This is a genomic window from Phenylobacterium sp. (genome assembly GCF_004297125.1).
GTDB lineage: Bacteria > Pseudomonadota > Alphaproteobacteria > Caulobacterales > Caulobacteraceae > Phenylobacterium.
On the sequence record NZ_SCVD01000040.1, the window covers coordinates 1 to 54,629 of the forward strand.

The window sequence follows — 54,629 nt, forward strand, 5'->3', positions numbered from 1 at the left end:
GATCGGGATGTGCGGGTACATCTCGGCCATGGCGTCGATCAGGTGCTTCAGCACGATGTCGTTCGCATAGGACCGGGCGCCGCGCGACGCCTGCATGATCACCGGCGAGTCGGTGGCCTCGGCGGCCTCCATGATCGCCAGCGCCTGTTCCATGTTGTTGATGTTGAACGCGGGCACGCCGTAGCCGTGCTCGGCCGCGTGGTCCAAAAGCTGTCGAAGCGTAATCCTGGCCATTGCCTTCAGGTCCCCACCTGTCTCATCGGGAGAGGGCCGCCACGCCGGGCAGCTCCTTTCCCTCCATCCATTCAAGAAACGCGCCGCCCGCAGTCGATACGAACGTGAAGTCCTGCGAGACGCCGGCCGCATTCAGGGCAGCCACCGTATCACCCCCGCCCGCGACGGCCACCAGCTTGCCGGACACGGCGAGCCGGGCGGCGTGTTTCGCCGCATCAACCGTGGCCTTGTCGAACGGTTCCACCTCGAAGACGCCGAAGGGGCCATTCCAGATCAGGGTCTTGGCCTCGGACATGGCGTCGAGCACCTGTTTCAGGGTGTTCGGGCCGATATCGAAGATCTTCTCTTCGGCGGCCACGCCGTTCGGGCCGGCCAGTTCGGCGACCCGGTTGGGGGCATTGGGGGCCAGGTCCTTGGCCACCACCGCGTCGGTGGGCAGGATCACGTGGCAGCCGGCGGCCTTCGCCTTCTCCAGGATCTCGCGGGCGGTGTCGGCCATCTCCTTCTCGCAGAGGGAACCGCCGATCTCGATGCCCTGGGCGAAGAGGAAGGTGTTGGCCATGCCGCCGCCGATGGCCAGGTAGTCCAGCTTGCCGACCAGGTTGTTCAGCAGGTCCAGCTTGGTGGAGACCTTGGCGCCGCCGACGATGCCCATCACGGGACGCTGTGGTTCGCCCAGCGCGGCGTGGAGAGCCTGCAGCTCCTTGCGCATCTGCTCGCCGGCGTAGGCGGGCAGCAGGCGGGCCAGGCCCTCGGTGGAGGCGTGCGCCCGGTGCGCGGCCGAGAAGGCGTCGTTGACGTAGAGGTCGCCGTTGGCGGCCAGGGCCTTGGCGAAGTCAGCGTCGTTCTTCTCTTCGCCGGCGTGGAAGCGGACGTTCTCCAGCAGCAGGACATCGCCGTCCTTCATGGCCGCGACGGCCTGGGCCGCCGCGTCGCCCACGCAGTCGTCGGCGAAGGCGACCGGGGCGCCGAGCAGCTTCGAAAGCGGCCCGACCACCGGACTCAGGCTCATTTCCGGAACGCGCTTGCCCTTCGGCCGGTCGAAGTGGGCCAGGAGGATGGTCTTCGCCCCGCCCTGGCGGAGCTTCTCGATGGTCGGAAGCGCCGCGCGCAGGCGGGTGTCGTCGCTGACGGCCCCGTCCTGCATCGGCACGTTGAAGTCCACCCGCACCAGGGCGCGCCGGCCCTGGAGATCGGCGTCGTCGAGGGTGCGGAACGTCATGGGAGCCGCTTAGATCAGCTTGGCCATGACGAGGGCCGTGTCGGCCATGCGGGTCGAGAAGCCCCACTCGTTGTCGTACCAGCTGAGCACGCGGCCGAGGCCGCCGTCGATCACCTGGGTCTGGGGCAGGGCCACGGTCGAGGAGGCCGGGGCGTGGTTGAAGTCGATGGAGACCAGCGGGTCGTTGGTGACCGCCAGCACGCCCTTCAGCGGGCCCGAGGCCGCCGCGGCGCTCATCGCCTCGTTGATTTCCTTGGCCGTCACGGCTTTGCCGGGCACGAAGGTCAGGTCGACCACCGAGACGTTCGGGGTCGGCACGCGGATCGAGCTGCCGTCCAGCTTGCCGGCCAGGGCCGGGATCACCAGGCCCAGGGCCTTGGCGGCGCCGGTCGAGGTCGGGATCATGGACATGGCCGCGGCGCGGGCGCGGTACAGGTCCTTGTGCATCGTATCCAGGGTCGGCTGGTCGCCGGTGTAGGAGTGGATCGTGGTCATGTAGCCACGCTCGATCCCGCACAGCTCCTGCAGCACATGGGCCACCGGGGCCAGGCAGTTCGTGGTGCAGGACGCGTTGGAGATGATCAGGTCGTCCTTGGTCAGCGTCTGGTGGTTCACGCCGTAGACGATGGTCTTGTCGACGCCGTCGCCGGGCGCCGAGATGATCACCCGCTTGGCGCCGGCCTCGAGGTGGGCGGCGGCCTTGTCCCTGGCGGTGAAGAGGCCGGTGCATTCCAGCGCGATGTCGACGCCCAGGTCCTTGTGCGGCAGGTCCTTGGGGTCACGGATCGCGGTGACCTTGATCGGCGCGTAGCCCGCGATCTCGATGGTGTCGCCGACCACCTTCACCTCGGCCGGGAAGCGGCCATGCACGCTGTCGTAGCGCAGCAGGTGAGCATTGGTCTCGACCGGCCCCAGGTCGTTGATCGCCACCACCTCGATGTCCTTGCGGCCATGCTCGACGATCGAACGCAGAACAAGGCGGCCGATGCGGCCAAAGCCGTTGATGGCGACGCGAACCGTCATGGGGCGGGCTCCTTCGAATTTTTGTGTGCGCGGTTTCTTGAGGTCCGAACCCGCGAAGTCAACCCCTTGCCCTCTCGCAGAGAGCGCGCGGCCGACCTGGCGGCGCGGGCCTGCAAGTCCGGCGCCGGCCCCGGATGTGCCGGTTTGGGGCGTCGGTGGGCGCGGCAGGCGGCGGCGCGGCTCGGGCTGGGGCCGATCCGTTCTGTGGCTCGTGAACAATCGACAGGGCGCTTCACGCCGAAGCTCGGCGGCCAGGCGGAGTTTTGGGGGGCCGGTTCGGGCGCAGGCGGGTCCGCGGGCGGGTCGGACGTCTCCGGCTCGTCCCACTCGTCCGGTTCCGGCTCCAGAATCCCGAGCGCCCGGTCGAGGAGGCGGCCCCGCGCCGACCCTATTTCGCGGCGGTCTGCGCGCCGTCGACCGCGGCCTTCAGGCCCGGCGAGAACTCGGCGCCGTAGACCACCTGCATCGACGAGCCCTGGAGCGAGCGACCGAACGGTTCGGCCCGGCCGCCCAGGCAGCGTTCCAGGAAGTGTTCGGTGGTGGCGTAGAAGGCGAGGTTGTTTTCCGGCCGGGCGAAGCCGTGGCCCTCGTCCGGGAACAGCACGTAGGTGACCGGGATGCCCTTGGCCTTCATGGCCTCGACGATCTGGTCGCTCTCGGCCTTGTTGACCCGCGGGTCGTTGGCGCCCTGGCCGATCAGCAGCGGCTTCCTGATCTGGTCGGCCTTGGTGAGGGGCGAGCGCTCCTTCAGCAGGGCCTGGCCCTCGGCGGTGTCCGGATCGCCCATGCTGCGGACGAACTGGGCGCGGATCGATTGCCAATAGGGCGGGATGGTCTTCAGCAGGGTGTTGAGGTTCGACGGACCGACGATGTCGACGCCGCAGGCGAACCTGTCCGGCGTGAAGGCCAGCCCCGCCAGGGTCGCGTAGCCGCCGTAGGATCCGCCCATGATCGCGACGGTGTCGGGCCTGGTGACGCCGGCCTTCACCGCCCAGTCGACGGCGTCCAGCAGGTCGTCGTGCATCTTGCGGCCCCACTGCTTGTCGCCGGCGTTGATCCACGCTTTCCCGAACCCCGTCGAGGCGCGGAAGTTGGGCGACAGGACCGCATAGCCGCGGTTGGCCAGCCATTGGTGTACGCCGTGGTAGCCGTAGGCGTCGCGCCCCCACGGCCCGCCGTGCACCAGGAGCACCAGGGGAACCGCCTTCTCCGGCCGGCCGTCGCCGTTGGCGTCCGACCCCGGCGGCAGGGTGAGATAGGAGACCTCGGTGAAGCCGTCACGGGTCTTGATCTCCACCGGATGCATCGGCTGCAGCGGCGCGCCCTCGAGCTCGGGCCGGCCGGTGTAGAGCTTGGTCACCGTCCTGGCCTTGCGGTCGTAGAGCCAGAGGGTGGTGGGCTCGACGACCCGGTCCTCGGCGACGGTCCAGAGGGTGTCGTCGTCGGTGCGCGAACTGACCGCGAACTGGCCCTTGAGCCGGCTTTTCAGGAAGTCGAGATCGGCCTTCACGCCGGCGTCCAGCGGCCGCCATTCGTGGCGCAGGTAGTTGACCCCGTAGGCCTGGATCCGGCCCGTCCTCGGCTCGACCAGACCGCCCTGGACGTCGGCGCGCGGGTCTTCGCCCAGGATGGTCTTCCCGCCCGTCTTCACGTCCTGGGCGATGAGGGCGGCGGTGTTGCGGCCGCGGCTGTCGACCCAGTACAGCGTCGCGCCGTCGGCCGTATAGCCGGCGGGGGCCGTGGTGAGCGCGTCCTCCGGTTCGATCACCGCCATGGGCTTCGCCGAGGCCGCCTGTCCCTCGACCGCATAGATTTCCTGGCCGCCGTCGCCGCGTGGCTTGATCGCCAGCCGCAGGTTGAGCCCGTCGTCGGCGAGGAAGCTGCCGAACCCTTCGTTCTTGAACACGAGGCTGAGCGCGCCGGTCTTGAGGTCGAGGCTGTGGACGTCATGCCAGCGCGGATCGCGGTTGTTCAACCCGACCAGGATGCGGTCCTTCACGTTCCGGCTGACGGCGACGATCTGGGCGCGGGTCTTGTCGAAGGGCGTGAGCGCCGTCTGGGTCCCGGTGGTCACGTCGACGCCGTAGACCTTGAAGTTCTCGTCGCCGCCGTTGTCGGTGACGAAGAGGATCGAGTTCGAATCCGGCGCCCAGAAGTAGCCCTGAACCGGCCGCTTCTTCTCAGCCGTCATGGGGCGGGCCTTGGCGGGGTCCGAGGTGGGCGCGATCCAGACGTTCATCACGCCGTCGCGGGGCGCGACCCACGACAGCCATTTTCCGTCGGGGCTGATCCGTCCGGCCGACTTGGTGGGGTTGCCGAAGAGCTTGGCGCGTTCGATCAGCGGGACCGGCTGCGCCACTGCGGCGGCGGCGGACATGGCGATGGCCGCGACGGCGGCGGCGAGCATCAAGCGGCGCATGTCTAACCTCCCCAGGTTGTCGCCGGGGAGCCTAAACCGGGCGCGTGCGTGCGCCTAGCCCGCGACCGGCTTCACCCTGGCGGCGGCTTCGCGTGCGCGGGCGCGGGCTTGTTCGACGTCGGCGGCGCGCGCCAGGGCGACGCCCATGCGGCGGCGTTCGAAGCTTTCGGGCTTGCCGAAGAGGCGCAGGTCGGCGCCGGGGACACTGAGGGCCTCGGCGACGCCCTCGAAGGCGATGCCCTTGGCCTCCAGGCCGCCATAGATCACCGCGCTGGCGCCGGGTTCGCGCAGGGAGACGTCGGTGGGCAGGCCCAGGATGGCGCGGGCGTGGAGCGCGAATTCGCTCTGGGCCTGGGTGGCCAGGGTGACTAGGCCGGTGTCGTGCGGGCGGGGGCTGACTTCGGAGAACCAGACCTCGTCGCCCTTCACGAACAGCTCGACGCCGAACAGGCCGAGGCCGCCCAGGGCGTCGGTGACGGCCTTGGCGATCTCCCTCGAGCGGTCCAGGGCGGCCGCGGTCATGGCCTGGGGCTGCCAGCTCTCGACGTAGTCGCCCTTGACCTGGCGGTGGCCGATGGGGGCGCAGAAGCTGGTCCGGACTTCGCCCGATTGGAGACTTCGCACCGTCAGCTGGGTGATCTCGAAGTCGAAGTCCACGCGGCCCTCGACGATCACGCGGGGCTGCTCGACCCGGCCGCCTTCCAGGGCGTAGCGCCAGGCCGCGGCGATCTGGTCGGCGCTCTCGACATAGGACTGTCCCTTGCCGGACGAGCTCATCACCGGCTTCACGAAGCAGGGGAAGCCGGTGACGTTCTCGGCCGCCTCGGCCAGCTCGCCCTGCGTGGAGGCGAAGGCGTAGGCGCTGGTGGGCAGGCCCAACTCCTCGGCGGCCAGGCGGCGGATGCCCTCGCGGTTCATGGTGAGCTGGGCGGCGCGCGCGGTGGGGATAACGGTGGCCAGGCCGTCGGCCTCGATGCGCGCCAGCTCGTCGGTGGCGATGGCCTCGATCTCGGGGACGATCAGATGCGGGCGTTCCTGCTCGACAAGGGCGCGGAGGGCGGCGGCGTCGGTCATGGCGATGACGTGGCCGCGGTGCGCCACCTGCTGGGCGGGCGCGTCGGCGTAGCGGTCGACGGCGATCACCTCGCAGCCCAGGCGCTGCAGCTCGATGGCCACCTCCTTGCCGAGCTCGCCCGAGCCCAGGAGCATGACCCGGACGGCGGTGGGGGAGAGGGGGGTGCCGAGGCGCAAACTCATCCTCGCCCCCCGCGGAGCGAGAGGGGAGAGGGTAGGGTGAGGGGCGGCGCGGCGACTGCGGCGGCTGCGCCGGGTTGGGCGAGGATCATCGGCGACGCACTCCGGTTGATACTGGCTGAACCATCAGTGAGTTCTTCGAGGCGGAGCCGCCCCTCACCCCACCCTCTCCCCCCGCACTGCGTGTCGGGGGAGAGGAGATTTCTAAAGTTTCGCCTTCGCAGCCGCCGCGACGCCGGCGGCGGTGATGCCGAAGTGTTCGTAGAGGGCCTTGTCCGTGCCGCTGGCGCCGAAGCCGGTCATGCCGACGAAGGCGCCGTCCGAGCCGATGAAGCGGTCCCAGCCCTGGCGGACGCCGGCTTCCACGGCCACGCGCACGGCGGTCTCGCCGATCAGGGTGGCCTGGTAGTCGGTGGGCTGGGCCTCGAACAGCTCGAAGCAGGGGACGGAGACCACGCGGGTCCCGACGCCGTCGGCCTCCAGCAGGTCGCGGGCGGCGAGCGCGATGGGGACTTCCGTGCCGGTGGCGAAGATCGTCACCTGGGCGGGGCTGCCGGCGCCGACGAGCTGGTAGGCGCCGCGCGCCGACTGGTTCTCGCCCGCGTCGCTGCGGACGCCGGCGGTCTTCTGGCGGCTGAGCGCCATGACCGAGGGCGTCTTGGTGGCGGTGAGCGCCAGTTTCCAGCACTCGGCGGTCTCCACCGCGTCGGCCGGGCGGAAGACGTTCAGGTTGGGCATGGCGCGGAGCGAGGCCAGGTGCTCCACCGGCTGGTGGGTCGGGCCGTCCTCGCCCAGGCCGATCGAGTCGTGCGTGCCGACGTGGACCACACGGATTCCCATCAGGGCCGCCAGGCGGATCGCGGGGCGGGCATAGTCGGAAAACACCAGGAAGGTGCCGCCGTAGGGGATCACCCCGCCGTGCAGGGCCAGGCCGTTCATGGCCGCGGCCATGCCGAACTCGCGCACGCCGTAGTTCACGTAGCGGCCGGCGTAGTCGGGCGCATCGAAGATCGGGGTGTTCTTGACGAAGGTGTTGTTGGAGCCGGTGAGGTCGGCCGAGCCGCCGACCAGCTCGGGGACCGAACCGAAGACCTGCTCCAGGACCGAGCCGGAATGCTGGCGGGTGGCGGCGGCGGGCTTGTCGGCGGCGGCCTTGGCGATGAAGGCGTCCAGGGCCTCGAAGGCGTGGGCGGGCAGCTCGCCGGACATGGCGCGCAGGAACTCGGCCTTGCGCGGCGAGGCGGCCAGCCGGGCTTCCCAGGCCTTGCGGGCCTTGGCGCCGCGCTTGCCGGCCTTGCGCCAGGGCTTCAGGGCCTCGTCGGGGACGGTGAAGGGCTCGTGCGGCCAACCAAGGGCCTCGCGGGTCTTGGCGACCTCGTCCTTGCCGAGCGCCTTGCCGTGGACGTCGTGGGTGCCGGCGAAGGTGGGCGAGCCCTTGCCGATGACGGTCTTGCAGGCGATCAGGCTGGGACGGTCCTGCTTCAGCGCCCAGGCCAGCGCCTTCTTGATGTCCTTCTCGTCGTGGCCGTCGATCCGCTTGGTCGCCCAGCCGGCGGCCTTGAAGCGGGCGAGCTGGTCGGTGGCGTCCGACAGGCCCACGTGGCCGTCGATGGTGATGTCGTTGTCGTCCCAGAGGACGGTGAGCTTGGCCAGCTTCAGGCGGCCGGCCAGGCTGATGGCCTCGTGGCTGACGCCCTCCATCAGGCAGCCGTCGCCGGCGACGACCCAGGTGCGGTGGTCGACCAGGTCGGCGCCGAAGCGGGCGGCCAGCTTGCGCTCCGCCATGGCCATGCCGACGGCGGTGGCCAGGCCCTGGCCGAGGGGGCCGGTGGTGGTCTCGACGCCCGGGGTGTGGCCGTACTCGGGGTGGCCCGGGGTGTTGGAGCCCAGCTTGCGGAAGTCGCGCAGGCTCTGCATCGGCACGCCCTTGACCCCCGAGAGGTGCAGCAGGCTGTAGAGCAGCATCGAGCCGTGGCCGGCGGAGAGCACGAACCGGTCGCGGTCGGCCCAGTCGGTGGCGGCCGCGTCGTACTTGAGGACCTTGCTCCACAGCGCCGTCGCCACGTCGGCCATGCCCATGGGCATGCCGGGGTGCCCGGAGTTGGCCTGTTCGACCGCGTCCATCGAGAGCACGCGGATAGCGTCGGCCATGAGCTTGGTGGGCGCGGACATGGGGCTTCTGAGTCTCTGTCTGGCGAGGAATTGGCGCGCGGCCTCGCACGCGGGGGGCCAAGGGTCAAGAAATCGCCCAGGGATTTCGTGAGACTCACCCACACGGGTATAGATGCCCGGACGGCTTCGGAGGATCGCATGAACGGCGGCGAGAGCGCCCTGGACCTGGCGGCCAAGCGGCTGGAGACCGCGCTGCACGTGCTGGAGCAGCGGCTGTCCCAGCGGCTGAGGGACGCCAGCGCCGACGCGGGCGGCCTGTTCGACCAGGACCGGTCCAACCTGGCCGCCGAACTCGATGCGTCCCGCGCCCGCGAGCGTGAGCTGGAGGAGGCCGGCGCCCAGGCGTCGGAAGCCCTCGGCCGCGCCATCCAGGAAATCCGCGCCGCCCTGAACGGGCAAGCACCGGAGGCTTGAGGCATGGCTCAGATCAACGTCGACGTGAACGGCCGGCCCTATGCGGTCGGCTGCGAGGACGGCCAGGAGGCCCACCTCCACGAACTGGTGAAGCTGTTCGACCACCAGGTCCGGCAGGTCAGCCAGGACATGGGGCAGCTGGGCGACACCCGGCTGTTCCTGATGGGCGGCCTCCTGCTGGCCGACGAACTGCTGGACGCCCGCAACCGGCTGGCGGCGCTGCAGGTCGAGGTGAGCCGGCTGCAGGCGGACCGCACGCGGGTCGAGAGCCGGGCGGTCAGCGCCCTGGAGACCGCGGCGGCCAAGATCGAGAAGCTGGCGGCCGAGGGGGCCTAGAGCGCTTTCCGGCGAAGTGGATACCGGTTCGCCGCCAGAAAGCGCGACAAATCAAAGACCTGGAGCGCAGCTCCGATTCAATCGGAGCGAATAGCGCTCTAGCGCGGCGTCCGCATCCGCCCGATCAGCCGCGCCAGCGCCGGGAACAGTTCGGGCTCTTCGGCGCGGCGATAGTCGTGGTCGGGCGGAAGGCTCTCGACCAGGCGGCGGTGGGCGACGCCAAGGTTGTGGTACGGCAGGCGCGGCATCAGGTGGTGCAGGGCGTGATAGCGCAGCCCCACGGGCGCCCAGAGGAACGGCAGCATCGCCGGCGGCGGCACGTTCACCGAATCCAGGAACTGATCCAGCGGGGCCATCACCTTGCCGTCGTTGTCCCAGCGGTGGGCCACGGCGGTGCGGAGCTGGTTGAGGAAGGTCATGACCGCGAAGATCGCCGCGGCGATGGCGAGCGCCCGCCAGGGCAGGATCCGGGCGACCGCCAGGGCGATCAGCGTCCAGCTCCACAGCCACGAGGCGATCTCCTGGGCCAGCCAGGGGACGCTGCGGGCGCGCTCGAAGTCCTCGCGGGAGAAGCCGGGGTTGATGACCATGCCCGAGGTCTTGGCGACCACGAAGCGGCGCAGCGGCGGGAAGATCAGGCTGAGCGGGGCCAGCACGGCGAAACGCAGCACCGTGCCCACCGGCGCGAGCAGGGCGATGCCCAGGAAGACCGCCAGCTCATGCGGGGGGCGCCGCGCCAGCGGATGGTACTCGGGGTCGCGGGCGGTGCCGTAGCGGTCCTTGGCGTGGTGAAGGATGTGGACGCCCTCGTATAGCAGCGAGGGGGTGAGGAAGGGCACGCCGATCAGCAGGTTCCAGGCGAAGTGGAAGCCCGGCACGTCGTCGCGCCGCAGGTGCGTCAGCTCATGGATGAAACTGATCCCGCGGTAGAGGCTGAGTACGCAGACCGCGCCGGCGGTCAGGGCCCAGCCGGGCGAGGCGGCGGTGGTGGCGATCAGCAGGCTGAGCCAGGTGACCAGCGCGGTCACCGACAGGTCCAGCCAGTAGACCTTGGGGTCCGCGCGCGTCAGGTCGCGGGCCAGGTCGTTGGCCTGGCGGGCGAGGCTGTGCTCGGTGAGGGCGGCTTCGGTGCTCAAGTCGCCCGATGTAGGGCGGCTGAGGCTCAGGCCCAAGTGCGAATACGCACGCCGGCCAATGCGTCGCGCTTGAGACTGGACCTGCGAGCGCCTACGTTGGTTCCCGGCGGGTCTGCTGCGGCCCTCGTCGAAGGCGACATATTCCAGCGACCTTAATTCACCTCTAGGGAGCTGTCCCTGGCCGGGATCCTGGTCCCGGGCACACGGCGCCCACCTGTTACTAACAGGTCGAGGGAATGAAACAGTCCTTCACGGCTCTCGCGGCGCCGCCACCCTTCTCTCCCCCATCGCGGGGCGTCGTGCGGTATAGCGGGGCGTGACCGGCATTCCCGACAAACGGGCCCTGCGCGCCCAGCTTCGCAGCCTTCGCCGCCGCCTCGCCGACGAGGTCCCGGACGCCGCCGAGCGCGCCGCGGCCCTGTGGCCGGCGGACGCGGGGACGGAGCGGCGCATCTTCGCCCTCTATCATCCCTCCGGTTCCGAGCTGGATCCGACGCCGCTGCGGGCGCGCCTGCCGGCGGATGGCGTGGCGCTGCCGGTGGCCCAGTCCCGCGACGGCGCCCTGGTCTTCCGCCTGTACAGGCCCGGGGAGGCCTTGGTCCCGGACGCGCTGGGGATCCCGTCTCCGGGCGAGCACGCGGTGGCGGTGCTGCCGGACGTGGTCTTCACCCCGCTGCTGGCCTTCGACCGCCGCGGCGGGCGGCTGGGCCAGGGCGGCGGCCACTACGACCGCACCCTGGCGAACCTTCGGCGGATGAAATCCGTTGTGGTCGTTGGGCTGGCCTACGCCGGCCAGGAGTTGCACGAAATCCCCATGGAGCCGCACGACCAGCGGCTGGACGCCATCCTGACCGAGACGGGCTACCAGGAATTCGGCTAGAGAGCCCTGATGAGGTTTGCCTTTTTTGGAGACGTGGTCGGCCGCTCGGGCCGCGAGGGCCTGGCCGAGCACCTGCCCGGCCTGCGCCGCGCGCTGGGCCTGGAATTCGTGATCATCAACGCGGAGAACGCGGCGGCCGGCTTCGGCATCACCGAGGCCACGGCGCGCGAACTGTTCGACGCCGGCGCCGACTGCCTGACCCTGGGCAACCACTCGTGGGACCAGAAGGAGGCGATGACCTACATCGTCCGCGAGCCGCGCCTGATCCGGCCGCTGAACTATTCGGCGTTCTCGGCGGCGCCCGGCCGGGGCTCCCAGCTCTTCGACACGCCGGGTGGCCAGCGCGTCCTGGTGATCAACCTGCTGGGCCGGGTGTTCATGGACGCGCTCGACGATCCGTTCGCCGCCGTGGACAAGGAACTGGAAGCCTGTCCGCTGGGCGCCGTGGCCGACGTGGTGGTCGTCGATATCCACGCCGAGGCCACCTCGGAGAAGATGGCCATGGGCCATTTCTGCGACGGCCGCGCCAGCCTGGTCGTGGGCACCCACAGCCACGTCCCCACCGCCGACGCCCAGGTCCTGCCGGGCGGCACGGCCTATCAGACCGACGCCGGGGCCTGCGCCGACTACGACAGCGTGATCGGCAACCACAAGGAAGAGCCGCTGCGCCGCTTCACCACCCGCATCTCGGGCGGCCGCTACAGGCCCGCCGAGGGCCCGGCCACCGTCTGCGGCGTCTTCGTGGAGACCGACCCGGCCACCGGCCTGGCGCGCCGCATCGAGCCGATCCGCATCGGCGGGCGGCTGTCCCAGACGATCCCCGTGCTGGAGACGGCGCAGGCCGGCTAGCGCCGCCTCGCCCCTCCCACGTCGTGCGGGGGGAGAGGAGGTCTCAGGCGGCCGCCTCGGATCGATCCTTCGCCGTCGCCGGCTCCACCGCCAGCACCTGGCCGATGGCGTTGATCAGGGCGGCCGGCTGGACCGGCTTGTGCTGCAGGGCGTCGAAGCCCATGGCCTTCAGGCGGGCCTCCTCGCCGGGCATGGCGTCGGCGGTCAGGGCCATGATCGGCACGTCGGCGCGGCCGGCCTGGCCGTCGCGGATGCGGCCCACGGCCTCGATCCCGTCCATGATCGGCATGTGCACGTCCATCAGCACCAGGTCGAAGGCCTCGACGCGCAGCCGCTCCAGGGCCTGGGCGCCGTCGGAGACGCACTCCACGTCGACGCCGGCGGCCTCGAGCACGGCGCGGGCCACGGCCTGGTTGATCGGATTGTCGTCGGCCACGAGGATGCGCAGCGTCGGCAGGGTCTCGGGCTCGGCGGCCTCGGCCGGCTCCGGGTCGGCCTCGGGCAGGGGGAGCCAGACCCGGAACGACGAGCCGCGGCCGGGCTCGCTCTGGACCCCGATCTCGCCGCCCATCATCGTGCTCAGCTTGCGGCAGATCGCCAGGCCCAGCCCGGTGCCGCCGAACTTGCGCGCGGTCGAGGCGTCGGCCTGGGCGTAGGGGCGAAACAGGGACGCGAGCTGGTCAGGACCCATGCCGATGCCGGTGTCGGCGACCACGATCTCGACGCCGCCGTCGCCGTCGGCGGCCGGGGCCGCGCGCAACTGCAGGCTGATCCCGCCGGCCTCGGTGAACTTCAGCGCATTGGAGATCAGGTTGAGCACGATCTGGCGCACGCGCATCTCGTCGCCCAGCACCAGGGCGGGCAAGCCGGGAGCGGCCTCGCAGGTCAGGCTGAGGCCCTTTGAAGCCGCGGTCTCGGACCACAGTTCGACGGCCTGGTCGCCCAGGGCCTTGAGGTCGAACGCCCCCACCTCCAGGTCCATCCGGCCGGCCTCGATCTTCGAGATGTCCAGCACGTCGTTGAGGATCGCCATCAGGCCGTCGCCCGAGCGCAGGATGGTGTCCACATAGCCCTGCTGGCGCTGGTCGAGCGGGGTGCGCTGCAGGGCCCGCGCCATGCCCAGCACGCCATTCATCGGCGTACGCAGCTCGTGGCTCATCATGGCGAGGAAGGCCGACTTGGCCTCGTTCGCGGCCTCGGCGGCCTGCTGGGCGTCGGCCAGGACGGCGGCGGTGCGCATGTTCGCCCGGGCGCTGGCGGCCACGTACAGGAGCAGCATGGCCAGGCCGAGGGTCAGCGCGACCAGGGGCGCGCCGCTATAGCCGCCGAATCCGGCCGGCAGGGCGAACCAGAGTAAGCCCGGGACGGCCGCGAGCGCGGCCAGCGCCGGAGGCGAACGGAACGTGAAGCCCTGGGCGTGAATCATCACGCCCGCCAGGATCGCCATGGACGCCAGCCGGAACGGCTCCTCGTTCGCGGTCCAGTAGAGGACCGCCAGGGCGGACCAGGCGAGGCTCGAGCCGAAGGTCGAGACCATGTAGGCCGCCCGCTGGCGGCGGCTCATCGCCTGGCGGCGAACGACCGGTCGGGTGACGACGTAGGTGCAGGCCTCCGGCGCGGTGAACGCGGCGAACCAGGCCGCCCCCACGAGCGGGCCATGGAAAAGGACCGTGAGCAGGGCCGCGCCACAACCCACGGCCAGGCGAACGAAGAACACCTGGCGCGCAGTGGCGGCCACCGCGTCCAAACGCTCGTCCAGCAGGCTCCAGGCCTTGGCCATCACGTCCGCAAAATCCCCATTCGTCAGGCCTAACCCGCCCCCGGGTGTGGCAGCCTGTCGCAGCACCTTGCCGCGGAAACATGAACGGACCCTTGTTTCGGCGACGCCTGTTACGTGAATCCGGCGCTTTCCGGAGCGTTGCGGCGCGGGCTAGGGTCAAGGTCGCGGATCGTGGAGAAGTGCAGATGCTGGCGAAGTTCGTCGTCCGGGCGGTGTTCGCCGCCCTGGGCCTCTGGGTGGCCTCGGTGATCGTGCCAGGGGTGCATGTGGGCGACACCGGGACCCTGATCCTGGCCGCCGTGCTGCTGGGGGTGGTCAACGCCCTGGTCCGGCCCGTGGTGTTCATCCTGACCCTGCCGCTGACGGTGATCACGCTGGGCCTGTTCCTGCTGGTGGTGAACGCCGCGATGATCGGGCTGGTGGCCTGGCTGCTGCGCGGCTTCACCGTCGACGGGCTGATCCCGGGCGTCCTGGCGGCCATCGTCACCGGCGTCGCGAGCTGGATCGGTGGCATGGCCATCCGGGACGACCGGCGATAGGCGCGCGCTTTATCTCCCCGCCGCTTCGCGGGGAGACAAGAAAAAGGGCGGGACCGCTAGGTCCCGCCCTCCATTCTCAGTTCGGTGTGCGCCTGGACGAGAAGTCCATGTCACCCATCCGCCGCCCCGTGCTCAGGGGCGTGCGGTGTCGGCTTCAGCCTCCGCCGGCAGATGCACGGTGAGGCCTGCAAGCTTCACCTTCCGGGGATAGTGCAGGTAGATCGCGTCGGTGACCGCCGGATTGTACCGGGACTCGTAGGGGTTTTCCCCCCGCCCGCCGACGGTGACGAAGAATGCGAACTCGCCATGCTGGATCATGCGGACGAACTGCCGTTCGTCATAGACCCCGGTCGATCCCAACTCGGCGATGATGGCCGGCTCCAGCACAACCTCTTTGCCGGCCTGGCGCAGGATGACCATGTTGTCGGAGATCACCGGCCGGTCCGCCGCGGCGACCCAACGGGTGAGGGTTGCGAGTTCGGCCCGATCCGCGGGAGTGTGGATTCCGTCGTCCTTGGTGGCGGTGGGCGCCATCAGCGCCCCGGCGATCACGAGGGCGGGCGCCAGCACGAGCGGATTGACGCGGGCCCCGGCCGGGCCATCCGCCTTGATTGGCGGGAAGACCGCATCCGCCGCCGGACGCATGGCGATACCGATCATGACGCTGCCCGCCATGAACCATTCAATGTAGTAGTTCAGGGAGGATCCGACCTTGCCGATCAGGATCAAGAGGGCGGTCGTCGGGACCAGATAGGCCACCGCGATCAAGATCCGGATCGTCCCCTCGTCGCCGCTGATCCTCCTCCGGACATCGGCGAGGCTTCCCGAGCCGGCCTGCTGAAACACGAGATAGACCGCGAGGCCCGCACCAACCAGGCCCAGCAGAAGGTAGGGGACGTGGACGCTCGCCCGATGCTTGATGTCGATCAGCCGCTCGAACGAGAAGCGATTGATATTATAGCCGAGTATGTGCTGGATGAACTGCCCGTCGGTCGCTACGGACAACCCCAGAAGGACCGCCAATCCCAGCACGATGCAAGCGCCGATCCCCCTCAGCGCCAAGCCGGGCCTCAGCACCAGCAGGACGAGGAAGGCGGCGCCGGGCGCCGCGATCATGGTTTGCTTGGTGAAGACCGAGGCGACAAAGGCGATCGCCGCCAGGTAGATCAGGAGCGGCCTGCGCATTGCGAGCATCGTCAGGCAAAGTCCGCCTAGCGCGAACGCGACGGCGACCATGTCGACGCGCATCAACACGCTCCAATAGGCGACCGGATAGCAGGTCAGCGAGACCAGGGCGGCGCTGGCTCCGCAGATCCATCTCGCCATCCGGCTGCTTCCCGGCGCGCACAGGCTCGCGATCACCCCAGCGCAGGCTGCGGCGGCGAGCGTTGAAATGATGGAGAGCGTGCGCCCGGCCGACAGGTCATCCAAGCCGGTTGCGGCGACCGTCAGCCACGTAAGCCAATGATAAACAGGCGGATAGTGAAAGACGATCGCGGGAAAAGTCGTCAGCGGCGCGTAGCCCTGCCCCTCCGACATCATCCGCATCTGCTGCCAGACGATGCCCTCGCCGTAGTCCAGCTCGTTCGGGGTGTGCACCGCCCAACTGGCGCGATCGAGGAACAGCAGGAGTTTCCAGAGCAGCACCGCGCCCATCGCGGCCAGAACGGCCGCGGCCAGAAGGCGGGCTGGCCTGCTCGCTCGGCGAGGCGCGGGAGGCGAAGTCATGCGCCACCTCCGCGGACCGGCCGGGCGCTGATCAACATTTGCTTCCCCAAGGGCCGGATCGGCGAGGCAAGGTAGGCCGCGATCAGCAGGGGCGAAACGGGCAGCCGCGATTTGATGGTGAGCGGCAGGAACCGGGGTTGCACCTCCTGCACCTCCCAGCCGTGCGCCGTCAGAAAGTCGACGATCGAAACGTGCGAGTAGACGGCGATGTGGGTGTAGTCGTCGAAATACTCCCGGTAGGCGTAGCGATAGTTGGGCTGCAGGATCGTCAGCGATCCCTTGGCGGAGAGTTTGGTGCGAAGGGCCGCCAGCGTCGCGGCGAATGCGTCCTGCGACAGGTGCTCGAACAAGTTGCTGGCGAAGGCGAAATCCACAGCCCCGTCGGCGATCCAGTCCAGGTCTTGGGCCATACCGACGTGGGCTTCCACGCCTGGAGCCACGTGGTCCGGCAACCGGGGCCAGGTGTCGACGGCCAGGCGGCGCGCAGCGACCACGTTGTTGATGAACTCGCCGTATCCGCTGCCGAGGTCCAGAACGCAGTCGCCCGGTGCGATGCGCCGACGGAAGTAGAAGCGCCAGAGGGCGCTCCAAAGAACATTGCGGCGCGTGTCCTGAGTTAGGCGCGATGCGTGATAGCCCTCACTCAAGCGGCAGCCCTCCAACCCAAGACGATGCCAGCGATCATTCTCAGGCCGACCTGAAATCCCCGCCAGTTGTTCACATTGCCACCTTTGCTGACCCCGACCCGGGCGTGGAAGGTGATGGGACACTCCACTAGGACCAGGTCACGCTGCAGTGCGGTGTCCAGGAAATGAGCGTTGAATTCGAGGTTGATCGCGGGATTCACGTGCGGGAGCAGGCGGGCCAGCGCGTCGCGCCGACAGAGCTTATAGGTCGTGCCGACATCGGTGATGGTGCCTCGCCCCAGGTATTTCGCCTCCAGCAGCTTACCTACAAAGATGTTGCCGTAGAACATGAACGTGCTGAGCTGGGTCACATACTGGCGCAGAGGCTCGACCGTCCGCGTGCCGTTCACGATGTCAGCGTGCGGAGCGTAGGCGATCAGCTTCTCGATGTCATAGGCCCGGAAGGTGAGATCGCCCTCGCAGAGGACCACCATATCCACGTCCTCATGCTGAACGGCTTCGCTCAGGCAGCGGAAGACGCAGCGGCCATACCCCGGCTGCAGTTCGTCAAAGGTGATGGCGCCGGCTGCTTGCGCTCGAGCGAAGGTCTCGTCCTGGCTGTTGTTGCTTACGACGATGACCCGAGCGACCAGCGGGTGCGCGAGGAAGTCCTTCACCGCATCGGCGATGCTGTCTTCATCATTATAGGCGGTCAAGGCGACCGTGACCTTGCGATTGGTCAGCGGCTCGTGACGGACCGGTACGTTCGGCTTCTTGCGCCGCAGGAGCACAAGGAGATCGAAGGCGGCCAAGCTTAGGCCCAGCACGACGGGGATACCACTATACCACACCAGCCAGGTCGCCACCGGGTCCAGCAGTTCGTGCAAGCCTAGCAGGTAGCGTGGAAAGACCAGCAGAACGCCCAACAGGAACCCTGCGATGCCGATGCAGAATAGTATCGCACCATAGAGCAGAAGTGGTGTTGAGTTACGGCTTTTCGCGTCTGAGGCGAGTAACTTCTTGCCGGTGGCAACATTTGGCACGAGGTTCTCCCCCAGAGAATCTCAACTTTTTGATGCCTTCAGGCCTAGTTCACCTGAAAAGCCCAGCGACGGCTAGCATAGAACATCAACCACGGCGTGACAAAAAGAACAAGGATCAGCGGCGCGCGAACATCTAGCCCCATACCGTGCACAATCAGCCAGACCCAGAACGAGTTGAGGGCAAGCCCGGCAAGGTTGATGCAAAGGAACCGGATTTTGGCTTGCCGCGAGTTGGCGTCGCGCGCAGCGCCTCGAAAGCTCCAGCGAGAATGCAGGAGGTAGCTGGAAACGAGGGAGGTCAGCCACGCGGCCACATTGGCCACCAACGGCTCTACATGCAGGATGGAGGCGAGCACCCAGTAGACCAGCGAGTAGAGCAGGGCAGCCGCACCGCCGCTGACCCCATAGCGAAAGATCTGCATGACCAGGGCGCGATGCCGAAGGGGCACAAGTGATGCGATCTTCTTCAAAGGCGCCAACTCCGACTTCTGCGCGGCCGATCTGTCGCCGGCCGCCAGCAATTGATCGGCCGCCGCTGCTGAGACGCCACCTGATCCGTCGAGGGGCTTGATGGCAGGCCAAAGACAGACGTCAAGCCGCAACGCGAACGAAAAAGGGCGAGACCTTGCGGTCCCGCCCTCCATTATCAGGTCCCGGCTCGGCCTTTGCGGCTGCGCCGCTTCGTTGGCCGGGATGACGGCTTCTAAGGCGACTAGAAGTCCATGTCGCCCATGCCGCCCATGCCGCCGCCGGGCATGCCGCCCTGGCCGCCGCCGCCCTTCTTGGGGGCTTCGACGATGGCGGCTTCCGTGGTGATCAGCAGGCCGGCCACCGAGGCGGCGTCCTGCAGCGCGGTGCGGACGACCTTCGCGGGGTCGATCACGCCGGCTTGCACCAGGTCCACGTACTCTTCGGTCTGGGCGTTGAAGCCGAAGGTGGCCGAGCTGTTCTCGAGCACCTTGCCGACCACGATCGAGCCTTCGACGCCGGCGTTCTCGGCGATCTGACGGATCGGGGCCTGCAGGGCGCGACGCACGATGGCGACGCCGGCTTCCTGGTCGTCGTTGTCACCCTTGAAGCCGTCCAGCACGCGGCTGGCCTTCAGCAGGGCGACGCCGCCGCCGGGGACGATGCCTTCTTCCACGGCCGCGCGGGTCGCGTTCAGGGCGTCGTCGACGCGGTCCTTCTTTTCCTTCACTTCGACTTCGGTCGAACCGCCGACGCGGACCACCGCGACGCCGCCGGCCAGCTTGGCCAGACGCTCCTGCAGCTTTTCCTTGTCGTAGTCCGAGGTGGTGTCCTCGATCTGCTTCTTGATCTGGGAGATGCGGCCTTCGATGTCGGCCTTGTCGCCCGAGCCGTCCACGATCGTGGTGTCGTCCTTGGTGATGGTGACCTTCTTGGCCCGGCCCAGCATGTCGAGCGTGACGCTCTCCAGCTTGATGCCCAGGTCTTCGGAGATCAGCTGGCCGCCGGTCAGGATGGCGATGTCTTCCAGCATGGCCTTGCGGCGGTCGCCGAAGCCCGGAGCCTTGACGGCCGCGACGCGGAGGCCGCCACGCAGCTTGTTCACGACCAGGGTCGCGAGGGCTTCACCCTCGACGTCTTCGGCGATGATCAGCAGGGGCTTGCCCGACTGGACCACGGCTTCCAGCACCGGCAGCAGGGGCTGTAGCGAGGAGAGCTTCTTTTCAAAGAGCAGGATGATGGGGTCCTCGAGGTCGGCCTCCATCTTCTCGGCGTTGGTGATGAAGTAGGGCGACAGGTAGCCGCGGTCGAACTGCATGCCTTCGACGACGTCGAGTTCGGTCTCGGCGGTCTTGGCTTCCTCGACGGTGATGACACCCTCGTTGCCGACCTTTTCCATGGCGCGGGCGATCATCTCGCCGACTTCGGTGTCGCCGTTGGCGGAGATGGTGCCGACCTGGGCGATCTCGGCGTTGGTCGTGACCTTCTTGGCCGAAGCCTTGATCTCTTCGACGACCTTGGCGACCGCCTTGTCGACGCCGCGCTTCAGGTCCATCGGGTTCATGCCGGCGGCGACCGACTTCAGGCCCTCGACGACGATGGCCTGGGCCAGGACCGTGGCGGTGGTGGTGCCGTCACCGGCCTTGTCGTTGGTCTTGGAGGCGACTTCGCGGATCAGCTGGGCGCCGAGGTTCTCGAAACGGTCGGCCAGTTCGATTTCCTTGGCGACTGACACGCCGTCCTTGGTCGAGCGCGGGGCGCCGAAGGACTTCTCGATGACCACGTTGCGGCCCTTGGGGCCCAGGGTCACCTTCACCGCGTTGGCGAGGATGTTGACGCCGCGCAGCATGCGGTCGCGCGCGTCGGAAGCGAAATAGACGTCTTTGGCAGCCATGGCTGTGTGTCTCTTCTTCTAAAGGGGGATGTCTGGGGCGGGCCGTCGGTTAGGAGACGACGCCCAGGATGTCGCTTTCCTTCATGATCAGCAGGTCCTGGCCGTCGAGCTTGACCTCGGTGCCGGACCACTTGCCGAACAGGATGCGGTCGCCGGCCTTCACGTCCAGCGGCTGGATCTTGCCGCTGTCGTCGCGGGCGCCGGGGCCGGTGGCGATCACTTCGCCTTCCTGCGGCTTTTCCTTCGCGGTGTCGGGGATGATGATCCCGCCCTTGGTCTTTTCCTCTTCCTCGACGCGCTTGATGAGGACGCGATCTCCCAGGGGACGAAACGCCATGTGTGTTCTCTCTCTTCCGCTCGAAACGGTTCAAATTGGCGACGGCGGCGGGGCGGACGTGGCTGTTAGCAGTCCCGGCCCTTGAGTGCCAACGTCGGTCGGGCAGTTAGGAACAGCGCCCGCGCGAGTCAAGGCGAACGTGCGAAAAGGGCGCGCCATGGCCCTTGGTTTTCCGCCGGCTCAACCTAGGTTGCGAAGGGTGACGTAGGAGTGTGGGCATGGGTCTGCAAGCGATGCTGCAGAAGGTGGTCCGGAGCGGCGACCTCACCCTGAAGCTGCCGGGCGGCCGCGAGCTGCGGCTGGGCGACGGCACGGGGCCGGCGCTGGTGGCGCGCATCACCTCGGCGTCCTGGGCGGCGCGGATCGCCGCCAAGCCCGGCCTGGGGGTCGGCGAGGCCTATATGGACGGCGGCCTGGTGCTCGAGCAGGGCGAGATCGGCGACTTCATCGACCTGGTCGGCGCCAACGCCCGGAACCAGAGGAAGAAGCGGCGCGGCCGCCTGGCGCTCTGGCTGCGCGAGCGGCGGCGCGAGGCCAACGCGCGCAGCGCGGCGCGGAAGAACGTCGCCCACCATTACGACCTGTCCGACGAGCTGTACCGGCGCTTCCTCGACGCCGACATGCAGTATTCCTGCGCCTATTTCGCCCGGCCGGACATGACGCTGGAAGAGGCCCAGCTCGCGAAGAAGCGGCACATCGCGGCCAAGCTGGCCATCGCCCCCGGGATGAAGGTGCTGGACATCGGCTGCGGCTGGGGCGGCATGGCCATGACGCTCGCCGAGGAGACCGGCGCCGAGGTCGACGGCGTCACCCTCTCGGTCGAGCAGCTGGCGGTCGCCAAGGCGCGCGCCGAGGCCCGCGGGCTCGCCGGCCGGGCCCGGTTCTCGCTCACCGACTACCGCGACGTGGCCGACACCTATGACCGGATCGTCTCGGTAGGCATGTTCGAGCATGTGGGCCGGCCGAACTACCAGGCGTATTTCGACGGCGTCGCCAGGCTGCTGAAGGACGACGGCGTGGCGCTGATCCACGCGATCGGCCGGCCGGAGGTGGGGGTGACCAACTCCTGGATCGCCAAGTACATCTTCCCGGGCGGCTACAGCCCGGCGCTCAGCGAGGTGCTGCCGGCGATCGAACGGGCTGGGCTGATCGTCACCGACGTGGAGATCCTGCGCCTGCACTACGCCGAGACCCTGAAGCATTGGCGGGCCCGGTTCGCCGCCCACCGCGCCGAGATCGCGGGCCTCTACGACGAGCGCTTCTGCCGGATGTTCGAGTTCTACCTGGGCATCGCCGAGCAGAGCTTCCGGGCGCGGCGCCAGTTCGTCTGGCAGATTCAGCTCGCCAAGGATGTCGACGTCCTGCCGATCACCCGCGACTACATCGCCGAGGGCGAGCGCGGCCTGGGCGATCGGCGCGAGCGGGTCGCTTGAGGCGGGCGAAATGTGTGGAGGCGGTCCAAAACCGCCGCTAGGGTCGCCGCCGAACGCTTGTTTGGAGAGACCGCCCATGCGCCGCGCCTTCGCGCTCGCCACCGCCCTGACGCTGATCGCCGGGGCCGCCTCGGCCGAGACCTGGACCAAGTACGTCGACGGCGCCAACGGGACGGCGTGGTCCTACGATGGCGACTACAGCTACAAGGACAAGGCGACCGGCCGCCTGGTGGTGATGCAGGCCATCTCCAAGCCCGAGGCCAAGCTGGGCCCCTCCGCTCCCGGCAAGCCCGACGGCGTCGGCAGCGTCGTGGCCATAGACTGCGCCAAGAAGAACCTGATCCTGCTGGGCTCATACAAGCCGTCCGCCCCACTGGCGATCAAGGAGGAGTGGCGCAAGGACACCCCGAAGAAGGCCGAGGGTGCGGACAACGCGGCCCTGATGGCCGCCGTCTGCCCGCACATCGACCATGTGCCGGTGAAGTAGGACGATGGGCGGCGCGGTCCTCGACCACGTCAGCCTGAAGGTCGCCGACTACCGGCGCGCGGAAGCCTTCTACGACGCCGCCCTGGCGCCGCTGGGCCTGAGGCGCCTGTTCGGCGACGGCGAAACCTATGCCGGCTACGGTTCCGAGCGGCCGTTCTTCTGGATCGGCAGCGACGGGCGTAGCGGCTACGCCCATGTCGCCTTCGCCGTCCCGAGCCGGCCGGCCGTCGACGCCTTCCACGCGACGGCGATAGCGGCCGGCGCGCGGGACAATGGGCCGCCGGGCCTGCGCGAGCACTACCACCCGACCTACTACGGGGCCTTCGTCCTCGACCCGGATGGGCACAACATCGAGGCCGTCTGCCACGCCGCGTCGTGAGCTTGACCTCCGAGGTAATCGACCGGCCGCGGCGGACGCGGGACCTTGGGCGGGTCTACCCGCTCAAGGAGCTTCCCATGACCGCCGTCCGCTCGACCTTCCTGCGCACCGTCATCGCCCTCGACGCCGCCGCGTGCGGCGTGATGGGGGCCGCTTTCGCCCTCGACGCCGGCTGGCTGGCCGAGCCGCTCGGCCTGTCGCCGGCCCTGATGCAGCCTGTCGGGCTGTTCCTCCTGCCCTATGCGGCCCTGCTGGCCTGGCTGGCGACGCGGCCGGCCCTGCCGCGCGCCGTGGTCTGGACCCTGGTGGGCTTCAACGTGGTCTGGGCGATCGAGAGCCTCGCGCTCGTCGCCCTCGGCTGGACCCAGCCCACGACGCTGGGGCTGGGGGTGGTGGTCGGCCAGGCCGTCGCCGCGCTGGTGGTCGCCGACCTCCAGTACCTGGCGCTGCGCAAGGCCCGGCGCGAAGCCGTCGCCTAGGGTCGGGTTCGCGCCCGCCGGCCGCCCGCCGCTCCCCCGGCGGGCGGTTCGTTGCGCCGGACGCGGCGCGAATGATTAAAACACTTGTTTGAGTTCTCCGCGTTTTGGGCCAAAACTGCGCGCCATCAAAATGTGCGTGGGAGAACCCGGATGAACGTCGCCGCCGAACGGCCCCAAAACAGCTTTGGCCTGAACCCCCAGGACGACCTCAACGACCTGCGGATGTCCGAGAAGGCCGTGCCGCTGCTCAACAAGGTGAAGGACTTCATCCGCGACGTCGTCGAGCCGATGAGCGAGGAGTTCCATCGCCTGGGCGAGGGCCGTCCCGACATCTGGCAATATGCGCCGGGCCAGCTCGAAGTGCTGGAAGCCGCCAAGGACAAGGCCAAGGCCGCCGGCCTGTGGAACTTCTTCCTGCCGAACGCCGAGACCGGCGAGGGCCTGTCCAACCTCGACTACGCCTATATCGCCGTCGAGCTGGGCAAGAACCGGCTGGCGTCGGAGACCATGAACTGCGCCGCCCCCGACACCGGCAACATGGAAGTGCTGGAGCGGGTCGGGACGCCGGAACAGAAGAAGCAGTGGCTGGAGCCGCTGCTCGAAGGGAAGATCCGCTCGGCCTACTGCATGACCGAGCTGAACACCGCCTCGTCCGACGCCAAGAACATCGACACCCGCGCCACCCGCGTGGGCGATGAATATGTGATCAACGGCGAGAAGCACTACATCTCGGGCGCCGGCGACCCGCGCTGCAAGATCATGATCACCATGGTCAAGACGGGCGAGGAGAACGCCCCGCCGCACCTGCAGCAGTCGCAGATCCTGGTGCCGCTCGACACCCCCGGGGTGAAGGTCATCCAGGGCCAGCAGGTGTTCGGCGACCCCGACGCGCCGCACGGCCACATGCACATCATCTTCGACAACGCCCGCGTGCCGGCGTCGAACATGCTGCTGGGCGAGGGCCGCGGCTTCGAGATCAGCCAGCTTCGCCTGGGTCCGGGCCGTATCCACCACTGCATGCGCGCCATCGGCTCGGCCGAGAAGGCGCTGGACCTGATGGTCACCCGCGGCATGACCCGCGTGGCCTTCGGCAAGCCGATCATCCAGCTGGGCGGCAACATCGAGATCGTCAGCCGTGCGCGGATCGAGATCGAGGCCATGCGGCTGATGGTGCTGAAGGCCGCCAAGGCGATGGACGTGCTGGGCAACCGCGAGGCGCGCGTCTGGATCCACATGGTCAAGGCCATGGTGCCCGAGCGGGTCTGCAAGATCATCGACCAGGCGATCCAGATGTACGGCGCGCTCGGCGTGTCGCAGCACACCCCGCTGGCCCGGATGTACGCCAACACCCGCACCCTGCGCATCGCCGACGGCCCGGACGAGGTTCACCACATGGTGGTGGGCCGCAACGAGCTGCAGCAGTACCGCGAACAGCCGGCCGACCCGTCCCTGGCGGCGGTCTTCCGGAACTAAGGCTGCATCACCACTGACGATCGAGGGCCGCGCGGAGAGATCCACGCGGCCTTTTTCGTGACCTCCTCTCCCCCGAGGTGCAGCCCGAGGGGAGAGGGCAGGGTGAGGGGCGGCTCGTGCAGGGGTGTTCCGCCGATGGTCCAGCCATGACCCAGCTTCGTCGCCGCTGATCCTCGAGGAACCATCGGGAGAGACGGACAGGCCCAGCCGCCCCTCACCCTACCCTCTCCCCTCCCACTTCGTGTGGGGGGAGAGGAGGTGGCCTTGGCCAAAGCTCGGGTGTAAGCGAATGGCGATTTCTCATGGCCACGCCATTCGATCTTTCACGCCGGGCCGAGGCCCAGGCGATTCCAGGAGCGCTCGCCCTGCGGCTTGCAGCGCCCATTCGGTCCCGCGCGCGACGCGCAGCTGGTCGGCGATCGGAGGCGGCCTGTGCCCGCCTGCCGGGGCCGGCCGCAACTCCGGAGGACTTCCATGACCCTGATCGCAGCCGCCTTCGTGGTCTGCATGGCCTTTGTGACCGCCACGCTCTCGGGCGTGTTCGGCATGGCGGGCGGCCTGGTGCTGATGGGGGCGCTGGCCTTCGTCCTGCCGGTGCAGGCCGCCTTCGTCTCCCACGGCGTCCTGCAGCTCGTCGCCAACGGCTGGCGGAGCATCCTGCACCGTAGGTTCGTCCGCTGGGACATCGTCGGCTGGTACGCCCTGGCGTCGCTGATCGCGGGCGTGGTCGTGGCCTTCCTCAGCTTCACGCCGTCCAAGCCGCTGCTGTTCCTGCTGCTGGGCCTCGTGCCCGGCCTGACCTGGCTGCCGCAGAGGTGGATCAACCTGGACGCCGCCAGGCCGCTCCAGGCCTTCCTCTCGGGTCTGTCGGTCACCGGCCTGAACCTGACCGCCGGCGTCGCCGGGCCGCTGCTCGACATCTTCTTCGTGCGCACCGAACTCACCCGCCACGCCATCGTCGCCACCAAGGCCGCGACCCAGGTGTTCGCCCACCTGGCCAAGATCGTGGTCTACGGGGCGCCGATGTTCGCGGGCGGCGGCGTGGGCATGCCGCCGCTGTGGGTGTTCGGGCTGGCCGTGCCGCTCTCGATGCTGGGCACCGTCGCGGGCGGCGCGATCCTCAACCGGATGAGCGACGTGAACTTCAAGCGCTGGACCCGCTGGATCGTGACGGCGGTGGGCGCGAGCTACCTGATCCAGGCCGCGCAGCTCTTCCTGGCCGGCTGAGGGCAAAAAAAGAGCCGGGTCACAGGGACCCGGCTTTTGAAGTCATTAGGGAGGAAACGCCCAGGAATGGGCAAGGCTGAGGTATGTCGTCCCGCGGCCGTTGCAAGGGCCGGTTGCGAAGTTTTTTGACAGCCGGGCTGGAAACCCTGCCGTGGATTGCGAAGTGGCCTGTCAGGTTTTGGGAAATTGGCCATTCCTGGCAGACCGATGATCGCTTATGGCCGAGCTCCGCGTCGCTGGAAACACGTCATGCAGCTCGAACCCAAGGTGCTGGAGAACCGCTTCGTGCGGCTGGAGCCGATGACCGAAGGCCATCGCGAGGGCCTGCGCGCGGCGACCAACGCCGACCAACGGATCTGGACCGAGCTCTATCCCTTCTCCTGGGCGAACGAGCACTTCGAGCCCACCTGGGCCAAGCTGATGGGCGATCAGGTGGCGGGGAACACCCAGGCCTATGCGGTGGTCGCCGCCGGCGAAGTGGTAGGCCTGACGACCTTCTACGCCATCGACCCGCCGAACAGCGTGCTGGAGGTGGGGGGGACCTACTACCGGCCCGACGCGCGGGGCGGGGCGGTGAACCCGGCGGCCAAGCGCCTGATGATGACGCACGCGTTCGACAGCGGCGCGCGCAGGGTGGTCTATCGGGTGGACGCTCTGAACGCGCGCAGCCGCGCGGCCGTCACCAAACTGGGCGCGACGCAGGAAGGCATCCTGCGCTCGGACCGGCTGACCTGGACCGGCCGCATCCGCGACACGGTGATCTTCTCGATCCTGGCCGACGAGTGGCCGGCGGTGCGGGACCGGCTGGACGCGCGGCTGGCGACGCTGGCGGCCTAGGCGGCCACCCGCGGCGTGGTGAGGCGCACGATGGCCGGATCGTCGATGCGGATCGGCACGAGCCCCCGCGCGGGCGTCCAGTCGATCTGGGCGCGCATGTCGGCGATCGTCGTGACGGCGTCCGCCTTCTGGAGCTGCAGGCTGGCCAACGCCGCGGCCGTCACCTTCACGTGCAGCACCGGTTCGAGGTCGGTCTCGGCGAACCCGCCCGGACGGCAGCGCCGCGCGACGATCTCCACGGCGTCGACAGGCGCCGTCCGCAACACCTCCACGGCGGCGCGCAAGGCCACCGCACAGGCGTTGGCGAGTTGGAGCCGACAGCGCTCGGCGTCGGTCAGGGGCTTGTAGGCGGCGGGCGTGCAGGCCTCGTCCGGCAGGGCGTCGTACTCGAAGAGGTCGATCTCGCCGATCAGGCGGTTGGGGCCCTCGACGTGCAGCCGGAAGCCTTCGATCACGTCCTTCAGGGTCGCCGCCCCGCGGTTGGCCTTCAGCACCCCGGCGATCGCCTCGACTTTCAGGGCGCGCACGTCGGCGGCCAGGGCCAGGGTGCGGTTGTGGGCGTCCGCCTGGGCCTTGGCGCGGCCGTAGAGTTCGGCGTCGGCCTTGGCCGCCTCCACCATCCGGTTGGTCAGTTCGCGGCGCTTCTCGCGCTCCAGGCCCAGCAGGTTGTCGAACAGCGACGGGCGGTAGTTGGCGAGCTTGTGCCGGGCCGCCGCCGAGATGGCGTCGCGCGCAACGGTGGGAACCACGGGCCCTTCGGCCTCCAGCTTGGCCCAGTCGATGCGGTCGAACGCCACCTGGTGGATGGTCGTCAGGCGCTCGATCAGCAGCTCATACGCCTCGACCTCGGCCCGCGAGGGCCGGCCGCGCGTGTCGTCGCGGCGTTTGCGGTCGCGATCGCGGATACCCCTGCCGGCGACGCGGTCGATCCGGCTCATCGGCGCGAGGATCTGTGCCGGTCCCTGGGCGCTCATGATGCGTTTCCATTCGCGGCTTTTCGCCGCTACTCAAAATGAGTAACCGCCGGTTCGTAACCGAAACCTTTACGATGGGAACCGCCTGGGAATTCGCGGGACAAACAGGCGCCTCAGGTTGTGATCGCTGCCGATTCACCCAGGAAGACCACTCTCGTCCCCTTCTCAACCGCCTTGGAGAGTTGGACCGCGTCCCAGTTGGTGAGGCGCACGCAGCCATGGCTGGCGGTCTTGCCCACCAGGCGCGGCTCGGGCGCGCCGTGGATGCCGTAGGTGTCCTTGGTGAGGTCGATCCAAACCGCGCCCACCGGATTGTTCGGCCCCGCCTGGATCGTCAGCTTGCCCGCCGTCCGGTCCCCGAAGTTCAGGCGGCTGGGATCGTAGGTCCAGGTGGGCGCCGGCGCGATGGTGCGCACGGCCCATTCGCCGGACGGCGTGGGCAGGTCGCCTGACCCCACCGTGGCGGGATATGCGGCCAGCAGCTTGTGGGCGGCGTCATAGGCGCGGACCTGCTTGCGCGCCTTGTCCACCTCGATCGTCGCCACCTTGGCCGGCAGGGCCTCGCGCGCCGGATAGGCCACGACGATCTTCGTCCCCGCCGCGCCGAAGTCCGCGCCGGGGTTCAGCGCCTGGAGCAGGGCCGGGTCCATGTGGAACCGCTCGGCCAGGGCCTCCAGGGGCCCGCTGAAGCCCAGCCGGTCAAGCTTGGCCATCCGGGCGTAGTCCTTGGGGATCGACGGCGTGTACGGCCCCGCCGCGTCCGCCGGGGTGATCGCGTAGTCGACGAGGATCGGGCCGGTGTCGGCCGTCAGCTTGGCCCAGACGTCGGCGTCCAGCACGCCGTCCTCCGGAAGGCCGTTGGCGCGCTCGTAGGCCGCGATCGCGTTCTTCACGTTCTCGCCGTCCTGGCCGTCGATGACCCCCGGCGAGAAATGGGCGCGGTCCAGCAGCACCTGGGCGCGGATCAGCATGTCGCGCCGGGCCTGCGGCGTAGGCGCCGCGGCGTCGAACACGGCCCGATCCACGGCCCGGGCGACAGGCGCAGCCGACGGCGCGGGTGGGATCGCCAGCACCGGCGGAGCCTCTGCGGGCATGGACGTCGCGGACGGCGCCGAGGTCTGGGAGGTGCTCGCCGCTTCTCTGGGCCGGATTTCGCAGGCGCAGAGCGCGACGGCGGAAAAACCACAAAGAAGAACAGTTGCGAACTTCATGCTGGACCTCGGCGTTTCACCACCCCTTGCTGGCGGTGGGATGTTGATGAAGCTCCGAGACGTGATGCGGTTCCTGGGGGCCTCGGCGGCGGCCGTCGTGCTGTTGCTGCTGCTGGTCCTGCGGGTGACCAGTTGCGCGCCGGCGCATCCGCCTGCGCCTGGTCCCCTGGGCGAGCCGACCGGGGCCGCCTCGGGCCAGTCCACCCCACGGGGCCCGGTCAGCGCCGATTGCCGCTCCGAGGGCTGGACGGCCGCGGCCCAGGCCAACTCAGGCTCGCTGCGAACCCTGGCCTGGGCGCCCTTCGGTCGGCAGGAGGCCGGCTGGGACATCTACGTCCCGATGATCCAGGACGAGATCCGCACGATCTGCCCCGCCGACAGCGAAGGCTTCGCCGCCGCGCTCGCCGCCTGGCAGGCGTCGCAGAAGCTGGACGCGGACGGGGTGCTGACCGAGCCGGTCTTCATCGCGTTGAAGAACGCCCTGCAGACCCGCCGGGAGTTCGTGCGCTTCACGTCGTTCGGGACCTGTCCGGACACGCCGGACCTGATCACCGCGGCGCGGATCGACGAGGGCTACAGCGGCAAGCAGGTGTGGATGCGGCCCAAGGCGCTGGAGGCCTACCGCCGGATGGTCGCCGCCGCCCGCGCCGAGGTCCCGGCGATCGCCGCCGATCCGCGGAACCTGACGATCTTCTCGGGTTACCGCAGCCCCTCGGCCGACGCCGCGCGATGCCAGGCGGAGGGCAACTGCGACGGCGTCGTCCGCGCCCGCTGTTCGGCCCACCGCACGGGCCTCGCCGCGGACATGTACGTCGGCCAGGCGCCCGGTTACGGCCCCGACTCCACCGCGGACCCCAACCGCCTGTTCATGACCCGGACGCCCACCTATCGCTGGCTGCTGGCCAACGCCCGCCGGTTCGGGTTCGTGAACTATCCCTTCGAGCCGTGGCACTGGGAGTGGACGGGCGAGCCGCCCTGACTCTAGGGTCGCCGCCATGCCAAGCGTGACCCTGAACGGCGTCTCCCTCGCCTACGACGACATCGCACCGCCCGGGCCGGCCCAGCGGACGATCCTGCTGCTCCACGGCTTCGCCTCGAACCGCAACGAGGGCTGGAGGCGCACGGGCTGGTACAGCGCGCTGGAGCGGCGCGGCTTTCGGACCATCGCCCTCGACCAGCGCGGCCACGGCGAGAGCGTGCGCTCGCACGACCCGGCCGACTATGGCCGCCTGCAACTCGCCGCCGACGCCCTGGCGCTGCTGGACCACCTGGGGGTCGGCCGCGTCGACGTGCTGGGCTACTCCATGGGCACGCGCACGGCGCTGCAGATGGCCATCGACGCGCCGGACCGGATCTCGAACCTGCTGCTGGGCGGAGTGGGCGGCAAGCTGTTCGACCCGCCGCGCGAGGGCGCCCTGGACGCGATGGCCAAGGCCATGGCCGCCGAGGACCCGTCGACCATCGACAACGGGATGCTGAAGAGCTTCCGCCAGTTCGCCGACGAGCAGGGCGAGGACCGCCAGGCGCTGGCCGCGTTCTCGGCCGGCGCCAGCCCGCCGCTGGACCGCGACGCCCTGGCCCACCTGCCGATGCCTGTGCTGGTGGCGGCCGGCCAGCGCGACGACCTGGCGGGCGACCCCGAGCTGCTGGCCCGGATCTTCCCGCTGGGCAAGGGCGTCAGCCTGCCGGGGATCGACCACTTCTCGGCCATCCCGCACGCCTCGCTGAAGGCGACCGTCTTCGACTTCATCGACGGCGTGCTGGACGACGACTTCCCGCCGTTCGAGTAAAGCGGCTAGCTGCGTGGGCCCATGTTGTAGGGTCCGCCCTTCTCCAAGGCGGCGCGGTAGGCCGGCCGGGCCTGGAAGCGGTCCACCCAACCCTTGATGTTCGGGTACTTGTCGTATCGGCCGAACGCGCCGGTGACTTCGCCCACGAAGCTCATCTGAATGTCGGCGGCGGTCAGGTCGGAGCCGAGCAGCCAGTCGCGGCCAGCCAGGGATTTTTCCACGTAGCCCAGGTGGTTGGCGATCTCGCTCTCGATGCGCGGGTGCAGCGGCGCGCCGGCCTCGCCCAGGCGGCCCACGTACATGAACAGCATCAGCGGCAGCATCGCCGAGCCCTCGGCATAGTGCATCCACTGATTGTAGGCCTCGTAGGCGTCGGTCCCAATGGCCGGCGCCAGGCGTCCGCCGCCGTACTTGCGGACGATGTAGTCGATGATCGCGCCGGACTCGATGATCGTCTGGCCGCCGTCGGTGACCACCGGCGACTTGCCCAGCGGATGCACGGCCACAAGCTCAGGCGGCGCAAGACGCGTGGTCGCGTCGCGCTGGTAGAACTTGATCTCGTAGGGCGCGCCCAGCTCCTCCAGCAGCCAGAGGATGCGTTGCGAACGGCTATCGTTGAGGTGATGAACAACGAGCATGAGGGCGCTTCCTGATTTTGATGATCGGCGCAGCAAAGCGGCCTGACCTGACGCAACGCAAGCCTGCCATAGTCGAGCCATGACACTCGTCCTGCCCAACCTCCCCGACCTCCTCGACGAAGCCGCCCGCGAGGCCGCGGCGCTCACCGCCTCCATCAGCGGCGCCGTGGCCATGCGGGTACAAAAGGACGGGCGGCTGGACCGCGCGGCGCTGGACGCCGAACAGCACGGCGCCCACGGCCTGGCCTGGGCGGCCGCCTATGCCGAAACCCTGCGCCAGGTCGCCGCCTGGGCCCGGGCGCTGCAAGCCGAGGGGCGGCTGACCGAGGCCGAGGCCCTGCCGGCCCAATTGCTGGCGCACGAATACCTGAGCCAGCTTCAGGGTGGCATCCCGATGAACCAGGGGGAGATCTTCCGGCCCGCCGACGTCTTCGCCCCCGCCGAGCGGCTGAGCCACGTCCTGGGCCGCCTTCGCCCCGGCGCCTCGCAGGCGGTGAAGCTGCGGATCGTCGAGCTGCTGGACCAGGCGCGCGGCCGCCCGTCGCTGGAGGCCAGCGGCCTGGACGAGACCCTGGAGGCGGTGCGCGACCAGTTCCACGCGTTCACAGACGAGAAGATCGTCCCCTTCGCCCACGGCTGGCACCTGCGCGACGAGCTGATCCCGCTGTCGCTGCTGGAGGAGTTGGGCGATCTAGGCGTCTTCGGCCTGACCGCGCCGGAGGACTGGGGCGGCTCGGGCCTGGGCAAGGTGGCCATGTGCGTGGTGTCCGAGGCCCTGTCGCGCGGCTGGATCGGGACCGGCTCGCTGGGCACCCGTTCCGAGATCGCCGCCGAGCTGATCCTGGCCCATGGCACCGACGAGCAGAAGCAGCGGTTCCTGCCCGGCATCACCTCGGGCAAGACGATCCCGACCGCCGTCTTCACCGAGCCCGAAGCAGGGTCCGACCTGGGGTCGCTTCGGACCAAGGCGGTCCGCGACGGCGACGTCTGGCGGGTCTCCGGCGCCAAGACCTGGATCACCCACGCGGCCCGGGCCGACGTCATGACCCTCCTCGTCCGGACGGACCCGGACAAGAAGGACCACCGCGGCCTGTCGATGTTCCTGGCGGAGAAGCCGCGCGGCGTGGACGGCGACCCGTTCCCCGCGCCGGGCATGAGCGGCGGCGAGATCGGCGTCATCGGCTATCGGGGGATGAAGGAATACGAGATCGCCTTCGACGGCTTCGAGGTCAGCCACGCCAACCTGCTGGGCGGCCAGGAGGGCCAGGGCTTCGTCCAGCTCATGGCCACCTTCGAGAGCGCCCGCATCCAGACCGCGGCCCGCGCCATCGGCGTGGCCCAGAACGCCCTGGACCTGGCGCTGGACTATGCGTTGCAGCGCCGCCAATTCGGCGGGCCCATCGCCCAGTTCCCACGGGTCGCCAACAAGCTGGCGATGATGGCGGCCGAGATCCTGGGGGCGCGACGGCTGGCCTGGTTCGCGGCGCGGGCCAAGGACGAGGGCCGCCGCTGCGACCTGGAGGCCGGCATGGCCAAGCTGACCGCCGCGCGCATCGCCTGGGCGGCGGCGGACAATGCGGTGCAGATCCATGGCGGGACCGGCTTTGCGATGGAACAGCCGGTGAGCCGCGTCCTGGCCGACGCCCGCATCCTCAACATCTTCGAGGGCGCTGGCGAGATCCAGGCGCAGGTGATCGCTCGACGCCTGCTCGAGGGCGCGAATTAAGGCTTCGGCGCGAAGCCGTCGGCGATCAGGCCGATCTGGCGGTCCATGACTCCGATCAGCAGCCGGGCGTCCGCCTCCTGGGTGATCACCAGCCGGTAGGTCCAGGCATAGGCGCTCATCAGGAGGTCGACGATCTCCTGCAGGTCGACGTCCTGGCGGACGTCGCCCTCCGTCCGCCCTTTGATCAGGGTGTCGCGGATGACTTCCTGCAGGCGCGGCGTGCGGCCGTAGGGACGGGCGGCTGGCGGCAGGGTCCAGTCGTAGGCGGCGGCGATGTGCGACATGAACAGGCGCACGTGCCGGGCCTCGAACTCGAAGTGAACGGCGAACATGGTGCGCAGCCGGTCGGCCGTGCAACCCCGCAGGTGCGGCATGACCCGGTCGATCTCCGCGTAGAGCGGTTCGAGCCGGGCCTGCATCACCTCGGAGAGGATCTCGCCCTTGGAGGCGAAGGTCGTGAAGACGCTGCCCACGGACACGCCGGCATGACGGGCGATCTCTCGGATCGTCGTGCCCTGGTATCCGTGGGTGTCGAACAGCTCATGCGCGGCCGCGACCACCCGCTGGCGCGTCGCTTCCTTTTGCGACTGCCGCGGCGGGACGGGCCCCGAAAGAGGTGCGATGTCAGCGTTCATCCCGACCGGCGATCAGCCGCGACGTGCGCCCGCGAGCAGGATGCGGATCTGGTCACGGGCCCGGGCCTGCAACGCGTCCAGGCTCCAGCCCTCGAAGATCGCCTGCGGGAAATTCGACAGGTAAGTGTCGAACAGCATCTGGCTGCGCAGCTTGACCTCGGCCTCCTGCGACAACTCGCCGCGCTCGACGCCGGCGGTCAGCTGCTCGGTGAACAGGTCCTGGAACGCCGCGGAGGAAGACATGCCGCGGAGCGTCGGGCCGCCGTCCTTGTCCCACGACACCGAGAAGGCCGCGCGGGCCAGCTGCAGCCGGGTCTTGTAGAAGGTGTAGCCGGCCATGAAGATCTTCAGGACGGCGTCTTCGACGTTGCGGCCGCGGGCGGCGGCGTCGCGCATGGCGGCCGTCAACGCCTCCATGTCGTCCTGCATGATCTCGCGGAAGAGATCTGATTTGTCAGTGAAATTGGCGAAGACGGCGCCGGTGGACATGCCGGCCGCGGCCGCGATGTCACGAATGGTGGCGCCTTCGTAGCCCTGTTCGCTGAAGAGGCGGCGGGCGGCGGCCAGGACCTTCAGGCGGGTCTGTTGTTTGGCGAGCGCACGACGGGTGGGGGCGCGCGTCGGGGTGTCGACGGCGACCTGAGTTGGGGAGATGTGCTTCATTCGTCTCTTGAATGCCGTCAGGCTGGGGAGCCCCGACGATCTCTTTTGGGGGAGGACAAAACCGGCGACGCCAAGGCGGATCACCGGCGGTGAACACGTTCAACAAACTGGGTACGCGGAACTGTGGCAGCCTGCGTAACCTCCCGCTCCGAACGGCCCGTGGGACCGCTCACAGCGGAGGCTAAGGCCTTATGGCATAAGGGGTCCCTCGTCACGCCGAATCTCGCCGTTCTGTAGGAACCGATGATCGTTGAACATGATCAGGGGCGCTAAAGTCAAGTTTAAAATGGACTCAAGCCTTGCCCATGGCGTAGCGCCGTTCCGGAGCCTAAGCTAGGGGCATGGATCTGTTCGATTATCTGATCTTCGCCGCGCTGGCCGCGGTGGCCACGGTGCTGGCGTTCGGCATCTACGCCCTGTTCCGGGGCGGCGACTTCGGCCGGTCCTGGTCGAACAAGCTGATGCGGCTGCGCGTGCTGACCCAGGCGATCGCCGTGGCGGTCCTGATGCTGGCTGTCTGGTGGCGCAGCAGCCAGGGCTGAGATGGTCACCCTCAACCGCATCTACACGCGCACGGGCGACGCCGGCACGACCCGGCTGGCCACCGGCGCCACGGTCAGCAAGACCGACCTGCGGGTCGAGGCCTATGGCGCGGTCGACGAGACCAACGCCTGCATCGGCCTGGCCCGCGTCCACCTGGCCGCCGACCCCGAACTCGAAGCCATGCTGGGCCGCATCCAGAACGAGATGTTCGACCTGGGCGCCGACCTGGCGACCCCGGCCAAGGCGGACGAGGTCGAGGGGTCGGTGCTGCGGGTGCTGGACAGCCAGATCGCCCGCATCGAGGGCGAGATCGACGCCCTGAACGACCGTCTCCCGCCGCTCCAGTCCTTCATCCTGCCCGGAGGGACACCGGCGGCGGCGGCGCTGCACCTGGCCCGCACCGTCAGCCGCCGCGCGGAACGTGACGCCGTGCGTCTGGTCGAGGCCGGCGAGCCGGTCAGCGGGCCGGCGCTGCGCTATCTCAACCGCCTGTCGGACTTCCTGTTCGTCGCCGCCCGCTGGGCCAACGGGCAGGGCGCGTCCGAGGTTTTCTGGAAGTCCGGGGCGACGCGTTAGTTCTTCGCCGCCGCCGTGGGAGCCGCCACCGGCGCGGCCGGGCGGCCCAGGGCCTTGCGGGCCTCGGCCAGGGCCTTCTCATCGGTGATCACGCGGCCGGTGATGTCCGAGATCAGCACGGGCTGGGCGCAGACCCGCTGGCCGTAGTCCCACCACTTGTGCTGTTCCTTCTCGCACTTGGCGGCCGGGATCGCCCAGCCGACCTGCCAGACCACGACGCCGATGACGGCGACGAGGAAGACGGCGATGAAGATGAGCTTCAGGCGCTCGATATTCGCGTTCATGCGGGCCTTTTACGTAAGGAGACCCCCGTCTGGCTAGATGCGCGCGCTGCGGCCAAAGAGAGGCGCGCGTGCTTGCAATGCTCGGCGGAACCGCTATTGCCCACCCGGCTCATTTCTTTCCGCAATCAATTTGAGGCGCTAGCAACCCATGAAGGTGTTGGTCCCGGTGAAGCGGGTGATCGACTACAACGTCAAGGCCCGTGTTAAGGCCGATCAGACGGGTGTCGACCTCGCGAACGTCAAGATGTCGATGAATCCCTTCTGCGAGATCGCCGTCGAAGAGGCGGTCCGTCTGAAGGAAAAGGGCGCCGCGAGCGAGATCGTCGCCGTGTCCGTGGGTCCCCAGCAGGCCCAGGAAACCCTGCGCACCGCGCTGGCGATGGGCGCCGACCGCGCCATCCTCGTCCAGACCGACCAGGATCTGGAGCCGCTGGCGATCGCCAAGGTTCTGAAGGCCGTGATCGCCGAAGAGAACCCCGAGCTGGTCCTGATGGGCAAGCAGGCCATCGACGGCGACAACAACGCCACCGGCCAGATGCTGGCCGCCCTGCTCGACTGGCCGCAGGCGGCGTTCGCCTCGGAAGTCGCGATCGAAGGCGGCAAGGCCAAGGTGACCCGCGAGGTCGACGGCGGCCTGCAGACGCTGAGCGTGGACCTGCCGGCGGTCGTCACCGCCGACCTGCGCCTCAACGAGCCGCGCTACGCCAGCCTGCCCAATATCATGAAGGCCAAGAAGAAGCCGCTGGACGTGAAGGAGCTGGGTTCGCTCGGCGTCGACACCGCCCCGCGCCTCAAGGTCGTGAAGGTCACCGAGCCGCCGAAGCGTACGGCCGGCGTGAAGGTCGAGACCGCCGCCGATCTCGTCTCCAACCTCAAGACCGCGGGGGTCCTCTAGATGGCCGTTCTCGTCGTCGCCGACCACGACAACTCCACCCTCAAGGACAACACCCACAAGACCGTGACCGCCGCCCTGGCGATCTCGGGCGACGTGGACGTCCTGGTGGCCGGGTCCAGCACCGCAGCCATCGCCGCGGAAGCCGCCAAGATCGCCGGCGTCCGCAAGGTGCTGACCGCCGACAGCGCCGAGCTGGGCCAGGGCCTGGCCGAGGCGTTCCAGGACCTGGTCGTGTGCCTGATGGGGAACTACGACGCGGTGCTCACGCCCGCGACGACCCAGGGCAAGAATTTCAGCCCGCGCGTCGCCGCGAAGCTGGACGTGGCCCAGATCTCGGACGTGATCGAGGTGGTGGACGCCAATACCTTCGTGCGCCCGATCTATGCCGGCAACGCGCTGGAGACCGTCCAGTCGTCCGACGCCAAGAAGGTGCTGACGGTTCGCCCGACCGCCTTCAAGGCTGCGGCCGAGGGCGGATCCGCGAAGGTGGAGAGCGTTTCGGCGCCCGCCGCCCCGGCCAAGAGCCACTTCGTCGACCAGAAGATCGTCAAGTCGGCCCGCCCGGACCTGGGCGCCGCCAAGATCGTGGTCTCCGGCGGCCGCGCCATGGGCTCGGCCGAGGAGTTCCAGAAGGTGATCGAGCCCCTGGCCGACAAGCTGGGCGCCGCCGTCGGGGCCTCGCGCGCCGCGGTGGACGCGGGCTACGCCCCGAACGACTACCAGGTGGGCCAGACCGGCAAGGTCGTCGCCCCGGAGCTCTACATCGCCATCGGCATCTCGGGTGCCATCCAGCACCTGGCCGGCATGAAGGACTCCAAGATCATCGTCGCCATCAACAAGGACGGCGACGCGCCGATCTTCCAGGTCGCCGACTTCGGCCTGGTCGCCGACTACAAGGCCGCCGTGCCCGAACTGATGAGCGCGCTGACCGCCGCGGGGAAATAGCCCGCGCCATCGCGCAGAACGAATTGGGGCGGCCCGCGAGGGCCGCCCTTTTTCATGCGCCAAGGAAGCAGGGGCGGCCCGTGGGAGACCGCCCCTTTCCATCTCCGCCACGTGAGTGGGGTCCCGCGACGGGTCAGGGATTCGTGGCCTGTGGGTTCTGGGCCTGCAGGACCTGCTCGGGGCCGATGGCGATCCTGACGTCCGCGCCGATCAGCACGTTCGGCGGCGCGCCGACCCGCAGACGGCGCAGCACCTTCGCGGCCTTCTGGTCAGCCTCCGCCGAGCCCGACGACTTCACCACCCGGGCGCCCGTCAGCCGCCCGTCGCTGCCGACCCGGGCCTGGACCGTCAGCCCCTCGCCGGAGTCGACCCCTGCGGCGGCAAGATCCGCGGTGGCTTCGGCGCTGGCGCGTTGCAGGTAGTCGGTCACGGCGCGGTTGGCGGCGTGGGCGGCCCCTCCGAACGGGAGCAGCGCGGCGGATAGCAGGAGAGGAACGATCTTCATAGGGATAGTCCTTTGATTTCACACACCATTGTGCAGCGCCGCACAGACGGGATGTGGGAATGGGACCCAAGCTTCGCCAACGATAGATTTTGCCAGGGGTTGTTACCTGAGCTAACGACCTTGACCATGGTCCGCCTGCCGCCGTTCTTCGCGCTCCGCGCCCTCGAGGCGGCCGCCCGGCATCGCAGCTACAGCGGCGCGGCCAAGGAGCTGTCGGTGACCCACGGCGCCGTGAGCCAGCAGATCCGGCGCCTCGAGGCCGAGCTGGGCGCGCGCCTGTTCGAGCGGCGCGGCAACGCCATGATCCCCACCACCGACGCCCAGCGCCTCGCGGGCGAGGTGTCGCGTGGCCTGGACGTCCTGAAGAACGCGGTGGCCGACTTCGCCGCGGTGGCGGTGCGCGACCCCCTGGTGGTCAGCCTGGAGTCGCAGTTCGCCAATCGCTGGCTGCCATCGCGCCTGCCGAGGATGCTGGCCGACCTGGCCGATGCAAACCTGGAGTTGCGGGTCGAGGAGCGCCGGGCGGACTTCACCACCGATGGCGTGGACATCGCCGTCCGCTATGGCGCCGGGGGTTGGGACGGAGTGGAGGCGGCCCACCTGTTCAGCGAGACCCTCACGCCGGTCTGCAGCCCGGCCTTCCTGGCCGCCCGCCCGCTGCGGGAACCCGGCGACCTGCTGGCGGTCCCGCTGCTGCACCACGGCCATCGCCCCTGGAGCCTCTGGTTCGGGCAGTTCGGGATCGCGCCCCCGCCGCAGCAGGGCATGCTGTTTGAGGACTCCGCCATGCTGTTGGAGGCGGCCGCCCAGGGCATCGGCGTGGCCTTGGCGCGCAGCGCCCTGATCGAGCACGACTTGAAGACCGGCCGCCTCGTCAGGCCCTTCGAGGCGGGAGTCGCCTCCGAATTGGGCTTTTGGATCGTCTGGCGTCCCGACAGCCGTAAGTTGCGCCGGATCGCCGCACTGCGGGACTGGTTGCTCGGCGAGGCGGCCGCAGGGGGGCCGCCGCACGGCGATTGATTTTTGCGACGCAGCAATTCAGCTTGCCGCAGTGCGCCATACAGATGTTAGAAAGCTGACACTGTTAGAAAGCTGCCACAAAAAGCAGCATCCGCTGTTGAGGATTCAGGCCTGTGGTTGACATCAAGACGGTCGGCATCATCGGCGCCGGCCAAATGGGTTCCGGCATCGCCCACGTCTGCGCCCTGGGAGGCTACGACGTGCTGCTGCACGACGTGAGCCCCGAGCGCATCGACCAGGGCATCGCGCAGATCGAAAAGAACATGACCCGCCAGGTCCAGCGCGGCGTCATCGAGCACACGGCGATGGAAGCGGCGATCGCCCGCATCAAGCCGGCGGCCGAGCTGCAGAGCATCGGCAAGACCGACCTGGCGATCGAGGCGGCCACCGAGAACGAAGAGACCAAGAAGACCATCTTCAAGGCCCTTCAGCCGCACCTGACCCCGCACACACTGCTGGCCTCCAACACCTCGTCGATCTCGATCACGCGCCTGGCCTCGGCCACCGACCGCCCCGGCAAGTTCATCGGCCTGCACTTCATGAACCCGGCGCCGGTGATGAAGCTGGTGGAGATCATCCGCGGCATCGCCACCGACGCCGACACCTACGAACTGGCCGTCAGTTTCGCCCAGTCGCTGGGCAAGACCACCTCGAACGCCGAGGATTTCCCCGCCTTCATCGTCAACCGCGTGCTGGTGCCGATGATCAACGAGGCGATCTACACGCTGTACGAGGGCGTCGGCACGGTCGATGCGATCGACACGGCGCTGCGCCTGGGCGCGAACCACCCGATGGGGCCCCTCGAACTGGGCGATTTCATCGGCCTCGACACCGTGCTGTCGATCATGAACGTGCTGTACGAGGGCCTGGCCGACTCCAAGTACCGGCCCTGCCCGCTGCTGGTGAAATACGTCGAGGCCGGCTGGCTCGGCCGCAAGTCGGGCCGCGGCTTCTACGACTACCGCGGCGACAAGCCCGTCCCCACGCGCTGATCTTTTTGCGCCCGCCTGTCGGGCTGGGGCATTCTCCGCCGTCCTAGAGACGAACGAGGAGGCCCGAGATGCTCTACGCGCTGCTCTGCTACAACGACGAGGACGTCGTCTGGGGCTGGGACAAGAAGCAGGACGGCGAGGTCATGGCCCGCCTGGGCGTGGTCCGCGACCGCCTGGAGGCCGCGGGCAAGCTGGGCCCGTCGCTGCGTCTGCTGCCGACGACGGCGGCCACCACCTTCCGCAAGAGCGACCCGCCCCTGGTGATCGACGGCCCGTTCGCCGAGACGAAGGAGCAGTTGCTCGGCATCTACATCATCGACGTGGCGGACTTGGACGAGGCCCTGCAGGTCGCTAGGGATCTGGGCGAGGCCAACCCCGGCGGCGCCTACGAGATCCGTCCGCTGGCGGTCTACAATGCCGGTTCGGCCGAGGCGGTCGCCAAGGGCGTCGTCGCGGCATGAGCAACGACCTGGCCTGGATCAATGCGGCGATCTCCGCCGCACGTCCCCAGGCCGTGGGGGCGTTGCTCCGCTACTTCCGCGACCTGGACACCGCCGAGGAGGCCTTCCAGGACGCCTGCCTGCGCGCCCTCAACAACTGGCCGAAGAACGGGCCGCCGCGCGACCCCGCCGCCTGGCTGATCATGGTGGGGCGCAACGCCGCCCTGGACGGGGTGCGCAAGCGTTCCCGCCAGACCGAGCTGCCGCCCGAGGAGAAGCTGTCCGACCTGGACGACGCCGAGGCGCGGGCGGTCGATCGGATCGACGCCTCCGACTACCGCGACGACGTGCTGCGCCTGCTGTTCATCTGCTGCCACCCCGACCTGCCCCCAACCCAGCAGATCGCGCTCGCCCTGCGGATCGTCTCGGGCCTTTCGGTGAAGCAGATCGCCCGCGCCTTCCTCGTCAGCGAGGCGGCCATGGAGCAGCGCATCACCCGCGCCAAACGCATCGTGGCCGAAGGCGACGCCCAGTTCGAGACCCCCGGGCCGGTGGAGCGCGCCGAGCGCCTCGCGGCGGTGGCGGCGATGCTCTACCTGGTCTTCAACGAGGGCTATTCGGCCGGCGACAACCCGGCCCGGGCCCAGCTCTGCGGCGAGGCGATCCGCCTCACTCGCCTGCTGCTGCGCCTCTACCAGACCGAGCCCGAGATCATGGGCCTGCTGGCCCTGATGCTGGTGCAGCACGCCCGCACGCCAGCCCGCTTCGACGCCGAGGGCCAGATCGTGCTGCTGGAGGACCAGGACCGGAGCCTCTGGAACCGGCAGATGATCAACGAGGGCGTGGCGCTGATCGACAAGGCCATGCGCCACCGCCGTCCCGGCGCCTACCAGGTCCAGGCCGCCATCGGCGCTCTGCACGCCCGCGCCGCCACGCCGGCCGACACCGACTGGCCGCAGATCGACCGCCTCTACGCCAGCCTCGAACGGTTGACCCCCTCGCCGGTGATCACGCTGAATCGCGCCGTGGCGGTCAGCAAGGTGGCCGGTCCCGAGGCGGCGTTGGAGATGATCGCGCCGCTTTCCGACAAGCTGTCCGGCTATTTCCACTTCCACGGTCTGACCGGCGCCCTGAACCTGGAGATCGGCCGCCACGCCGAGGCCCGCGTGGCCTTCGACCGGGCCATCGCGCTCGCCAACACGGCCGCCGAGGCCACACACATCCGCCAGCACCTGGATCGGCTGATGCTGGACCATGCGCCCGCCGGACAAGAAAACGCGGGCTAGCGAACCCAGGATGTCGGGACGGTCCCGGGTGGTTCGTCCTTGGACCAGGAACCGAACCCAGGAGACCCCGATGTCCGAGACCCTCGAAATTCCCGCCATGCCGCAGGTCGAGACCAAGGGCGGCGTCGTCGCCTATCTCTCCCTCGACGGCGCGACGAAGGCGGCCAGGTTCTACGAAAAGGCGTTCGCCGCCGAGATCGCCTTCGCCCACCCGGTCGATGACCAGGGCCGGACGATGCACATCCACCTCTACGTCAACGGCTCATCGGTGATGCTGGGCGACTTCTACGAGGAGCACGGCTTCGCGAAGGTCCCGCCCCAGGGCTTCACCATGCAGCTCATCGTGGACGACTGCCAGGCGTGGTTCGACCGCGCGGTCGCCGCCGGCTGCGAGGCCGTGGTCCCGCCGCAGAAGATGTTCTGGGGCGACACCTGGGGCCAGGTCCGCGACCCGTTCGGCGTCGCCTGGGCCTTCAATCAGGGCGCGTAGGCCGCGCCCGGGCGGCGCCCGCGGCCGCTCTCCCCCTCCGGTCGCGGGCCCGCCTTCATCCGAGGAAACGACGACGATGACTGACATCGCAGCGACCGCCGCGCCGCCGAACGGCAAGGCCACGACCATCGCCGGCTGGACCCTGACCGGCCTCTTCGCCGCCTTCATGGTCTTCGACGTGGGCATCAAGCTGGTTGGCCACCCCGAAGTCGCCAAGAGCGCCGCCCAGCTCGGCCTGCCGCCCGGCAGCGGGTTCGGCATCGGCTTGATGGAGGGCGCGATCCTGGCGCTCTACCTCTTCCCCCGCACCGCCATGCTGGGCGCGGTGCTGGTGGCGGCTCTGATGGGCGGGACCTGCGCCGTCCATCTGTTGAACGAGAACCCCCTGTTCAGCCACATGCTGTTCGGGCCTTACCTGGCGCTGTTCGCCTGGGGCGGCCTGTGGCTGCGCGATGCGAAGCTCCGCGCGCTGTTCCCGATTCGGCGTTAACCAATCCCGAACCTGCGGCATGGTTAATGAATTCGACGAGCCTGGAGTCCGCAGCGGATACTCCGGGTGATTCGGAACAGGATCCATGCGGCGGCTCACTCTCGCACTTCTCTGCGCGACCTACCTCTGCCTCTCGCTGATCATAGCGTTGAGCCTCTGGCGCAACGGCATGGGCTGGGGCGTGGCCATCTCGTCCATGATGGGCTGCTTCGGCGTCTGCCTGGCGTCCCATGGCATGATCATGCGCTTCCTGGAGATGCGCGAGATCCGCGGCGAGGTGGAAGCCGTGCGCGACGCCCACCGCATCCTGCTGGACCAGGTGGTGCGCATCGACGGCCGGGTGACCCAGATCGCGGGCGTGGTCGACGCCGACAAGTCCCGCTCGCAGGAGCTGACCGGCGAGGTCCACCTGCTGGAAAAGCTGGTCCACAAGATGAGCCGCCGGTTCGACGAGCCGCAGGCGCCCTACCTCGCCGCCCGCGGCGGCCACGACATGCGCCAGCCCCGCGGCATGATGGAGATCGTCCGCGAGGCGCTCGCCGAGAACCGGGTCGACCTCTACCTGCAGCCGGTCGTCGGCCTGCCGCAGCGCAAGACGGTCTTCTACGAAAGCTATTCGCGTCTGCGCGACGCCACCGGCCAGGTGATCATGCCGGCCGAGTACCTCTCGGTCGCCGAGCCCGCCGGCCTGGTCACCGCCATCGACAACCTGCTGCTGTTCCGCTGCGTGCAGATCGTCCGGCGCCTGGCGCGCCAGGACCGCCGCGTGGGCATCTTCTGCAACATCTCGATGTCCAGCCTGGGCGACGACGAGTTCTTCCCGCAGTTCCTGGACCTGCTGCGCGCCAACCGCGACCTGTCGCCGGCCCTGGTGTTCGAGATCGGCCAGGCGGCGTTCGAGGGCCGCAACGCGGTCCAGGCCCGCAACATGGCCAAGCTGGCCGACCTGGGCTTCCGCTTCTCGATCGACAAGGTCACTAACCTCGACCTGGACCTTCAGGACCTGACCCGCGCCGACGTGAAGTTCGTGAAGGTGGCGGCCCAGACCCTGCTGGACGAACTCACCGAGGTGGACGACCGCCTCGTCCTGCGCTCCATGCCCGACCTGGCCGCCGAGGACTTCTCGCTCCTGCTGCGCCGCTACGGCGTCGATCTGGTTGTCGAGAAGGTGGAGAGCGAGCGCCAGGTGGTGGACATCCTCGACCTCGACATCCAGCTGGCCCAGGGCCACCTGTTCGGCGAGCCCCGCGCCATCAAGAATGACGTCCTGGCCGAAGCCGGCTCCCCGCCGTCCAACGTCGAACGCCTCCGCGTCCGCGCAGCTTAGGACCACGGAAGACACGGAAGGGTCCGCGCGAGCGGGCCCTTTTTCGTTTCCACGGCGCCGTCAGGTTGTTACGAGCGCCCGCTACGCGGGAGGGCGTCTTCCGTGTCCTTCCTTGTTTTCCGTGGTTCCCAATCCATGACCTCCCCGACCCCGATCCAAGGGCTCTCCGAGCTCGCCGGCCGCTACGACGTGCTGCTCTGCGACGTCTGGGGCGTGATCCACAACGGCCGGGAGAGCTTCCCCGAGGCCTGCGCCGCCCTGGCGCGGTTCCGGGCCGAGGTCGGGCCGGTGATCCTGATCTCCAACGCGCCCCGCCCGCACCCGCCCGTCGTGGAGCAGCTCGACGCGCTGGGCGTACCCCGCGTCGCCTGGACGACGCTGGTCACCTCGGGCGACGCCACCCGCCCGCTGCTGGCCGCACGCGCGCCCGGCCGAGTGTGGGCGATCGGCCCCGAGCACCAGAGCGTGCTCTACGGCGGCCTGGACCTCTCCATGGGCGGGCCGGAGGACGCGGACTTCATCTCGGTGACCGGTCCCTACGACGACGAGAACGACGAGCCGGGCGACTATCGCGATCGGTTCATCAGCTGCGTCGGGCGCGGCCTGGACCTGATCTGCGCCAACCCGGACATCGTCGTGCAGCGGGGCGACAGGCTGATCTACTGCGGCGGCGCGCTGGCCCAGCTGTACGAGAGCCTGGGCGGCCGGGCGATCATGGCCGGCAAGCCCTACGCCCCGATCTACGAGATGGCGCTGAAACAGGCGGAAGCCGAGCTGGGGCGACCGATCGACGCGGCCAGGGTGCTGTGCGTGGGCGACGGCCTGCCGACCGACGTGCGCGGCGCCAATGCCCGCGGGTTGGATATCTTGTTTGTGGCCAATGGGATACACGGCGCGGAGACGGTGGGATCGGATGGTCTCGACATGGAGGTGATCGATGACCTCCTGCGGCAAGAAGGCCTACAGGCGACCTGGGCTATTCCCGATATGGCATGGTGAACGGCGCGAGTCGCACCGCTGACGGCACGGGTCGGCGGGACGGGAGGCGCGCCGCAACAGCAGGCTGAGGGGGAATCCGCCGTGCGAGGACTGTATTTCGATGACCTGACCGTCGGTCAGACGGCGGAGATGAGCCGTGTCGTGGGCGCCGCCGACATCGAGGCGTTCGCCGAGGTGTCCGGCGACCTGAACCCCGTCCATCTGGACGACGCCTACGCCAAGACCACCACCTTCGGGGAGCGGATCGCCCACGGCATGCTGTCGGGCGCCTATATCTCGGCCGTGCTGGGCACCCGCCTGCCGGGCCCCGGCGCGATCTACCTGTCGCAGTCGCTCAGGTTCCGCCGGCCGGTCAGGATCGGCGACCTGGTGGTGGCCAAGGTGACGGTCAAGGCCCTGGACGAGGGACGCGGCCACGTGACCCTGGACACCGCCTGCGCGGTCAGCGGCAAGACCGTGGTCGATGGCGAAGCTCTAGTGATTGCGCCGCGCCGCCCCGCATGACTTAAACGGGCGCATGAAGCGCATCCGGGTCATTCGCGGTTGGAAGGATCTGTCTGAAAGCGACCGCGGCGCCGCCGTGGCCATGGGCAGTTTCGATGGCGTCCATCTGGGCCACCAGCAGGTGATCGAGCTGGCCGCGAGGGCCGCGAACGACCTGGGCGCGCCGCTGGGCGTGATCACCTTCGATCCCCACCCGCGCGTCTATTTCCGGCCCGACGAGCCGGCGTTCCGCCTGATGAAGACCGACCAGCAGGCGCGGGCGCTGGAAAAGCTGAACGTCGACATCCTGTACGTCCTGCCGCTCGAGGCCGAGCTGGCGGGCATGACCGACCGCGAGTTCGCGGCCCGCGTCCTTCACGACGGCCTGGGCGCGCGGCACGTGGCCGTCGGCTTCGACAACTCGTTCGGCAAGGGCCGCACCGGGACGCCGGTCGCCATGCGGGCCTACGGCGGCGAAATGGGCTTCGGCGTCAGCGTGGCCGAGCCCGTGGGCGACCTGGACGGCGACAAGTTCTCGTCGACCGCCGTGCGCGAGGCGCTGCGCGAGGGTCGCCCGCAGGACGCGGCCGAGATCCTGGGCCGCCCGTTCGCCATCGAGGGGCCGGTGCAGCGCGGCCGCCAGCTGGGCCGCAAGCTGGGGTTCCCCACCGCCAACGTCGACCTGGGCGACTACGTCTCGCCGAAATTCGGGGTGTATGCGACGCGGACGCGCCTGTCGGACGGCCGCGAGTTCGCAGGCGTCGCCAACATCGGGATCAACCCCACGGTCCAGGGCGTGACGCGCCCATTGCTCGAAGTCTGGCTCTTCGACTTCGACGAGGACATCTACGACCGGGTGATCGAGACCGACCTGGTCGCGTTCCTGCGGCCCGAGGAGAAGTTCGACAGTCTGGAGATCATGACCGAACAGGTGATGAAGGACGCCGAGCGGGCGCGGCAGGTCCTGGGGGTTTAGCGCCCGTCCGCGGCCGTCTTGGCCGACAGGCTGTCCAGGTCGAAACGCTCGCCGGCCTTCAACAGGTAGTAGCGACCGCCGTTCGGCTGCTCCTTGCCGTCGTGGATGAAGACGTGGCCCACGCCGATCACCCCGAAGCTGTCGCGCCGGACCTCAATGGCTGTCGACTGGTCGATTCCGATGCCCAGCACGTCCGGGTGCTTCTCGACGACCGCGTCGAGATCGCTCTCGCGGTGGCGCGCCGTGACATGCTGGTCGATGGCCACGCCGCGCATGAGGCCGAAGCCCTGCTCGTAGCCGGGGGCCATCATGATCTCGTTGCCCGACCGCGCGCCGCGGACGAGGTAGGACGCCTGGATCGAAGCGCCCGCCGAGGTGCCGCCCACCACGCCGCCGCGCGCCAGCACGTTCTTGATCTCGGCCTCGGTGCGGGTGCCGGCATAGGAATCGACCAGGCGCCAGTGCCGTCCGCCGACGAACCAGACGGCGGTCGCCTTGGTCAGCGGATCCGCGAACGCGGCCGTGTCGGCCTGCGGCTTGTCCCGCGTGTGCAGGACTGTGAGGTTCGTGGCGCCCAAGTCCTTGAACATCTTCAGGCAGGCGCAGTCCTGGCCGTACGCGGCGTCCTCACCCGCGGTCGGGATGACCACGATCCTCGCCTTGGGCCCGCCGGCCAGCGCGATGAACCGGCCGACGATCTCGGGCCCGAGCTTGCCGCCGCCGGCGATGATCAGCGTGCCCTTGTCCGGCCCACGCGGCTGGGGCGCCGCCTCGGCGGCCGGAGCCGTCGCGAGCATCAGGGCCGCGGCGAATGAAAGCACGGCTTTCGCCGGAAACAGGCGGACGCGCATCAGGGGACTCCACAGGCGGATGTCTCCACCTCTAGACCACCCAGTATTCCGGGAAATTTCAATCGCGCCGCGGGCCTGAGGCCTAGCGGGCGACGGTGATGTCTTTGATCAGGGCCTGCACGGTCGGCTTGCCGCCGGCGTTCCACACGGCCTTCAGATAGGCCAAGGTGCGGGCCGCCGCGTCGTCCTGCTTCCACTCGCAGCCGTGGAACTGGCAGTTCTGGAACACGGGGGTCTCGCCGCCCGAATAGACCAGGCGACAGTCGCGGAATTCGCAGTCCGAGAAGGTCTCGCCGTCCAGGATGACGGTCTCGTGGTTGTAGGCGACGCCGCTCGGCATGGTGTCTCTCAGTTTTCGCCGGCGCTCGGGTCGCCCGGGCCGGCGCTGTTGGTTTCGGATTCGGCCCGGTCGCGCTCGCGCTGCTCGCGCTTGGCGCTGGCCTTCTCGGCCGTCTTGATGGCCTTCTGTCGATCGCGTTCCATGCGCTCGAACTGGTAGTTCGGCTTGCGGGCCATGCGGCTACTCCGTGTGCGCGGGATCCGCCTCGGCAGGCGGCGGTTCGACGGCGGCGGCCTGGTACGTCGCCGCGCAGATCGCTTCCAGATGGCCGCGGATGGCGCGGGGCGCCAGCAGCGCGTCGACGGCGCGGCAGCCGTCCGCCTTCAGGCGTTGCTTCAGCCCGGCGAGGTTGGGAGCCTGTCCCGAGCGAGCGAGCGCATAGGCGCGTTCAATGGTTGATGTGGTCACGGTCCAAGTGGAGGCGCCCGGCGGGCAGGTGCGGACCTGCTCGCCGGGCGCGCCCGTATTCCTTAGGCGGCTTGCAGTTGGCCGGCGGACATCTTGCCGCTGCGCTGGTCGCGCTCCAGTTCGAACTGGACCTTCTGGCCTTCGTTCAGCGAGCCGAGGCCCGCACGTTCGACGGCCGAGATGTGCACGAACACGTCGTTGCCGCCATCATCGGGTTGGATGAAGCCGAAGCCCTTGGTGGCGTTGAACCACTTAACAGTGCCGGTAGCCATGATGTTTTGTCTTTCTAGTTCAAGTACTCACGCGTCCCGGGCGGGACGAGAGATCAAAATGTCGGAAAGGTCTTCAGGAAGTCCGGGCTCGATCCAAAGAACAAGCGTGGAGAGCAACCGAACCAAATCGATATTTGATGGCCCCTTATGTCACGATTTCCGCAGGGACGCCAGGATAATCGAAAGGCGGGCCGGTGCGGCCGTTTCGCAGCCGTCGCCCGGGGCCAGCAAATGCACCCGATGGCCGATCCTCGCAACCCCAGGGATGACGCCCCGCGCGCGCTCTGATAGAGCCGGCGCCATGTTTTCGGTTCGGACGAGCCTGCGAATTACCCGCCCGGCGTGACGCCGCGGTCGGTTCCGATCCAGTGCGCGCCGGGTATCACCCGCACCTCTAGTTTCCGAGCCAAGCTGGAAAGTTCCATGGCCGACGACGCCGATAAATCCTCCGTTCAAGTCAAAGAGGGCCGCGACTACCGCGAGACCGTCTTCCTCCCGGACACGCCCTTCCCCATGCGCGCAGGCCTGCCGCAGAAGGAGCCGCAGATCCTGGCGAAGTGGGCCGAGCTGGATCTCTACAACGCCATCCGCGCTGAGCGGCAGCGGGCCGGAGCGCCGCTGTTCGTGCTGCACGACGGCCCGCCCTACGCCAACGGGGCGATCCACATCGGCCACGCCCTGCAGAAGACCCTGAAGGACTTCGTGGTCCGATCGCGGTTCCTGCTGGGCTTCGACGTCGACTACGTCCCCGGCTGGGACTGCCATGGCCTGCCGATCGAGTGGCAGATCGAGAAGGAACTGAAGGAGAAGGGCCGCCGCAAGGACGACGTCTCCAAGGCCGAGTTCCGCACCCTCTGCCGCGACTACGCCGGCAAGTGGATCGACGTACAGCGCGACGGCTTCAAGCGCTTGGGCGTGCTGGGCGACTGGCCGAACCGCTACGCCACCATGGACTATTCGAGCGAGGCCGCGATCGTGGCCGAGTTCCACAAGTTCGTGGCCTCGGGCCAGCTTTACCGCGGCTCCAAGCCGGTGATGTGGAGCCCGGTGGAGCGCACCGCCCTGGCCGACGCCGAGGTCGAGTACCACGACCACGTCAGCCCCACGATCTGGGTGAAGTTCCCGGTGGTGGAAGGCAGCGACGCGGCCCGCGGCGCCTCGGTGGTGATCTGGACGACCACGCCCTGGACCATCCCCGCCAACCGGGCGGTCAGCTACAACGAGGCCATCGACTACGCCGTCTACCAGGTCGAGGCCATGGAAGAGGGCCTGGAGTTCGAGCCCTGGGCCAAGCCGGGCGACCGGCTGATCGTGGCCGAGAAGCTGAGCGACGAGGTCTTCAAGGCCGCCAAGATCGCCAAGGCCCGCCGGGTCGAGAAGGTGGACTGCCAGGGCATGGTGCTGGAACACCCGTTGGCGGCGCTGGACACCCACTATGCCTTCCAGGTGCCGATGCTGGCCGGCGACCACGTCACCGAGGACGCGGGCACGGGCTTCGTACACACCGCGCCGGGCCATGGCGCCGACGACTATCTGGTCTGGCTGGCGCACGGCCATCGAGAGATCCCCGACACCGTCGATCCGGACGGCGCCTACTACCCGCACGTGCCGCTGTTCGCGGGCCTCAAGGTGCTTGAGACCGAGGGCAAGAAGGCCGGCAAGTTCGGTCCCGCCAACCCCGCGGTGATGGAAAAGCTGATCGAGGCCGGCCGCCTGCTGGCGCGCGGGCGCATGGAGCACAGCTATCCGCACTCGTGGCGCTCCAAGGCCCCGGTGATCTTCCGCAACACCCCGCAGTGGTTCATCCGCATGGACGAGCCGGTGAACACGGCGGAACTGGGCGGCCGTACCCTTCGCGAGGTCGCGCTGGAGTCCATCGAGGCCACGACCTTCTTCCCGGCCGCCGGCAAGAACCGCATCCGCTCGATGGTGGAAAGCCGCCCCGACTGGCTGATCAGCCGCCAGCGGGCCTGGGGCGCGCCCCTGGCCATGTTCGTCGACAAGGAGACGAACCAGCCGCTGCACGACCCCGAGGTCGACAAGCGCATCGTCGACGCCATCCGCGCCGAGGGCGCCGACGCCTGGTTCAACCGCCCGGACTCCGACTTCCTGGGCCAGCACGATCCCCAGCGCTTCGAAAAGGTCGAGGACATCCTCGACGTCTGGTTCGACAGCGGCTCGACCCACGCCTTCACCCTGGAGAACCGCGCCCACACCCACTGGCCGGCGGACCTCTATCTGGAAGGCTCGGACCAGCACCGCGGCTGGTTCCAGTCCTCGCTGCTGGAGAGCTCCGGCACCCGCGGCCGCGCGCCCTACGACGCCATCCTCACCCACGGCTTCACCATGGATGAGAACGGCGAGAAGATGTCCAAGTCCAAGGGCAACACTGTCGACCCCGAGACGGTGATCCGCGAGAGCGGCGCCGAGATCATCCGCCTGTGGGCCGCGATGATCGACTACGCGGACGACAGCCGGATCGGGAAGACGATCCTGCAGACCACCTCCGACGCCTATCGCAAGCTGCGCAACACGGTGCGCTACATGCTGGGCGCCCTGGCCGACTACTCGCCGGACGAGGCGGTGGAACTGGCCGAGATGCCGCCGCTGGAGCGCTTCATCCTGCACCGGCTGTACGAGCTCGACGCCCAGGTGCGGGCCGCCTACGAGGGCTACCTGTTCCAGGACGTGATCCGGCCGCTGACCGAGTTCTGCCAGAACGAGCTGTCGTCGCTGTTCTTCGACATCCGCAGGGACGCCCTCTACTGCGACCAACCCTCGTCCGTCCGCCGCCGCGCGGCGCGCACGGTGATGGAGGCGGTGTTCGAGCGCCTGACCGCGTGGCTGGGCCCGCTGATCCCCTTCACCATGGAAGAGGCCTGGCTGACCCGGTACCCCGACGCCCATTCCAACGGCATGCGGGTGATCCCGGAGACGCCGGCCGAATGGCGCAACGACGCCGAGGCCGCCCGCTGGGCCAAGGTGCAGCAGGTGACCTCCGTGGTCACCGGCGCCCTGGAGGTCGAGCGGCGCGAGAAGCGGATGGGCGCGGCGCTGGAGGCCGCCCCGGTGGTCCACGTGGCCGACCCCGGCCTGCTGGCCGCCTTCGAGGGCCTGGACGCCGCCGAGGTGTTCCGCACCAGCCAGGCGACCCTGATGGCCGGCGAAGGCCCCGGTTTCAGGCTGTCCGAGGTCCCCGGCGTCTCGGTGGAGCCGCTCCGCGCCGAGGGACGGAAATGCGCCCGGTCCTGGCGGATCCTGCCCGAGGTCGGCTCCGACCCGCGCTATCCCGACCTGTCGCTGCGCGACGCCGAGGCTGTGGCGGCCTGGGACGCCGCCCGCGCATGACCGAAGCCGTGCAGACCAACTCGCCCGCAGTGAAGTCCATGCGCTGGGCCGTGCGCGCCTACGCCGTCGCCGCCCTGGTCGTCGTGCTGGACCAACTCAGCAAGTACTGGATCCTCTCGGTCCTGCGCCTGCCCGAGCAGGCCTCGCACGAGGTGTTCTGGCCCTTGCAGTTCACCCGCATCTGGAACGAGGGCGTCAGCTTCGGCCTGCTGCAGGCCCAGCACGACCTGGTCCGCTGGGGCCTGGTCGTGTTCTCGCTGGGCGTCGCGGGCCTGCTGGCCGCCTGGGCGCGCAGCCAGACGCGGCTGCTGCCGGCGCTGGGCCTTGGCCTGGTGATCGGCGGCGCGATCGGCAACGCCATCGACCGGGCGCGGTTCGGGGCGGTGGTCGATTTCATCGACGTCCAGCGGCTGGGCTTCTTCCCCTGGATCTTCAACATCGCTGACAGCGGCATCACCATCGGGGTGATCCTGCTCCTGCTCGACAGCCTGCGGCCGCAACGCCCTGCCGCATAGCGTTGGCTGTTGGATGCGATTAAGGTATCTCCTCACTATTCCGGCCGGGGGGCCGAAGGAGTCTTCTACGTTCATGAGCTTCAATCGCGTGATCGTTGCGACCGCCCTGGTCGCGGCTGCCGGGCTCGCTGGCTGCCAGTCGACCCAGAAGGCCCTTGGCATGACCAAGGTGACCCCCGACGAATTCCGGATCGTCACCAAGGCTCCGCTGGTCGTCCCGCCCGACTACGCCCTGCGCCCGCCGGCGCCCGGTGAGCCGCGCCCGCAGGAGCTGCAGCCCGAAAGCGCCGCCCGCAACGCCCTGCTGGGCCAGCGCGAGGCCGAGCAGCGGTCCGACGGCGAGAAGATGCTGGTCGCCAAGGCCGGCGCCGAAAAGGCCGACCCGCTGGTGCGCTACGTGGTCGACGACGAGTTCGGCGACATCTCCCACAAGGAAAAGAGCTTCGCCGACCGGGTGATGTTCTGGAAGAAGGACGACGCGGCGACGCCCCAGCAGACCGCCGCCCTCGACAATTCCAACACGCCCGTCGATGCGGCCGCCGAAAAGGAACGCATCGCCAAGCTGACCGGCGACAAGCCGATCACCATCCAGCGCGACGCCAAGTCCCGCATCAAGCTGCCGGGGCTGTAGGCCGCTGAGCCCATCCCTCCTCTTCAGGGGAGGGTGGCCGAGGCGCAGCCTCGGACGGGTGGGGGTGTCGGGCTCAGGCTCAGCGCTCAGCGTTTGAACGCCCTTCCCCACCCTGGCCGCTTCGCGGCCTGTCCCTCCCCTGAAGAGGAGGGATGACTTTCACTCTTCCCCCGGCGTCTTCACCGTGAAGCCCTGGGCCCGCAGACGTTCCAGCACCCCGTTCTGCGCCAGCAGCGGCCGCAGCGGCACGAGCGCGATGGCGTGCCCCGGCGTCTTCAGGGCCCCCGCGATCGCCGCCGCTTCGTCGGCCTTGGTGCGCTCGTCGTAGCTACGCCCGCCGCTGATGACCGCCAGGCAGCGCTCGTAGGTCCGCTCGTTCTGCAAGGCGCCCTCGACGTCGCCCTGGGCCCAGGCGCGGGCGGCCGCCAGGGTGACGCCCGGCCCGGCCTCGGCCTGGGCCAGCACCTCGTCGAAACAGATCCGCCCCGTGGACGCCGGGGTGCGGAGGATGCCGCCCAGCTGCGGCCCCAGGTCATAGCTCTTCTCGATCACCTTCACGCCCTTCCGCTGGGCCAGCAGCCGGACTAGCTTGGCCGGGTCCATGTTGGTGAGCTGGGAGCGGTCGCGGTAGTCGATGGCCAGTTGCACGCCGGCCGCCAGGGGGTTGTTGGTGTCGTAGCGCCTGGCGTCCTGGCCCAGGCGGTTGCGGACCGCCACGAAGCGGGCGCGCGTGCCGGCGTCCAACCGCTGCTCGAACGGCCCGCCGGCCTTCAGACGCATCAGGTTGAAGGCCGTGCCCAGGGAGCCGCCCACCTTGGCCCGCACGTTCACGAACGGCAGGATGACCACATTGGCGCCCTTCAGCCGGCGCTCGAAGATCGCCCGGTCCCATTCCATCCGCTTGGGCGCCAGCGAGGGCACGCCCAGGACATAGACCGTGGTGTCGGCGTCCGAGACCCGCCACCAGGCCGGGCCGGGCAGGCGGCCGTGGACCACCAGTTCCTCCACCAGGGTCGCGTCCGGATCGTCGATGGTCGGCCTTGGGGGCGTCGGAGCCAGCGGCGCCTGGGCGGCGGCCGGAAGGGCCGCGAGCACCAGGATCGCGGCGAGGGAGGCGAGGCGATTCAGCACGGGCGGGAGACTCCTTGGAATCGTACTATGTAGGATGGTCTAGCCGCCATGCCGATCCGCCGCCTCCCGCCCGAACTGATCAACCGCATCGCCGCCGGCGAGGTGGTGGAACGCCCTGCCAGCGCGGTCAAGGAACTGGTGGAGAACGCCCTCGACGCCGGCGCCTCCGAGATCCAGGTCCAGGCCGATGGCGGGGGTCTCACCCGCATCCTGGTGGCCGATGATGGCAATGGTCTGGCTTCCGACCAGCTGCCCCTCGCCGTGGAGCGCCACGCCACCTCCAAGCTCAATCCCGGGGAGGACGGCGAGTACGACCTGCTGCGGATCGCCACCATGGGCTTCCGGGGCGAGGCCCTGCCCTCCATCGGCTCCGTGTCGCGCCTGTCGATCACCAGCCGCGCCAAAGGCCTGGCCGACGCGCACGCGATCTTCGTGGAAGGCGGCGCGGTGGGCGCGGTCGCCCCGGCCGGCTTCCCCGGACCGCATGGGGCGCGGGTGGAGGTGCGCGACCTCTTCTACGCCACCCCGGCGCGGCTGAAGTTCATGAAGTCCGAGCGCTCGGAAACCCAGGCCATC

Annotated in this window: 60 protein-coding genes and 1 other RNA gene (1 of these 61 running past the window's edge); 34 read left to right on the plus strand and 27 right to left on the minus strand. The window is 69.0% G+C overall.

The window, feature by feature from the left end:
- The 6 genes from EPO51_RS26500 to tkt form a co-directional block, all read right to left on the minus strand.
- Positions 1–234: class II fructose-bisphosphate aldolase (locus EPO51_RS26500; protein ID WP_293357028.1), on the minus strand; the 234-nt coding region annotated here is incomplete at its 3' end.
- A 22-nt stretch (positions 235–256) separates the two neighbouring features.
- Positions 257–1,456, minus strand: coding sequence for a phosphoglycerate kinase (locus EPO51_RS26505; RefSeq protein WP_293357030.1), 1,200 nt, complete (start codon positions 1,454–1,456; stop codon positions 257–259).
- A gap of 9 nt (positions 1,457–1,465) precedes the next feature.
- The gene (gene gap, locus EPO51_RS26510) at positions 1,466–2,479 is read right to left on the minus strand and encodes a type I glyceraldehyde-3-phosphate dehydrogenase (RefSeq protein ID WP_293357032.1); all 1,014 of its coding nucleotides are present in this window, start codon (positions 2,477–2,479) and stop codon (positions 1,466–1,468) included.
- 388 nt (positions 2,480–2,867) lie between these two features.
- Positions 2,868–4,898 (minus strand): S9 family peptidase, encoded by a 2,031-nt coding sequence (locus tag EPO51_RS26515; protein WP_293357034.1) that lies wholly within the window; start codon positions 4,896–4,898, stop codon positions 2,868–2,870.
- Between the two features lie 54 nt (positions 4,899–4,952).
- A complete protein-coding gene (gene purT / locus EPO51_RS26520; RefSeq protein ID WP_293357036.1) occupies positions 4,953–6,155 on the minus strand; it encodes a formate-dependent phosphoribosylglycinamide formyltransferase in 1,203 nt (400 codons plus the stop codon).
- Positions 6,156–6,356: 201 nt separating this feature from the next.
- Positions 6,357–8,324: a transketolase gene (gene tkt, locus EPO51_RS26525; protein ID WP_293357038.1), complete on the minus strand. Its 1,968-nt coding sequence runs from the start codon at positions 8,322–8,324 to the stop codon at positions 6,357–6,359.
- A 138-nt stretch (positions 8,325–8,462) separates the two neighbouring features.
- Here tkt and EPO51_RS26530 point away from each other — a divergent pair, with 138 nt between their 5' ends.
- Together EPO51_RS26530 and EPO51_RS26535 are read left to right on the plus strand one after the other, a co-directional pair.
- Positions 8,463–8,738: a DUF4164 family protein gene (locus EPO51_RS26530; protein ID WP_293357040.1), complete on the plus strand. Its 276-nt coding sequence runs from the start codon at positions 8,463–8,465 to the stop codon at positions 8,736–8,738.
- 3 nt (positions 8,739–8,741) lie between these two features.
- Positions 8,742–9,074, plus strand: a complete 333-nt coding sequence (locus EPO51_RS26535) for a cell division protein ZapA (protein WP_293357042.1) — start codon at positions 8,742–8,744, stop codon at positions 9,072–9,074.
- 98 nt (positions 9,075–9,172) lie between these two features.
- Here the strand turns inward: EPO51_RS26535 and EPO51_RS26540 are convergent, their stop codons facing one another.
- Positions 9,173–10,210 carry a fatty acid desaturase family protein gene (locus tag EPO51_RS26540; RefSeq protein WP_293357044.1) on the minus strand — a complete coding sequence of 346 codons (1,038 nt, stop codon included), beginning with the start codon at positions 10,208–10,210 and terminating at the stop codon, positions 9,173–9,175.
- Between the two features lie 109 nt (positions 10,211–10,319).
- On the opposite strand from EPO51_RS26540, the gene ssrS reads away from it, so the two are divergent.
- From ssrS to EPO51_RS26555, 3 genes are all read left to right on the plus strand, one after another.
- Positions 10,320–10,481: non-coding RNA, 6S RNA (ssrS, locus tag EPO51_RS26545), on the plus strand.
- A 45-nt stretch (positions 10,482–10,526) separates the two neighbouring features.
- On the plus strand, positions 10,527–11,090 hold the full coding sequence (locus EPO51_RS26550; protein ID WP_293357046.1) for a 5-formyltetrahydrofolate cyclo-ligase: 564 nt from the start codon (positions 10,527–10,529) through the stop codon (positions 11,088–11,090).
- Between the two features lie 9 nt (positions 11,091–11,099).
- Positions 11,100–11,939 (plus strand): TIGR00282 family metallophosphoesterase, encoded by an 840-nt coding sequence (locus EPO51_RS26555; RefSeq protein ID WP_293357048.1) that lies wholly within the window; start codon positions 11,100–11,102, stop codon positions 11,937–11,939.
- Positions 11,940–11,982: 43 nt separating this feature from the next.
- Here the strand turns inward: EPO51_RS26555 and EPO51_RS26560 are convergent, their stop codons facing one another.
- Positions 11,983–13,719, minus strand: a complete 1,737-nt coding sequence (locus tag EPO51_RS26560; protein WP_293357050.1) for an ATP-binding protein — start codon at positions 13,717–13,719, stop codon at positions 11,983–11,985.
- A 185-nt stretch (positions 13,720–13,904) separates the two neighbouring features.
- On the opposite strand from EPO51_RS26560, the gene EPO51_RS26565 reads away from it, so the two are divergent.
- Positions 13,905–14,258, plus strand: coding sequence for a phage holin family protein (locus tag EPO51_RS26565; RefSeq protein ID WP_465246643.1), 354 nt, complete (start codon positions 13,905–13,907; stop codon positions 14,256–14,258).
- 132 nt (positions 14,259–14,390) lie between these two features.
- On the opposite strand, the gene EPO51_RS26570 is transcribed toward EPO51_RS26565, so the two are convergent.
- From EPO51_RS26570 to groES, 6 genes are all read right to left on the minus strand, one after another.
- Positions 14,391–15,986 carry an ArnT family glycosyltransferase gene (locus EPO51_RS26570; protein ID WP_293357052.1) on the minus strand — a complete coding sequence of 532 codons (1,596 nt, stop codon included), beginning with the start codon at positions 15,984–15,986 and terminating at the stop codon, positions 14,391–14,393.
- Positions 15,983–16,633 carry a methyltransferase domain-containing protein gene (locus tag EPO51_RS26575; protein WP_293357054.1) on the minus strand — a complete coding sequence of 217 codons (651 nt, stop codon included), beginning with the start codon at positions 16,631–16,633 and terminating at the stop codon, positions 15,983–15,985. The genes EPO51_RS26570 and EPO51_RS26575 overlap by 4 nt, the downstream gene beginning before the upstream one ends.
- Positions 16,630–17,655: a glycosyltransferase gene (locus EPO51_RS26580; RefSeq protein WP_293357056.1), complete on the minus strand. Its 1,026-nt coding sequence runs from the start codon at positions 17,653–17,655 to the stop codon at positions 16,630–16,632. The genes EPO51_RS26575 and EPO51_RS26580 overlap by 4 nt, the downstream gene beginning before the upstream one ends.
- A 44-nt stretch (positions 17,656–17,699) precedes the next feature.
- Complete coding sequence (locus EPO51_RS26585) at positions 17,700–18,299, minus strand: GtrA family protein (RefSeq protein WP_293357058.1); 600 nt, start codon at positions 18,297–18,299, stop codon at positions 17,700–17,702.
- Positions 18,300–18,367: 68 nt separating this feature from the next.
- The gene (gene groL / locus EPO51_RS26590; protein ID WP_293357060.1) at positions 18,368–20,017 is read right to left on the minus strand and encodes a chaperonin GroEL; all 1,650 of its coding nucleotides are present in this window, start codon (positions 20,015–20,017) and stop codon (positions 18,368–18,370) included.
- 49 nt (positions 20,018–20,066) lie between these two features.
- A complete protein-coding gene (gene groES, locus EPO51_RS26595; protein WP_293357062.1) occupies positions 20,067–20,354 on the minus strand; it encodes a co-chaperone GroES in 288 nt (95 codons plus the stop codon).
- Between the two features lie 218 nt (positions 20,355–20,572).
- Here groES and EPO51_RS26600 point away from each other — a divergent pair, with 218 nt between their 5' ends.
- The 7 genes from EPO51_RS26600 (at position 20,573) to EPO51_RS26630 (ending at position 26,669) form a co-directional block, all read left to right on the plus strand.
- Positions 20,573–21,787, plus strand: coding sequence for an SAM-dependent methyltransferase (locus EPO51_RS26600; protein WP_293357064.1), 1,215 nt, complete (start codon positions 20,573–20,575; stop codon positions 21,785–21,787).
- Positions 21,788–21,863: 76 nt separating this feature from the next.
- Entirely contained in the window at positions 21,864–22,274 is a 411-nt protein-coding gene (locus EPO51_RS26605; protein ID WP_293357066.1) for a hypothetical protein, read from the plus strand.
- Between the two features lie 4 nt (positions 22,275–22,278).
- Entirely contained in the window at positions 22,279–22,653 is a 375-nt protein-coding gene (locus EPO51_RS26610; RefSeq protein WP_293357068.1) for a VOC family protein, read from the plus strand.
- Positions 22,654–22,730: 77 nt separating this feature from the next.
- On the plus strand, positions 22,731–23,132 hold the full coding sequence (locus EPO51_RS26615) for a hypothetical protein (RefSeq protein WP_293357070.1): 402 nt from the start codon (positions 22,731–22,733) through the stop codon (positions 23,130–23,132).
- A gap of 150 nt (positions 23,133–23,282) precedes the next feature.
- Positions 23,283–24,605 (plus strand): acyl-CoA dehydrogenase family protein, encoded by a 1,323-nt coding sequence (locus EPO51_RS26620; protein WP_293357072.1) that lies wholly within the window; start codon positions 23,283–23,285, stop codon positions 24,603–24,605.
- A 474-nt stretch (positions 24,606–25,079) separates the two neighbouring features.
- Positions 25,080–25,832, plus strand: coding sequence for a sulfite exporter TauE/SafE family protein (locus EPO51_RS26625; RefSeq protein ID WP_293357074.1), 753 nt, complete (start codon positions 25,080–25,082; stop codon positions 25,830–25,832).
- Between the two features lie 249 nt (positions 25,833–26,081).
- Positions 26,082–26,669: a GNAT family N-acetyltransferase gene (locus EPO51_RS26630; protein WP_293357076.1), complete on the plus strand. Its 588-nt coding sequence runs from the start codon at positions 26,082–26,084 to the stop codon at positions 26,667–26,669.
- On the opposite strand, the gene EPO51_RS26635 is transcribed toward EPO51_RS26630, so the two are convergent.
- Both EPO51_RS26635 and EPO51_RS26640 read right to left on the minus strand, forming a co-directional pair.
- Entirely contained in the window at positions 26,666–27,643 is a 978-nt protein-coding gene (locus EPO51_RS26635) for a hypothetical protein (protein ID WP_293357078.1), read from the minus strand. The two genes, EPO51_RS26630 and EPO51_RS26635, sit on opposite strands and share 4 nt — an antisense overlap.
- A 113-nt stretch (positions 27,644–27,756) precedes the next feature.
- Positions 27,757–28,737: a L,D-transpeptidase family protein gene (locus tag EPO51_RS26640; protein WP_293357080.1), complete on the minus strand. Its 981-nt coding sequence runs from the start codon at positions 28,735–28,737 to the stop codon at positions 27,757–27,759.
- Between the two features lie 163 nt (positions 28,738–28,900).
- Between EPO51_RS26640 and EPO51_RS26645 the strand changes: the two genes are divergently transcribed.
- Together EPO51_RS26645 and EPO51_RS26650 are read left to right on the plus strand one after the other, a co-directional pair.
- Positions 28,901–29,833, plus strand: a complete 933-nt coding sequence (locus tag EPO51_RS26645) for a D-alanyl-D-alanine carboxypeptidase family protein (protein ID WP_293357082.1) — start codon at positions 28,901–28,903, stop codon at positions 29,831–29,833.
- Positions 29,834–29,849: 16 nt separating this feature from the next.
- Entirely contained in the window at positions 29,850–30,644 is a 795-nt protein-coding gene (locus EPO51_RS26650; RefSeq protein ID WP_293357084.1) for an alpha/beta fold hydrolase, read from the plus strand.
- A gap of 5 nt (positions 30,645–30,649) precedes the next feature.
- On the opposite strand, the gene EPO51_RS26655 is transcribed toward EPO51_RS26650, so the two are convergent.
- Entirely contained in the window at positions 30,650–31,282 is a 633-nt protein-coding gene (locus tag EPO51_RS26655) for a glutathione S-transferase family protein (RefSeq protein ID WP_293357086.1), read from the minus strand.
- Positions 31,283–31,361: 79 nt separating this feature from the next.
- On the opposite strand from EPO51_RS26655, the gene EPO51_RS26660 reads away from it, so the two are divergent.
- A complete protein-coding gene (locus EPO51_RS26660) occupies positions 31,362–33,008 on the plus strand; it encodes an acyl-CoA dehydrogenase family protein (protein ID WP_293357088.1) in 1,647 nt (548 codons plus the stop codon).
- Here the strand turns inward: EPO51_RS26660 and EPO51_RS26665 are convergent.
- Together EPO51_RS26665 and EPO51_RS26670 are read right to left on the minus strand one after the other, a co-directional pair.
- Positions 33,005–33,568: a TetR/AcrR family transcriptional regulator gene (locus tag EPO51_RS26665; RefSeq protein ID WP_363201494.1), complete on the minus strand. Its 564-nt coding sequence runs from the start codon at positions 33,566–33,568 to the stop codon at positions 33,005–33,007. The genes EPO51_RS26660 and EPO51_RS26665 overlap by 4 nt on opposite strands.
- Before the next feature lie 87 nt (positions 33,569–33,655).
- Entirely contained in the window at positions 33,656–34,306 is a 651-nt protein-coding gene (locus tag EPO51_RS26670; protein WP_293357092.1) for a TetR/AcrR family transcriptional regulator, read from the minus strand.
- A gap of 341 nt (positions 34,307–34,647) precedes the next feature.
- Between EPO51_RS26670 and EPO51_RS26675 the strand changes: the two genes are divergently transcribed.
- Together EPO51_RS26675 and EPO51_RS26680 are read left to right on the plus strand one after the other, a co-directional pair.
- Positions 34,648–34,848 (plus strand): twin transmembrane helix small protein, encoded by a 201-nt coding sequence (locus EPO51_RS26675; RefSeq protein WP_293357094.1) that lies wholly within the window; start codon positions 34,648–34,650, stop codon positions 34,846–34,848.
- 1 nt (position 34,849) lies between these two features.
- Positions 34,850–35,425: a cob(I)yrinic acid a,c-diamide adenosyltransferase gene (locus tag EPO51_RS26680; RefSeq protein ID WP_293357096.1), complete on the plus strand. Its 576-nt coding sequence runs from the start codon at positions 34,850–34,852 to the stop codon at positions 35,423–35,425.
- On the opposite strand, the gene EPO51_RS26685 is transcribed toward EPO51_RS26680, so the two are convergent.
- Entirely contained in the window at positions 35,422–35,709 is a 288-nt protein-coding gene (locus EPO51_RS26685; RefSeq protein ID WP_293357098.1) for a hypothetical protein, read from the minus strand. The two genes, EPO51_RS26680 and EPO51_RS26685, sit on opposite strands and share 4 nt — an antisense overlap.
- A 148-nt stretch (positions 35,710–35,857) precedes the next feature.
- Between EPO51_RS26685 and EPO51_RS26690 the strand changes: the two genes are divergently transcribed.
- Both EPO51_RS26690 and EPO51_RS26695 read left to right on the plus strand, forming a co-directional pair.
- A complete protein-coding gene (locus tag EPO51_RS26690; protein ID WP_293357100.1) occupies positions 35,858–36,604 on the plus strand; it encodes an electron transfer flavoprotein subunit beta/FixA family protein in 747 nt (248 codons plus the stop codon).
- On the plus strand, positions 36,605–37,549 hold the full coding sequence (locus tag EPO51_RS26695) for an electron transfer flavoprotein subunit alpha/FixB family protein (protein WP_293357102.1): 945 nt from the start codon (positions 36,605–36,607) through the stop codon (positions 37,547–37,549).
- 133 nt (positions 37,550–37,682) lie between these two features.
- Here the strand turns inward: EPO51_RS26695 and EPO51_RS26700 are convergent, their stop codons facing one another.
- Positions 37,683–38,054, minus strand: coding sequence for an energy transducer TonB family protein (locus EPO51_RS26700; protein WP_293357104.1), 372 nt, complete (start codon positions 38,052–38,054; stop codon positions 37,683–37,685).
- Positions 38,055–38,180: 126 nt separating this feature from the next.
- Here EPO51_RS26700 and gcvA point away from each other — a divergent pair, with 126 nt between their 5' ends.
- The 10 genes from gcvA to EPO51_RS26750 all read left to right on the plus strand — a co-directional run bounded on the left by gcvA (position 38,181) and on the right by EPO51_RS26750 (position 46,557).
- Positions 38,181–39,074, plus strand: coding sequence for a transcriptional regulator GcvA (gene gcvA / locus EPO51_RS26705; protein ID WP_293357106.1), 894 nt, complete (start codon positions 38,181–38,183; stop codon positions 39,072–39,074).
- 113 nt (positions 39,075–39,187) lie between these two features.
- Complete coding sequence (locus EPO51_RS26710) at positions 39,188–40,066, plus strand: 3-hydroxybutyryl-CoA dehydrogenase (RefSeq protein WP_293357108.1); 879 nt, start codon at positions 39,188–39,190, stop codon at positions 40,064–40,066.
- A 68-nt stretch (positions 40,067–40,134) separates the two neighbouring features.
- A complete protein-coding gene (locus EPO51_RS26715) occupies positions 40,135–40,527 on the plus strand; it encodes a YciI family protein (protein ID WP_293357110.1) in 393 nt (130 codons plus the stop codon).
- Entirely contained in the window at positions 40,524–41,792 is a 1,269-nt protein-coding gene (locus EPO51_RS26720) for an RNA polymerase sigma factor (protein WP_293357112.1), read from the plus strand. Before EPO51_RS26715 ends, EPO51_RS26720 begins: the two co-directional genes overlap by 4 nt.
- Positions 41,793–41,862: 70 nt before the next feature.
- Positions 41,863–42,282, plus strand: a complete 420-nt coding sequence (locus tag EPO51_RS26725; protein WP_293357114.1) for a VOC family protein — start codon at positions 41,863–41,865, stop codon at positions 42,280–42,282.
- 76 nt (positions 42,283–42,358) lie between these two features.
- Positions 42,359–42,772: a DoxX family protein gene (locus EPO51_RS26730; protein ID WP_293357116.1), complete on the plus strand. Its 414-nt coding sequence runs from the start codon at positions 42,359–42,361 to the stop codon at positions 42,770–42,772.
- Between the two features lie 85 nt (positions 42,773–42,857).
- Positions 42,858–44,099: a flagella assembly cyclic-di-GMP phosphodiesterase TipF gene (tipF, locus tag EPO51_RS26735; RefSeq protein WP_293357118.1), complete on the plus strand. Its 1,242-nt coding sequence runs from the start codon at positions 42,858–42,860 to the stop codon at positions 44,097–44,099.
- 135 nt (positions 44,100–44,234) lie between these two features.
- On the plus strand, positions 44,235–45,098 hold the full coding sequence (locus EPO51_RS26740; RefSeq protein WP_293357120.1) for a TIGR01459 family HAD-type hydrolase: 864 nt from the start codon (positions 44,235–44,237) through the stop codon (positions 45,096–45,098).
- Positions 45,099–45,179: 81 nt separating this feature from the next.
- A complete protein-coding gene (locus tag EPO51_RS26745) occupies positions 45,180–45,602 on the plus strand; it encodes a MaoC family dehydratase (RefSeq protein WP_293357122.1) in 423 nt (140 codons plus the stop codon).
- A 13-nt stretch (positions 45,603–45,615) separates the two neighbouring features.
- Positions 45,616–46,557 (plus strand): bifunctional riboflavin kinase/FAD synthetase, encoded by a 942-nt coding sequence (locus tag EPO51_RS26750; protein ID WP_293357124.1) that lies wholly within the window; start codon positions 45,616–45,618, stop codon positions 46,555–46,557.
- Here the strand turns inward: EPO51_RS26750 and EPO51_RS26755 are convergent.
- The 5 genes from EPO51_RS26755 to EPO51_RS26775 all read right to left on the minus strand — a co-directional run bounded on the left by EPO51_RS26755 (position 46,554) and on the right by EPO51_RS26775 (position 48,428).
- Positions 46,554–47,408, minus strand: coding sequence for a cyanophycinase (locus EPO51_RS26755; RefSeq protein WP_293357126.1), 855 nt, complete (start codon positions 47,406–47,408; stop codon positions 46,554–46,556). The genes EPO51_RS26750 and EPO51_RS26755 overlap by 4 nt on opposite strands.
- An 82-nt stretch (positions 47,409–47,490) precedes the next feature.
- Positions 47,491–47,748 carry a hypothetical protein gene (locus EPO51_RS26760; protein WP_293357128.1) on the minus strand — a complete coding sequence of 86 codons (258 nt, stop codon included), beginning with the start codon at positions 47,746–47,748 and terminating at the stop codon, positions 47,491–47,493.
- 8 nt (positions 47,749–47,756) lie between these two features.
- Positions 47,757–47,924 (minus strand): hypothetical protein, encoded by a 168-nt coding sequence (locus EPO51_RS26765; protein WP_293357130.1) that lies wholly within the window; start codon positions 47,922–47,924, stop codon positions 47,757–47,759.
- 4 nt (positions 47,925–47,928) lie between these two features.
- Positions 47,929–48,156, minus strand: coding sequence for a hypothetical protein (locus EPO51_RS26770; RefSeq protein WP_293357132.1), 228 nt, complete (start codon positions 48,154–48,156; stop codon positions 47,929–47,931).
- Positions 48,157–48,218: 62 nt separating this feature from the next.
- Positions 48,219–48,428 (minus strand): cold-shock protein, encoded by a 210-nt coding sequence (locus EPO51_RS26775; protein WP_293357134.1) that lies wholly within the window; start codon positions 48,426–48,428, stop codon positions 48,219–48,221.
- A gap of 423 nt (positions 48,429–48,851) precedes the next feature.
- Here EPO51_RS26775 and ileS point away from each other — a divergent pair, with 423 nt between their 5' ends.
- The 3 genes from ileS (at position 48,852) to EPO51_RS26790 (ending at position 52,922) form a co-directional block, all read left to right on the plus strand.
- Positions 48,852–51,776: an isoleucine--tRNA ligase gene (gene ileS, locus EPO51_RS26780; RefSeq protein WP_293357136.1), complete on the plus strand. Its 2,925-nt coding sequence runs from the start codon at positions 48,852–48,854 to the stop codon at positions 51,774–51,776.
- Positions 51,773–52,291, plus strand: a complete 519-nt coding sequence (gene lspA, locus EPO51_RS26785; protein ID WP_293357138.1) for a signal peptidase II — start codon at positions 51,773–51,775, stop codon at positions 52,289–52,291. The genes ileS and lspA overlap by 4 nt, the downstream gene beginning before the upstream one ends.
- Positions 52,292–52,364: 73 nt before the next feature.
- Positions 52,365–52,922 (plus strand): DUF3035 domain-containing protein, encoded by a 558-nt coding sequence (locus EPO51_RS26790; protein ID WP_293357140.1) that lies wholly within the window; start codon positions 52,365–52,367, stop codon positions 52,920–52,922.
- Positions 52,923–53,081: 159 nt separating this feature from the next.
- On the opposite strand, the gene EPO51_RS26795 is transcribed toward EPO51_RS26790, so the two are convergent.
- Positions 53,082–54,053, minus strand: coding sequence for a TraB/GumN family protein (locus EPO51_RS26795; protein WP_293357142.1), 972 nt, complete (start codon positions 54,051–54,053; stop codon positions 53,082–53,084).
- Positions 54,054–54,101: 48 nt separating this feature from the next.
- Between EPO51_RS26795 and mutL the strand changes: the two genes are divergently transcribed.
- On the plus strand, positions 54,102–54,629 hold the beginning of the coding sequence (gene mutL, locus EPO51_RS26800; RefSeq protein WP_293357144.1) for a DNA mismatch repair endonuclease MutL. Its footprint extends 1,317 nt past the window's final position; only the first 528 of its 1,845 coding nucleotides appear in the window; its start codon is at positions 54,102–54,104; its stop codon lies beyond the right edge, outside the window.

Coding starts and splice junctions, on each gene's coding strand:
- EPO51_RS26620 (WP_293357072.1), top strand. CDS start 23,283: ATGAACGTCGCCGCCGAACGGCCCCAAAACAGCTTTGGCCTGAACCCC.
- EPO51_RS26690 (WP_293357100.1), top strand. CDS start 35,858: ATGAAGGTGTTGGTCCCGGTGAAGCGGGTGATCGACTACAACGTCAAG.
- tkt (WP_293357038.1), bottom strand. CDS start 8,324: ATGTCCGCGCCCACCAAGCTCATGGCCGACGCTATCCGCGTGCTCTCG.
- EPO51_RS26755 (WP_293357126.1), bottom strand. CDS start 47,408: ATGCGCGTCCGCCTGTTTCCGGCGAAAGCCGTGCTTTCATTCGCCGCG.
- EPO51_RS26670 (WP_293357092.1), bottom strand. CDS start 34,306: ATGAAGCACATCTCCCCAACTCAGGTCGCCGTCGACACCCCGACGCGC.
- EPO51_RS26695 (WP_293357102.1), top strand. CDS start 36,605: ATGGCCGTTCTCGTCGTCGCCGACCACGACAACTCCACCCTCAAGGAC.
- EPO51_RS26505 (WP_293357030.1), bottom strand. CDS start 1,456: ATGACGTTCCGCACCCTCGACGACGCCGATCTCCAGGGCCGGCGCGCC.
- EPO51_RS26570 (WP_293357052.1), bottom strand. CDS start 15,986: ATGACTTCGCCTCCCGCGCCTCGCCGAGCGAGCAGGCCAGCCCGCCTT.
- EPO51_RS26615 (WP_293357070.1), top strand. CDS start 22,731: ATGACCGCCGTCCGCTCGACCTTCCTGCGCACCGTCATCGCCCTCGAC.
- EPO51_RS26660 (WP_293357088.1), top strand. CDS start 31,362: ATGACACTCGTCCTGCCCAACCTCCCCGACCTCCTCGACGAAGCCGCC.
- EPO51_RS26555 (WP_293357048.1), top strand. CDS start 11,100: ATGAGGTTTGCCTTTTTTGGAGACGTGGTCGGCCGCTCGGGCCGCGAG.
- gap (WP_293357032.1), bottom strand. CDS start 2,479: ATGACGGTTCGCGTCGCCATCAACGGCTTTGGCCGCATCGGCCGCCTT.
- lspA (WP_293357138.1), top strand. CDS start 51,773: ATGACCGAAGCCGTGCAGACCAACTCGCCCGCAGTGAAGTCCATGCGC.
- gcvA (WP_293357106.1), top strand. CDS start 38,181: ATGGTCCGCCTGCCGCCGTTCTTCGCGCTCCGCGCCCTCGAGGCGGCC.
- EPO51_RS26600 (WP_293357064.1), top strand. CDS start 20,573: ATGGGTCTGCAAGCGATGCTGCAGAAGGTGGTCCGGAGCGGCGACCTC.
- EPO51_RS26765 (WP_293357130.1), bottom strand. CDS start 47,924: ATGGCCCGCAAGCCGAACTACCAGTTCGAGCGCATGGAACGCGATCGA.
- EPO51_RS26775 (WP_293357134.1), bottom strand. CDS start 48,428: ATGGCTACCGGCACTGTTAAGTGGTTCAACGCCACCAAGGGCTTCGGC.
- EPO51_RS26630 (WP_293357076.1), top strand. CDS start 26,082: ATGCAGCTCGAACCCAAGGTGCTGGAGAACCGCTTCGTGCGGCTGGAG.
- EPO51_RS26530 (WP_293357040.1), top strand. CDS start 8,463: ATGAACGGCGGCGAGAGCGCCCTGGACCTGGCGGCCAAGCGGCTGGAG.
- EPO51_RS26715 (WP_293357110.1), top strand. CDS start 40,135: ATGCTCTACGCGCTGCTCTGCTACAACGACGAGGACGTCGTCTGGGGC.
- EPO51_RS26760 (WP_293357128.1), bottom strand. CDS start 47,748: ATGCCGAGCGGCGTCGCCTACAACCACGAGACCGTCATCCTGGACGGC.
- EPO51_RS26720 (WP_293357112.1), top strand. CDS start 40,524: ATGAGCAACGACCTGGCCTGGATCAATGCGGCGATCTCCGCCGCACGT.
- EPO51_RS26625 (WP_293357074.1), top strand. CDS start 25,080: ATGACCCTGATCGCAGCCGCCTTCGTGGTCTGCATGGCCTTTGTGACC.
- EPO51_RS26700 (WP_293357104.1), bottom strand. CDS start 38,054: ATGAAGATCGTTCCTCTCCTGCTATCCGCCGCGCTGCTCCCGTTCGGA.
- ileS (WP_293357136.1), top strand. CDS start 48,852: ATGGCCGACGACGCCGATAAATCCTCCGTTCAAGTCAAAGAGGGCCGC.
- EPO51_RS26640 (WP_293357080.1), bottom strand. CDS start 28,737: ATGCCCGCAGAGGCTCCGCCGGTGCTGGCGATCCCACCCGCGCCGTCG.
- EPO51_RS26675 (WP_293357094.1), top strand. CDS start 34,648: ATGGATCTGTTCGATTATCTGATCTTCGCCGCGCTGGCCGCGGTGGCC.
- EPO51_RS26750 (WP_293357124.1), top strand. CDS start 45,616: ATGAAGCGCATCCGGGTCATTCGCGGTTGGAAGGATCTGTCTGAAAGC.
- EPO51_RS26680 (WP_293357096.1), top strand. CDS start 34,850: ATGGTCACCCTCAACCGCATCTACACGCGCACGGGCGACGCCGGCACG.
- EPO51_RS26605 (WP_293357066.1), top strand. CDS start 21,864: ATGCGCCGCGCCTTCGCGCTCGCCACCGCCCTGACGCTGATCGCCGGG.
- purT (WP_293357036.1), bottom strand. CDS start 6,155: ATGAGTTTGCGCCTCGGCACCCCCCTCTCCCCCACCGCCGTCCGGGTC.
- EPO51_RS26565 (WP_465246643.1), top strand. CDS start 13,905: ATGCTGGCGAAGTTCGTCGTCCGGGCGGTGTTCGCCGCCCTGGGCCTC.
- EPO51_RS26790 (WP_293357140.1), top strand. CDS start 52,365: ATGAGCTTCAATCGCGTGATCGTTGCGACCGCCCTGGTCGCGGCTGCC.
- groL (WP_293357060.1), bottom strand. CDS start 20,017: ATGGCTGCCAAAGACGTCTATTTCGCTTCCGACGCGCGCGACCGCATG.
- tipF (WP_293357118.1), top strand. CDS start 42,858: ATGCGGCGGCTCACTCTCGCACTTCTCTGCGCGACCTACCTCTGCCTC.
- EPO51_RS26655 (WP_293357086.1), bottom strand. CDS start 31,282: ATGCTCGTTGTTCATCACCTCAACGATAGCCGTTCGCAACGCATCCTC.
- groES (WP_293357062.1), bottom strand. CDS start 20,354: ATGGCGTTTCGTCCCCTGGGAGATCGCGTCCTCATCAAGCGCGTCGAG.
- EPO51_RS26685 (WP_293357098.1), bottom strand. CDS start 35,709: ATGAACGCGAATATCGAGCGCCTGAAGCTCATCTTCATCGCCGTCTTC.
- EPO51_RS26535 (WP_293357042.1), top strand. CDS start 8,742: ATGGCTCAGATCAACGTCGACGTGAACGGCCGGCCCTATGCGGTCGGC.
- EPO51_RS26515 (WP_293357034.1), bottom strand. CDS start 4,898: ATGCGCCGCTTGATGCTCGCCGCCGCCGTCGCGGCCATCGCCATGTCC.
- EPO51_RS26560 (WP_293357050.1), bottom strand. CDS start 13,719: ATGGCCAAGGCCTGGAGCCTGCTGGACGAGCGTTTGGACGCGGTGGCC.
- EPO51_RS26740 (WP_293357120.1), top strand. CDS start 44,235: ATGACCTCCCCGACCCCGATCCAAGGGCTCTCCGAGCTCGCCGGCCGC.
- EPO51_RS26650 (WP_293357084.1), top strand. CDS start 29,850: ATGCCAAGCGTGACCCTGAACGGCGTCTCCCTCGCCTACGACGACATC.
- EPO51_RS26610 (WP_293357068.1), top strand. CDS start 22,279: ATGGGCGGCGCGGTCCTCGACCACGTCAGCCTGAAGGTCGCCGACTAC.
- EPO51_RS26645 (WP_293357082.1), top strand. CDS start 28,901: ATGAAGCTCCGAGACGTGATGCGGTTCCTGGGGGCCTCGGCGGCGGCC.
- EPO51_RS26635 (WP_293357078.1), bottom strand. CDS start 27,643: ATGAGCGCCCAGGGACCGGCACAGATCCTCGCGCCGATGAGCCGGATC.
- EPO51_RS26585 (WP_293357058.1), bottom strand. CDS start 18,299: ATGGAGGGCGGGACCGCAAGGTCTCGCCCTTTTTCGTTCGCGTTGCGG.
- EPO51_RS26725 (WP_293357114.1), top strand. CDS start 41,863: ATGTCCGAGACCCTCGAAATTCCCGCCATGCCGCAGGTCGAGACCAAG.
- EPO51_RS26730 (WP_293357116.1), top strand. CDS start 42,359: ATGACTGACATCGCAGCGACCGCCGCGCCGCCGAACGGCAAGGCCACG.